This window comes from Propionibacterium australiense (assembly GCF_003666605.1).
In the GTDB taxonomy this organism is placed as follows: Bacteria; Actinomycetota; Actinomycetes; order Propionibacteriales; family Propionibacteriaceae; genus Propionibacterium; species Propionibacterium australiense.
In genome coordinates this window covers 1-50,811 of the sequence record NZ_RCIV01000017.1, presented here as the reverse complement: position 1 = coordinate 50,811, position 50,811 = coordinate 1, and the positions used below count along the sequence as shown (strand labels likewise).

Annotated in this window: 39 protein-coding genes, 2 tRNA genes and 1 other RNA gene; 24 read left to right on the top strand and 18 right to left on the bottom strand. The window is 69.4% G+C overall.

Translation table 11 applies throughout. The features are described from left to right. Window positions 1-148: 148 nt before the first annotated feature. On the top strand, window positions 149-286 hold the full coding sequence (locus D9T14_RS13705) for a hypothetical protein (protein WP_170175641.1): 138 nt from the start codon (window positions 149-151) through the stop codon (window positions 284-286). Between the two features lie 437 nt (window positions 287-723). Further along, window positions 724-820: signal recognition particle sRNA small type (ffs, locus tag D9T14_RS10805), an RNA gene on the top strand. Window positions 821-886: 66 nt separating this feature from the next. Here the strand turns inward: ffs and ilvA are convergent. Beyond that, window positions 887-2,152: a threonine ammonia-lyase IlvA gene (gene ilvA, locus D9T14_RS10800; protein ID WP_232012516.1), complete on the bottom strand. Its 1,266-nt coding sequence runs from the start codon at window positions 2,150-2,152 to the stop codon at window positions 887-889. A gap of 265 nt (window positions 2,153-2,417) precedes the next feature. Here ilvA and D9T14_RS10795 point away from each other — a divergent pair. The 4 genes from D9T14_RS10795 (at window position 2,418) to D9T14_RS10780 (ending at window position 7,207) form a co-directional block, all read left to right on the top strand. Continuing rightward, window positions 2,418-2,505, top strand: a tRNA-Ser gene (locus D9T14_RS10795). Window positions 2,506-2,725: 220 nt separating this feature from the next. Then, a complete protein-coding gene (locus D9T14_RS10790) occupies window positions 2,726-3,415 on the top strand; it encodes a PIN domain-containing protein (protein WP_119161545.1) in 690 nt (229 codons plus the stop codon). Window positions 3,416-3,778: 363 nt separating this feature from the next. Continuing rightward, a complete protein-coding gene (locus D9T14_RS10785; protein WP_170175640.1) occupies window positions 3,779-6,115 on the top strand; it encodes a right-handed parallel beta-helix repeat-containing protein in 2,337 nt (778 codons plus the stop codon). Window positions 6,116-6,364: 249 nt separating this feature from the next. After that, window positions 6,365-7,207: a hypothetical protein gene (locus D9T14_RS10780; RefSeq protein WP_119161523.1), complete on the top strand. Its 843-nt coding sequence runs from the start codon at window positions 6,365-6,367 to the stop codon at window positions 7,205-7,207. 105 nt (window positions 7,208-7,312) lie between these two features. Here the strand turns inward: D9T14_RS10780 and D9T14_RS10775 are convergent, their stop codons facing one another. Together D9T14_RS10775 and D9T14_RS10770 are read right to left on the bottom strand one after the other, a co-directional pair. After that, the gene (locus D9T14_RS10775) at window positions 7,313-7,588 is read right to left on the bottom strand and encodes a DUF1540 domain-containing protein (RefSeq protein WP_119161544.1); all 276 of its coding nucleotides are present in this window, start codon (window positions 7,586-7,588) and stop codon (window positions 7,313-7,315) included. A 253-nt stretch (window positions 7,589-7,841) separates the two neighbouring features. Beyond that, the gene (locus tag D9T14_RS10770; protein WP_119161522.1) at window positions 7,842-8,609 is read right to left on the bottom strand and encodes an SDR family oxidoreductase; all 768 of its coding nucleotides are present in this window, start codon (window positions 8,607-8,609) and stop codon (window positions 7,842-7,844) included. Window positions 8,610-8,933: 324 nt separating this feature from the next. Between D9T14_RS10770 and manD the strand changes: the two genes are divergently transcribed. The 8 genes from manD (at window position 8,934) to D9T14_RS10730 (ending at window position 19,503) form a co-directional block, all read left to right on the top strand. Continuing rightward, window positions 8,934-10,148 carry a D-mannonate dehydratase ManD gene (gene manD / locus D9T14_RS10765; protein ID WP_119161521.1) on the top strand — a complete coding sequence of 405 codons (1,215 nt, stop codon included), beginning with the start codon at window positions 8,934-8,936 and terminating at the stop codon, window positions 10,146-10,148. A gap of 33 nt (window positions 10,149-10,181) precedes the next feature. Then, on the top strand, window positions 10,182-11,195 hold the full coding sequence (locus D9T14_RS10760) for a zinc-binding dehydrogenase (protein WP_119161520.1): 1,014 nt from the start codon (window positions 10,182-10,184) through the stop codon (window positions 11,193-11,195). Window positions 11,196-11,251: 56 nt separating this feature from the next. Further along, window positions 11,252-12,730, top strand: coding sequence for an MFS transporter (locus D9T14_RS10755; protein ID WP_119161519.1), 1,479 nt, complete (start codon window positions 11,252-11,254; stop codon window positions 12,728-12,730). A gap of 391 nt (window positions 12,731-13,121) precedes the next feature. Next, entirely contained in the window at window positions 13,122-13,631 is a 510-nt protein-coding gene (locus tag D9T14_RS10750) for a flavodoxin (RefSeq protein ID WP_119161518.1), read from the top strand. Between the two features lie 233 nt (window positions 13,632-13,864). Further along, window positions 13,865-15,085, top strand: a complete 1,221-nt coding sequence (locus D9T14_RS10745; RefSeq protein ID WP_119161517.1) for an exonuclease SbcCD subunit D — start codon at window positions 13,865-13,867, stop codon at window positions 15,083-15,085. A 1-nt stretch (window position 15,086) separates the two neighbouring features. After that, complete coding sequence (locus tag D9T14_RS10740) at window positions 15,087-18,569, top strand: AAA family ATPase (protein WP_119161516.1); 3,483 nt, start codon at window positions 15,087-15,089, stop codon at window positions 18,567-18,569. Window positions 18,570-18,578: 9 nt separating this feature from the next. After that, a complete protein-coding gene (locus tag D9T14_RS10735; protein ID WP_119161515.1) occupies window positions 18,579-19,055 on the top strand; it encodes a flavodoxin family protein in 477 nt (158 codons plus the stop codon). Between the two features lie 253 nt (window positions 19,056-19,308). Beyond that, the gene (locus D9T14_RS10730) at window positions 19,309-19,503 is read left to right on the top strand and encodes a hypothetical protein (protein WP_119161514.1); all 195 of its coding nucleotides are present in this window, start codon (window positions 19,309-19,311) and stop codon (window positions 19,501-19,503) included. A gap of 283 nt (window positions 19,504-19,786) precedes the next feature. Here D9T14_RS10730 and nhaA read toward each other — a convergent pair whose 3' ends face one another. From nhaA to D9T14_RS10695, 6 genes are all read right to left on the bottom strand, one after another. Next, a complete protein-coding gene (gene nhaA, locus D9T14_RS10725) occupies window positions 19,787-21,682 on the bottom strand; it encodes a Na+/H+ antiporter NhaA (RefSeq protein WP_119161513.1) in 1,896 nt (631 codons plus the stop codon). Between the two features lie 296 nt (window positions 21,683-21,978). Beyond that, complete coding sequence (locus D9T14_RS10720) at window positions 21,979-24,762, bottom strand: FAD-binding and (Fe-S)-binding domain-containing protein (RefSeq protein WP_119161512.1); 2,784 nt, start codon at window positions 24,760-24,762, stop codon at window positions 21,979-21,981. A gap of 200 nt (window positions 24,763-24,962) precedes the next feature. Further along, a complete protein-coding gene (locus tag D9T14_RS10715; RefSeq protein WP_232012442.1) occupies window positions 24,963-25,703 on the bottom strand; it encodes an SDH family Clp fold serine proteinase in 741 nt (246 codons plus the stop codon). A 555-nt stretch (window positions 25,704-26,258) separates the two neighbouring features. Further along, window positions 26,259-27,935, bottom strand: coding sequence for a glucose-6-phosphate isomerase (gene pgi / locus D9T14_RS10705; RefSeq protein WP_119161510.1), 1,677 nt, complete (start codon window positions 27,933-27,935; stop codon window positions 26,259-26,261). An 83-nt stretch (window positions 27,936-28,018) separates the two neighbouring features. Further along, entirely contained in the window at window positions 28,019-28,954 is a 936-nt protein-coding gene (locus D9T14_RS13955) for a C40 family peptidase (protein ID WP_232012440.1), read from the bottom strand. Window positions 28,955-29,162: 208 nt separating this feature from the next. Further along, window positions 29,163-29,810 (bottom strand): beta/alpha barrel domain-containing protein, encoded by a 648-nt coding sequence (locus tag D9T14_RS10695; RefSeq protein WP_121592117.1) that lies wholly within the window; start codon window positions 29,808-29,810, stop codon window positions 29,163-29,165. A 193-nt stretch (window positions 29,811-30,003) separates the two neighbouring features. Between D9T14_RS10695 and D9T14_RS10690 the strand changes: the two genes are divergently transcribed. From D9T14_RS10690 to D9T14_RS10670, 5 genes are all read left to right on the top strand, one after another. Continuing rightward, window positions 30,004-32,547 (top strand): DEAD/DEAH box helicase, encoded by a 2,544-nt coding sequence (locus D9T14_RS10690; RefSeq protein WP_119161508.1) that lies wholly within the window; start codon window positions 30,004-30,006, stop codon window positions 32,545-32,547. Window positions 32,548-32,593: 46 nt separating this feature from the next. Then, window positions 32,594-33,802 (top strand): cutinase family protein, encoded by a 1,209-nt coding sequence (locus D9T14_RS10685; protein WP_170175639.1) that lies wholly within the window; start codon window positions 32,594-32,596, stop codon window positions 33,800-33,802. A gap of 360 nt (window positions 33,803-34,162) precedes the next feature. Continuing rightward, window positions 34,163-34,756, top strand: a complete 594-nt coding sequence (locus D9T14_RS10680) for a hypothetical protein (RefSeq protein ID WP_197720631.1) — start codon at window positions 34,163-34,165, stop codon at window positions 34,754-34,756. Further along, the gene (locus tag D9T14_RS10675; protein ID WP_197720630.1) at window positions 34,753-36,252 is read left to right on the top strand and encodes a glycosyltransferase family 2 protein; all 1,500 of its coding nucleotides are present in this window, start codon (window positions 34,753-34,755) and stop codon (window positions 36,250-36,252) included. Before D9T14_RS10680 ends, D9T14_RS10675 begins: the two co-directional genes overlap by 4 nt. Next, window positions 36,249-37,883, top strand: coding sequence for a glycosyltransferase family 39 protein (locus D9T14_RS10670; protein WP_119161506.1), 1,635 nt, complete (start codon window positions 36,249-36,251; stop codon window positions 37,881-37,883). Before D9T14_RS10675 ends, D9T14_RS10670 begins: the two co-directional genes overlap by 4 nt. Window positions 37,884-37,959: 76 nt before the next feature. Here D9T14_RS10670 and D9T14_RS10665 read toward each other — a convergent pair whose 3' ends face one another. The 4 genes from D9T14_RS10665 to D9T14_RS10650 form a co-directional block, all read right to left on the bottom strand. After that, window positions 37,960-39,699, bottom strand: a complete 1,740-nt coding sequence (locus tag D9T14_RS10665) for an ABC transporter ATP-binding protein (protein WP_119161505.1) — start codon at window positions 39,697-39,699, stop codon at window positions 37,960-37,962. A 1-nt stretch (window position 39,700) separates the two neighbouring features. After that, window positions 39,701-40,813 (bottom strand): ABC transporter permease, encoded by a 1,113-nt coding sequence (locus D9T14_RS10660; RefSeq protein ID WP_119161504.1) that lies wholly within the window; start codon window positions 40,811-40,813, stop codon window positions 39,701-39,703. A 1-nt stretch (window position 40,814) separates the two neighbouring features. Beyond that, the gene (locus D9T14_RS10655; protein WP_232012438.1) at window positions 40,815-41,984 is read right to left on the bottom strand and encodes an ABC transporter permease; all 1,170 of its coding nucleotides are present in this window, start codon (window positions 41,982-41,984) and stop codon (window positions 40,815-40,817) included. A 97-nt stretch (window positions 41,985-42,081) separates the two neighbouring features. Next, on the bottom strand, window positions 42,082-43,722 hold the full coding sequence (locus D9T14_RS10650) for an ABC transporter substrate-binding protein (RefSeq protein ID WP_119161503.1): 1,641 nt from the start codon (window positions 43,720-43,722) through the stop codon (window positions 42,082-42,084). Between the two features lie 449 nt (window positions 43,723-44,171). On the opposite strand from D9T14_RS10650, the gene D9T14_RS10645 reads away from it, so the two are divergent. From D9T14_RS10645 to D9T14_RS13700, 3 genes are all read left to right on the top strand, one after another. Then, window positions 44,172-44,255, top strand: a tRNA-Leu gene (locus D9T14_RS10645). A 193-nt stretch (window positions 44,256-44,448) separates the two neighbouring features. Beyond that, complete coding sequence (locus tag D9T14_RS14275; RefSeq protein ID WP_119161502.1) at window positions 44,449-45,696, top strand: hypothetical protein; 1,248 nt, start codon at window positions 44,449-44,451, stop codon at window positions 45,694-45,696. A gap of 23 nt (window positions 45,697-45,719) precedes the next feature. After that, window positions 45,720-46,205 carry a type ISP restriction/modification enzyme gene (locus D9T14_RS13700; protein WP_232012436.1) on the top strand — a complete coding sequence of 162 codons (486 nt, stop codon included), beginning with the start codon at window positions 45,720-45,722 and terminating at the stop codon, window positions 46,203-46,205. Here D9T14_RS13700 and D9T14_RS14490 read toward each other — a convergent pair. The 5 genes from D9T14_RS14490 to D9T14_RS10615 all read right to left on the bottom strand — a co-directional run bounded on the left by D9T14_RS14490 (window position 46,185) and on the right by D9T14_RS10615 (window position 48,673). Beyond that, window positions 46,185-46,502, bottom strand: coding sequence for a Fic family protein (locus D9T14_RS14490; protein ID WP_374955785.1), 318 nt, complete (start codon window positions 46,500-46,502; stop codon window positions 46,185-46,187). The two genes, D9T14_RS13700 and D9T14_RS14490, sit on opposite strands and share 21 nt — an antisense overlap. 47 nt (window positions 46,503-46,549) lie before the next feature. Further along, window positions 46,550-47,110 carry a Panacea domain-containing protein gene (locus D9T14_RS10630; RefSeq protein ID WP_170175637.1) on the bottom strand — a complete coding sequence of 187 codons (561 nt, stop codon included), beginning with the start codon at window positions 47,108-47,110 and terminating at the stop codon, window positions 46,550-46,552. 252 nt (window positions 47,111-47,362) lie between these two features. After that, the gene (locus D9T14_RS10625; RefSeq protein ID WP_119161500.1) at window positions 47,363-47,662 is read right to left on the bottom strand and encodes a YlcI/YnfO family protein; all 300 of its coding nucleotides are present in this window, start codon (window positions 47,660-47,662) and stop codon (window positions 47,363-47,365) included. After that, window positions 47,644-47,916 (bottom strand): hypothetical protein, encoded by a 273-nt coding sequence (locus D9T14_RS10620; protein WP_197720629.1) that lies wholly within the window; start codon window positions 47,914-47,916, stop codon window positions 47,644-47,646. Before D9T14_RS10620 ends, D9T14_RS10625 begins: the two co-directional genes overlap by 19 nt. Window positions 47,917-48,034: 118 nt before the next feature. Continuing rightward, window positions 48,035-48,673: an isochorismatase family protein gene (locus D9T14_RS10615; RefSeq protein WP_119161537.1), complete on the bottom strand. Its 639-nt coding sequence runs from the start codon at window positions 48,671-48,673 to the stop codon at window positions 48,035-48,037. A 108-nt stretch (window positions 48,674-48,781) separates the two neighbouring features. Between D9T14_RS10615 and D9T14_RS10610 the strand changes: the two genes are divergently transcribed. Next, complete coding sequence (locus tag D9T14_RS10610) at window positions 48,782-49,741, top strand: GlxA family transcriptional regulator (RefSeq protein WP_119161499.1); 960 nt, start codon at window positions 48,782-48,784, stop codon at window positions 49,739-49,741. A 399-nt stretch (window positions 49,742-50,140) separates the two neighbouring features. Next, on the top strand, window positions 50,141-50,554 hold the full coding sequence (locus D9T14_RS10605) for a hypothetical protein (RefSeq protein WP_119161498.1): 414 nt from the start codon (window positions 50,141-50,143) through the stop codon (window positions 50,552-50,554). The last annotated feature ends 257 nt before the right edge of the window (window positions 50,555-50,811 follow it).

The following is a 50,811-nucleotide window of genomic DNA, read 5'->3' as shown; positions in this document are numbered from 1 at the left end:
CAAACGTCTCCACTCGGCCATTGACTACCGGACCCCCAACCAAGTCGACACCGAATGGAGACAACAACACAGGGCAGCAGCCTAAAACCAACCAGTAACCACTGTCCGAAAAACCTATATCACTCCATCGTCAGCTGATGGCTGGGTCGTGTCTTCCTGCTTCAACCCCCGGGTCACCAGCGCACCATCCGACTGGGAAACACTGGCCGCAGCCCTCAACGACTTCATCGATGGCCTGCGCACCGCATTGGCGACCATCGAGCCGGATGCCGCGAGGCTCATCTAGACTTGTCACCAGCCTCGCAGGCTTGTCCACAGCACCGATGGGGAGGTACGTGACAAGGGTTGACACTTCTGGTGAGGGTTCCCGTGAACATGCCTCTCGATGCTCTCACCGCCCGGAGGAGTCCGATGACCAACCCGTATTCGTTCACCATCATCCCGTTTTATGCCCAGGTCTGGCTTTTCGATCCGGCATGTCCTTCTTCCTGCCAACACCGTCCGATCCGTGTCGCGTGTGCTCCTGTAACGCACCGGGCAGCGTTGAGCCCAGCGGCTGCCCGACCGTTCGGTTGCGGAGGCCCGGCGAGACGCACCGGGAGCCCGCAGGCCCAGCACGATCAACCCTCAACCACCGTCAGGGCATGCCTGGTGCACCGAGCCCGTTCTGCTCACCAGCGGTTCTCGTTTCGGTGCAGCGCGTCTTGCGGCTACAGTGGTGCGCAAGGTCTCTCGCGCGGCGGTACCTCACCCAACTCCCCCAGGGTCGGAAGGCAGCAAGGGTAAGTGAGCTCTTCCGGGTGCGCGGGAGGCCCCTTTTTCTTCTGCTCTTCCCCGAGGACGGCGCCCCGCAGCGAGCACCGGGACGGGGCCGGGGTCTGCCCCGTCAGACGAGCATGCGGTAGATGGCCGTGTCGGGCTCGAGCACCTCGACCTTGAGCGGCGAGCTGTCGATGCGTGCCAGCAGCGACCGGTAGCTGGCCGGGTCGCCGAGCTCGATGCCGACGAGCGCGGGCCCGGTCTCGCGGTTGGAACGTTTCGTGTACTCGAAGACGATGATGTCGTCGTCGGGGCCGAGCACGTCGTTGAGGAAGCGGCGCAGCGCGCCGGGCTCCTGCGGGAAGTTCACCAGGAAGTACCGGCGACGGCCCTCGTGGACGCCGGAGCGTTCGATCACCTCAGCGTAGCGGGAGACGTCGTTGTTGCCGCCCGAGACGATCGCGACGACCTCTTGGCCGGGCTCCAGCCGCGCCGAGACGTCGACCTTCCTGTTGCTCAACGCGGCCGAGGCGAGGGCACCGGCGGGTTCGGCGATGATGCCGTCGACCTGGTAGAGGTTGAGCATCTCGGAGCAGACCTGTCCCTCGGGCACGGCCAGCAGCTCGGGGCTGACCAGGCGCGTCATCGAGAAGGTGAAGTCGCCTGCGCGGGCCACCGCGGCGCCGTCGACGAAGCTGTCGACGTGGTCGAGGGTGACCGGGTGGCCCTCGTACATGGCGGCGGCCATGCAGCGCGCACCGGCCGGCTCAACGCCGATGAGCCGCACCCCGGGATGGTTGACGCGGGTCCAGGCGCCGCACCCTGCCATCAGCCCGCCGCCGCCGACCGGGATGACGAGGGCGTCCGGCACGTGACCGAGCTGGCTGAAGACCTCGCGGGCCACGGTGCCCTGGCCGGAGGCCGTGCGGGGGTCGTCGAAGGCGGGCACCATGGTCGCCCCGGTGCGTTCGGCCTCGGCGGCGGCCGCCGCCGCAGCGAGGTCGTAGGTCTCGCCGCCGACGACGAGATCGACGTAGTCGCCCCCGAAGAAACGGATGCGGTCGCGTTTCTGGCGCGGCGTGGTGCTGGGCACGTAGACGGTGCCCTTGATCTGGAGCCGGGCACAGGACCAGGCGACACCCTGCCCGTGGTTGCCGGCGGAGGCCGCGATGACGCCGGCGGCGCGCTGGGCCTCGGAGAGCCTGGAGATGAAGGTGTAGGCACCGCGCAGCTTGTAGCTGCGGACGGGCTGGAGGTCCTCGCGTTTGAGCCAGACCTTGCAGCCGGTGGCCAGCGAGAGACGCTCGTCGTACTGCAGCGGGGTCTCGACGGCGACGTCCTTGAGGCAGTCGGCCGCCTCGTCGACCATTGCGGCCAGCTGGTTCATGTCCATGGTGCTCACCCGCATATTGTGCCGCGCGCGCCCCGGACGGCGGTCACCGCGGCAGCATGTGGGAGAACAAGACCGCGCCGCCCTCACGGCAGCAGCCACGAGGCCTCTGGTCAGCGTGCCGAGGCCGGCCGACGGTGCAGCTGTCGACGACGGTGACACGAATCCCTGCGGCAACGACCCGAGAGCCGGCGCTGCCACCCAAGAACCGGCATCGCCTCCGGCGTCCGGTTGGCCCGGGCCCCGGTGAGGCGCTAAGCTCTCGGGCGGAGGATTCGCCTAGAGGCCTATGGCGCTCGCTTGGAAAGCGGGTTGGGTTCACGCCCTCACGAGTTCGAATCTCGTATCCTCCGCCACCGCCCTCCGGCAAACGGCCCCGCCCCGCCGGAGGGCTCTTTCGTGCCAGTCCTGCGACTGGTGGGGAGACAGGTGCACTGTAACCGCAGGGCGGGCATGACCAAGGCGGAGGCTGGGACCACCCACTTGCCCTTGATGGCGTCATCGGCTAGTTTATGAGTCATAGTTCCCCACCGTCCCCCACAGGGATTGGTGGGGTTTTTCTGTACAAGGATGATGATGCCTGCCGTACCAACCCCTCCACCGCTGCATGCCACCGTGATCATGGACTACCAGAACGTGCACTTGGTCGGTCACGACACCTTCACGGACTCCTGGGCAACACCTCGGCACACGACCCTGATCGACCCGTTGCTCTTCTCCGAACAGCTCCTCCGGGCACGAAACAGCACCCAGAAGCCAGGTCACGCCGAAGCCGTTCTCAGCCAGGTCCTCGTCTACCGCGGTCTCCCCTCCAGCGAATACGACCCCGACGACAACGCACGAAACCTCAAGCAGCAGCACCACTGGCAACGTGACCGACGGGTGAAGGTGATCCATCGACCACTCCGTTACCGGTTGAACCTCGACGCCTCCGGCAGACCCGTTCTCGACATCAATGGGAAGCCATCCATCATCGAGAAACGAGAGAAGGGCGTGGACGTCCTGTGCGCGCTCGCCGTCGTCCGTGAAGCCCGGCGGCCCGGTAACAATGTGGTCATCCTGGCCTCTCACGACAGTGACCTCGAACCAGCGCTGGACGAGGCGTTCGAGCTCAACAGGGCGAAGATCGAAACCTTCCGGTGGGACTCGCCAGAGCGGCGCACCTACCAGCTCCGCTGCACCGACCGCCGGCGGCGCCTGTGGTGCACCAGGCTGGACGAGCGGGCCTTCGTCGCCTCCCGCGATCTGACACCCTATGGCCCCTGAGCAGCCGACCGTGCCCGGAGCGCCTCCTCGACCACCGAAGTCCCGTGGCGCCGGTGGAACTGCCCCGGCCCGCCAGGTAGCCACGAGCCCCCGCCCATCAGTGAGCCTCTGGTGAACCCGAGAAGGAACCCCTACAAAACCCTGATACCGCATCTCCTATCCATCAGGGAGACCCTGACCAGGACGACTGCATCGTTCATCCGCCATGCCGGATTCATGCTCGTGACTACGCAAAATGATTCGTTCACAGAACAGGGAGCCAGACCCGGGGGCGACCTCCCCATCCGGATGCCGACTCACAGGAAACTCAGGTTCACGTACCCTTGTGGGGCACACACCCCACCCCTGACAGGAAACCCACCGATGCGTCGCCTGAAGATAACCGCCCTGTGTTCGCTGCCGCTGCTCCTGCTCGGCCTCAACGCGCCGGCCGCAGTGGCCAGTCCCGGCGACGCCACGACGATCCACGTCTCGGCGGCCTCCGGTGACGACTCGAACAAGGGCAGCGAGCAGGAGCCCCTGCGCACCCTCGGGGCGGCACTCAAGGCGGCCGACGACGGCGACACGATCGAGTTGGCCGGTGGCGACTACCGCGAGGGCGAGCTCGTCGTCGACAAGCAGGTGACGATCGTCTCGGCCGACGGCGCGGACAAGGCCGTGCTCAACGGCGCCGACGTCGTCACCGACTGGACGGCGTCCGGCGACGGCACCTGGTCCACCCCGCATGACAAGGTGCGCTTCTGCGACGTGTGCACCACCGACCCCGACCCGGCCCGCCTGGGCGCCGCCGCCCACCCGGAGCAGCTCTTCGTCGACGGCGTCGAGCAGACCCAGGTGCTCAGCAGGGACGAGCTCAAACCCGGCACCTTCTTCGTCGACGACCCGCAGCCGGTCACTCTCAAGCAGGCCGGCAACAGCTGGGGCGGCTTCAACGCGGCCCCGCACCGGGGCGTCAGCTACGTGCTCGGCTCCGACCCCACCGGGCACACCGTCGAGATCACCCAGCACTCCCGGGCCCTGACGCTCAGCGGCAGCAGCATCACCGTCGACGGCGTCGCCGTCACCAAGTACGCCCCCGTCCAGCGCTGGGACTACGCCGATCCCGAGATCGGCACCGCCACCGGGGCCGAGATGGTCGTCGTGCACGGCACGGGCAACACCTACCGGAACGCGACGTTCAGCCACTCGGGCATGAGCACGGCACTGGATCTCAGCAACGCCACCAACGCCACCATCAGCGGCAACACCTTCGCCCACAATGCGGCCGGCGGCCTCGGCATCAACACGTCGCACGACATCACCGTCACGGGCAACAGCTGGTACGACAACAACCGCGGCGAGATGGCTCTGGCGGACTGCGGCGCCTACTGCACGGTCGGTGACCTCAAGGCCACTCACTCCGAGAACGTCACCTTCTCGTTCAACACCTTCGACTACGCGGGGGCGCCCGACCGCTCGCAGCCCGGCAGCACGGGCGGTCAGCCGGCGCTGTGGCTCGACGAGGGCATGATCGGCTCCACGATCGCGGCGAACTACTTCGTCAACACGAGGACGGCGATCCTCGCCGAGGTCTCCTCGAACACGACGATCGCGTCGAACATCGTCAACGGCGCCGGCAGCGCCATCATGATCGCCGGCTCGGACCACACGCGGGTCTGGAACAACACCATCTCGCACGCCCGCACCTCGATCGACGCCTACGAGGACGGCCGCACCAACGGCTGCAACAAGCGCGCCGAGGACGGCAGCTGCCAGCAGGAGGAGTCGTGGAGCATCGAGCACGGCCTGAGCTGGGACCTGACCGATACGACGCTCTACAACAACATTTTCTCGTCCGAGACCCTCTCCGGCCCCGACGACCCGTGGCGGTACTCGCCGACGGTGCAGTTCGTCGGCCACGCCGACGACAACCAGGGCAACCCGATCTGGGCCAACCAGATGGTCACCGGCATCGACCACAACGTCTACTACCGTGACAAGAGCAGCGACGTGCCGAACACCACGGTGCTGTGGACGGGTCCCGACAAGAACGTCAACGCCGAGAAGCTGTCCGACTTCACGACGAGCCCGCTGGTGACGACGCAGGGCAAGGAGGCCAGCGGGCTCGACCTGCACGGCACGCCCGCCCAGAACCCGCTGTTCGTCCACGAGTCGGAGCAGGTCACCGAGTGGGCGAGCTCCGACCTGCGTCTCAAGGACGGTTCACCGGCCAGGGGCAGCGGCACCGATCTGCCCGCCGACATCGCCGGCCTGCTCGGCGTGAGCGCACAGGGCCCCGACCGCGGCGCCCTGGTGAACGCCGCGTGGTCAAACGGTGCCTCGCCGGAGAAGCAGGCCGCGGCGCCGTCCGGCGACGAGCAGGCCCGCGACGGGGACACGACATCGGACGAGCAGCCCTCGGCGCGTGAGACCGAGAAGGGCTCGACCGATGGCAGCAGTGAGGGCCCGAGCGCCGATGATCCGTCACCGAGCCTGCATGACCTGTCCACCCCAGCGACCCCCGGCGCCGGCCAGGGCCCTTCGCAGACCCCGGGCAGCACCAGTCCGGCAGCCGCACCGTCGCCGCGGGACGACGCGTCATCGCCCTCCCCAGCCCCGCAGTCGGCGCAGCAGGAAGCCAGCCTGGCGGGCTGGGCCACTGCCCTCAGCCCGTTCGGCACCTCGCTGCTCCTTCTGTTCCTGTGGCTCAAACGCCTCTGACGGGCGCTCCCGGCCGGTGATCGCATCCACGGATCACCGGCGGGCTCATGCCCGGGAAACGAGCATGAGCCCGCCCAGCGGCCGGCCCGCATCCGTCGGCGGGACACCGGACCGCACCCCGCGGTGGATTCCCGCTGTGGAAACCCACCTGAAATGACTGATCGGATCTTCCCATTCCGGGATCTACAGATTAGGCTCGCCTAAGCGTTCCATGACCGGAACGAGACTTCCCGACGGAAGGATCACGATATGTCCCTGGTACCGGAGGTGAGTGCGGCAACAGCCGACGCACTCGTTGGACGGACCCAGTCGATCGCCTACCGGCTGCTCTGCGGCTCCGGCTGCGGGGCACTGCTCGCATACCGTCAAGAACCCCAGATCAGCATCGAGTTCCTCGCGCACGGCCTGACCAGGTCCGGCCATATCGTCGTGGCCTGCTGCCCCACTCCGGGCGATGAGGTCGCCGAGATGCCGCTGAGCGAGTCGATCGCCATCCGCCTCGACGTCACCAAGGCCTCACAGGAGCCGAGCGTGCACATCATCTCGTCGGCGGTGCACCTGCTCGGCACACTCGAGTGGATGCCCCAGCAGGTCTCGGCACAGCTGCTGGCCGACGACCAGCTCCCGCCCAGGGTGGCAACCACCGTCACCCATCCGCACGGCCGCCTGGGCGTCATCCGCACCCAGCGCGTACTGCTCCACGACTCCACAGGCGTCACCCCGCTGGCCTTCGGCACGCTCATGGAGGCCAGCACCGGCATGCCCTTCCCCATCGTGGAGGAGGAGTTCGAGGCCTTCGACGCCGCGATGAGTCTCGGGGAGGACGCCCTGTGGAACATCGCCGAGGCCATCGGCGACGAGCGCATCGAAGGCCGCATCTGCTCGCGCCACGCCGTGACCACCGGGTGCCCGCACACCTGGAACCGCATCTACTGCGTCGACGTCGACCGCTACGGCCTGACGCTCATGCTGGTGGAGCCGACACAGACGAGTACCTTCTTCGCGCCGTTCGGCGCCCCTGTCGACGAGATGGAGGCGCTGGACAAGGCCCTCCAGGAACTGGCCTCCAAGGCGGCACCGGGCATCGGCTGACTGCCGCTCCTCACACACCGTACTGGGGTCCCCGCCGCGTCATCGGGCAGGGACCCCAGTACGAATGATCATCGGCCGGGTACGAGCCCGGCGGGAGCGCTCAGATCAGGAGGCAACCTCGTAGCTCAGGCAATTGGCGGTCTCGGGGCCGAAGGACACCTCCTGTGCGGTGCACATGAGATCCTTGTTGTGGACGCACTCGATGCACTGGCACGCGCCGACCTGGCTGTTGGCCGCGGCGAGACCGGCGCGGGCATCAAGAACGGTGAGGGTCTGGCAGACCGGCTTGCTGCCGACCGTGACGGCAAATGCAGTGCAGCCGCCGTTGTTGAAGGCGCAGGCAGTGGCGGCGCAGGACTTTACGGGGGCGATGGTGGTCATGATCATTCATCCTCTCAGCTGTTGCGGGGCGCTTCTGATATCTGAGACTCTGCCTTCGCAACTATATTTCCCGCAAGACAGCACAGGCTGACCTCCACTCCATTTCGATATCATCCCTCCTTGTCACAGAGATTCCTGTGAAAAAATAATTTCTGATCGCCAACGGTCCGTAATATTTCTCCGATCATCTCGATGGACCGTGAGAACAGCGAGGAAAGCCTTGGGGAATCGACAGCAGGGCGGGACACCGGGGTCACAGCACCGAGGTCATGCCTCCGTCGACGAGGATGTTCTGCCCGGTGACGAAGTCGGATGCCGAGGAGGCGAGATACACCAGGGTTCCGAGCAGCTCCTCGGGCTCGCCCCATCGACCCGCCGGGGTCCGCCGGACCACCCAGGCGTCGAACTCCGGGTCGTTGATGAGGGCCGTGTTCATCTCGGTCCTGAAGTAACCGGGCGAGATGGCGTTGACCTGGATGTTGTACCTGGTCAGATCGGCCGCCATCTCCTTCGTGAGCATCGCGACTCCGCCCTTGGCCGCCGTATAGGGCGGCAGCGTCTGGCGGGCGAGGACGGTGACGACCGAGCCGATGTTGATGATCTTGCCGGAGCCCCGCTCGACCATTGCGGGGGCCAGTGCCCTGGACACGTAGAACACGCCGCTCAGATTGGTCCCGATGACCTCGTCCCACTGATCCACTGGGAACTCGTGGAACGGCGCCCTGCGCTGGACGCCGGCGTTGTTGACCAGGACGTCGGGCACCCCGACCTCGTCGACCAGGGCCTCAATGGCGACGCGGACGCCGTCCCGGTCCGCGACGTCGAAGACGCAGGGATGCGCCTTCACCCGGTAGGTCCGCGCGATGTCGGCGACCTGCTCAGCCACCACGTCCGGGCGCCGGCCGTGGACGACGACATCGCAGCCCGCCGCAGCGAGGCCGCGGACGTACACACTGCCCAGCCCCCGAGCCGAACCGGTGACGAGGGCGAGTCTGCCCGAGACGTCGAATGACGATGCCATGCCTTCTCCCTCCAGCCCTCCCTCAGGGGGCTCATGCGTTGACGATGCGGCCGGTGACCGGGCCGCATCGCACGGCGCACCAATGTCCGCGCGGCGCTGCCGCGGCGGAAGACGCCCTGCCACGACGTGAATCCGCCACGCCGAACTTGCCCTCCGGCCAGCACTAGGATAACACTATGTTTCATTAAGCGATTCATCTATTTTGTTGAAAGAAACACAAAGAGTTCCTGAGTCCACGTTCGGACACCGTCACGACCCGACGGCATCCCGCCACCGCCGGGCCGAGCGGGCATCGGCGAAGAAGTACGAGCAACAGGGGGAACCATGGCAGACAGCATCGAAACGGTCGACGTCATCGTCGCCAGCCCGGAACGCAACTACGTGACGGTCCGCGTCACGACCGCCGATGGCCTCGTCGGCCTCGGCGACGCCACGGTCAACGGCAGGGAGCTCGCCGTGGCGGCCTACCTGCGGGAGCACGTCGCCCCCATCCTCATCGGACGCGACCCGGGCGCCATTGAGGACACCTGGCAGTACCTGTACCGCGGCGTCTACTGGCGGCGCGGCCCCATCTCCATGGCGGCCATCGGCGGCATCGACATGGCCCTGTGGGACATCCTCGGCAAGCGCACGAACCAGCCCGTCCACCAGCTCCTGGGCGGGCGGGTGCGCCAGTGGCTCACCGCCTACCGGCACGCCTTCGGCTGGGAACTGCCCGCACTGCTGGAACAGGTCGACCAGCACCTGGAGAGCGGGTGCACCCACATCCGGGTCCAGACCGGGGTGCCCGGCCTCGACACCGTCTACGGGGTCTCCCGCACCGCCGGCTACGAGCCGGCCGGGCGCGCCGCACGCCCCAGCGAGGAGCGCTGGGACGCCGAACGGTACATCGCCGCCGCCCCCAAGGCCCTGGCTGCCGTCCGCGAGCACGTCGGTGAGGACGTCGGCCTGCTCCACGACGTCCACCACCGGCTCAGCCCGAACCAGGCGGCCCGCTTCGCCCGGACCGTGGAACCGGTCAATCTCTACTGGCTCGAGGACATCACCCCGGCCGAGGACCAGGCGGCCCTGGAGTTCGTCCGGGCGCATACGACGACACCGCTCGCGATCGGCGAGGTCTTCAACACCGTCTGGGACTGCCAACGGCTCATCGAGGACCGCCTCATCGACTACGTCCGGTGCGCCGTCGTGCACGCCGGTGGCATCAGCCACGCCCGGACGATCTTCACCCTCGCCCAGGTCCATGGCGTCCAGGCCGCCCCGCACGGTCCCTCGGACATCTCACCGATCGCCCTGGCCGCGTCGATCCACCTGGGCGTGGCGACCCACAACGTCGCCATCCAGGAGTACATGGGCTACCCGGACCTGGTCCACGAGGCGTTCCCGCACGCATGGACCTTCGCCTCCGGCCGTCTGGAGCCGGGCGAGGCCCCGGGCCTCGGCGTCGACCTCGACGAGGACCTCCTGCGGGCCCACCCCTACAACCCCGCCTATCTGCCCGTCGCCCGCCGCCTCGACGGCACGCTCACCGACTGGTGAGTCCCGAACCCCCTCACGGAAGGACCCTCAACGATGAAGGCACTGAAGATCCTCGGCCCGCAGGACATGGTCGTCCAGGACCTGCCCGTCCCCCAGCCCGGTCCCGACGAGGTCCGCGTCCGGATCCACTACGTCGGCATCTGCGGGTCCGATCTCAACTACTACTTCAAGGGGGCCAACGGCCCCAACACCATCCGGGAGCCCTTCAGCTTCGGCCACGAGATGTCGGGGCTCGTCGACGCAGACCCGTCGGGCAGCTACGCGCCGGGCACGCCGATCACCATCGCCCCGGCATCGCCGGGGCGGCCCGTCCCCGGGCTCGAGAACAAGTCCTATCTGTGGCCGGGCAGCCACTACATGGGCAGCGCGGCGAATCTTCCCCACGACCAGGGCGGAGCAGGCGAGTACGTCCTCATCAAGCGGTACATGGTCCGGGCGCTGCCCGAGTCGGTGAGCCTGCGGCACGGGGCGCTCGCCGAGCCCCTGGCCGTGGCCCTGCACGCGCTGGCCGTCGCGGGCGGCGTCGGGGGACGGGACGTCCTCGTGTCCGGGGCCGGCCCCATCGGGCTGCTCGTCGCGGGCGCGGCGAAGATCCTGGGGGCCCGCTCGGTCACGTCGAGCGACATGCTGGCCGCCCCGCTGGAACGAGCGGGCCGGATCGGCGCGGACCGGACGATCCTGCTGGGGCAGGACAGCCCCGAGGACTCGGGCTACGACGTCGTGTTCGAGTGCTCCGGATCGCCCAGGGCCGTCGAGCCGGCCATCCGGGCGGCCCGCCGAACGGGGACGGTCTGCCAGGTCGGGACGCTCCCGGACGAGGAGATCCCGGTCAACATCGCCCACCTGGAGACCAAGGAGATCCGCTACGTCGGTTCATTCCGCTACGACACGGAGATCGACGACGCGGTCGCCATCATCGGCCGGCACCCCCAGATCAGCACGGCAGTGACGCACACCTTCCCGGCCGGCCAGGCGGCCGAGGCCTTCAGGGTCGCCCGGGACAGCACGCAGTCCGGCAAGGTCCTCGTCTCCATGTGGATCGACTGACCGGCCCTGCGAACACGCAACGACCCACCAAGCAGAAGGAACGAAGGGCCCACACCATGTCAAAGAAGATAACCACCGTCCGGTCCTCCAGCGGAGCAGTGGTGGAGCGGACCACATCGGATCTGGCCAGGGCGGCCGTCTCCGGCTGGCTCGGAACCGCCCTGGAGTTCATGGACTTCCAGCTGTACTCGCTTGCCGCCGCACTCGTGTTCAATCAGATCTTCTTCACCACCGAGGACGCCGCCATGGCCGTCGTCGCGGCCATGGCCACCTACGGCGTCGGCTACCTCAGCCGGCCCCTCGGCGCCTGGTTCTTCGGCCGGCTGGGCGACCGCGTCGGCCGCACCAGGGTGCTCTACTACACCATCGCGCTGATGGGTGTCGCGACGACCCTCATCGGTGTCCTGCCGACCTACGACCAGGTCGGGATCGTCGCCCCGATCCTGCTCGTCGTCCTGCGGCTCCTCCAGGGCTTCGGCGCCGGTGCCGAGATCGCCGGCTCCTCGGTCATGCTCACCGAGTACGCGCCACGGAACCGCCGGGGCATCATCGGCTCGCTCGTCGCACTGGGCACCAACTCCGGGACCCTGCTCGCCTCGGCGATCTGGGGGATCCTCGTGGCCGCCATGTCGGAGGAGACGCTGCTGTCCTGGGGCTGGCGGGTGCCCTTCCTCGGGTCGGTCGTCATCCTCTTCTTCGCGGTGTGGATCAGGCGCACCCTCAAGGAGTCCCCGGTCTTCGAGGCCAGGGCCGACGTCAAGGACGGCGTCGCCGTCTCCAGGTCCGAGCTGCGCCAGATCGTCAACGAGGGCAAGGCCGACGAGGTGCTGGCCCCCGACCGGAAGAAGGGCCGCGCCTTCGTCACCGCCTTCTTCCTGCGCCTGGGACAGGCCGGCAACTCCGGGATGATTCAGACCTATCTCGTGAGCTACATCACCGCGGTACTGCTCATGACCAGGTCCGTCGGCACCAATGTCGTCATCGTGTCCTCACTCGTGGGTTTCGCGACGGTCCCGTTCATCGGCTGGCTGAGCGACATCTTCGGACGCAAGACGATGTACATCGTCATGGCGTCCCTGTCCATCGTCCTGGCCTTCCCGATGATGTACGTCCTGTCCGGCAGGACCGTGCCCGCCGTGTTCGTCGGCTACATCATCATGCACCAGGCATCGGTGCTGGCCCTGGCGTCGCTGGAGAACCTGACCATGTCGGAGATCTTCGGGGCCAGGCACCGCTACACCCAGCTCGCCCTGGCCAAGGAACTCGCCGCCATCATCGGCACCGGCGCCGGGCCGGTCATCGCCTCCGCCTGGGTCGCGGCACGGACCGGATCGTGGATCCCGATCGCGGGCATGCTCGCGTTCTTCTCGCTGTGCTCGCTGTCGGCCGCCATCGCGATGCCCGAGGTCGCCGGGCGTGACCTCACCCTGCTGACCGACAGCAGGCGCGGCGAGTCCGAGATCGGCCCGTTCGCCCGGCGCGAGCGGGCGAACCTCGGTCTGACGTCCGAATCGGACACGGCAGTAGCAGTCTGATCCTCGACGACGACCGGCCATCAGACGTCGTGTCGGGTGGGGCGGCGTGACGCCAGCTTTTGGGTTGACCCTGACGGCCACCGGGTCCTGGCCTGCGGGGGCGGGCCGAGTGGCTCTCCGCACGCGCTGGCTGGGTCATAACCGGGCCCCGGCCCGCGGGGGCGGGCCGGGGCGGTCGCGGCCGAGCCCTTCGGCCCCCGAAGACCGGACCGGTGGAGCGGGCCCAGGGCGACCGTACGATACCCTGACTACCTGTCCCCGCGATGCCAGGAGCGCTGCCGAGGCAGGCATTCGCACGCCGACGACCGCACCAGCCCCCCCCCAGACCCCGGCATCGAACCCGGCCCACGTGCGGGACCACCGGCCGGACGCACCATCAGGAAGGCATGACATGAGTACCCCGAACACATCAGGCTCCTCGGTCCTCGTCGCGTACTACTCCGCGCAGGGGCACACCCGCATGGTCGCCGAGGCCATCGCCCAGGCGCTCGGCGCCGACACCTTCGTCCTCACCCCGGCCGAGCCCTACAGCGAGGCCGACCTGGACTACAACGACCCCGGCAGCCGGGTCTCCAAGGAGCACGACGACCCCGACAGCCGGAACGTGAAACTGGTGAGCACCACCCCGGACGGCTTCGCCGACTACCGCACCGTCCTCATCGGCTACCCGGTCTGGTGGGACGAGGCATCCTGGGTGCTCGACGACTTCGTCCGGCAGAACGACTTCTCCGGCAAGACCGTCGTCCCGTTCTGCACGTCGTACTCCGCGCCGGTCGGCACCAGCGCGAGCCGGCTCGCCGCCCTCGCCACCACCGGCGACTGGCAGCCGGGGACGCGCCTCGAGGCGGCCGCCGGCACCAGCGCGATCGGCGCGTGGCTGCGCAGGATCGGCGTCGAGTAGTCCACCGGCCCCGCCCGACACGAGGCCCTTGTCGCCGAGGCCTCTCCCCCCAGTGAGAGCCGGCAGGCCCGCTCGCCCAACGCCGAACAGACCCGCGCACGGCCGCGCAGCAGCGGCGAGGACGAGCCCACTCGCCCAGCATGGGCCTGGCGTTGCCGGGCCACGGCTGGCACCCGTCCGGCGCGCCGGGTCACGGCCCCGGCGTGTCGGACCGATCCTCTAGTCTCCTGGCCATGAGGATCCTGCACACGAGCGACTGGCACCTGGGACGCACCCTGCACGGGGTCGACCTGTCCGGCGCGCACGCGCGGTTCCTCGACCACCTCGCCGAGCTGGCCGCCTCGGAGCGGGTCGACGCCGTGCTCGTCACCGGCGACGTCTTCGACCGGGCGCTGCCGCCGGTCGGTGCCGTCGAACTGCTCGACCGGGCCCTGGCGCGGCTGTGCGAGACCACCTGCGTGGTCATCACGCCGGGAAACCACGACAGCCCGCAGCGGCTGGGCCTCAACGCGGGGCTGCTCGGCGATCGGCTGCACATCCGCGCCCGGCCCTCGGCGGTGGGCACGCCGGTGACGGTGCCGGCCGCCGACGGCACGCCGGGGCTGCTCGTCTACGCGCTGCCCTATCTCGACCCGGACATGACACGGGCCGAGCTGGCCGAGCGGACCGGCTCCGGCGAGCCGCTGGCCCGTACGCACGAGGCGGTCGTCTCCGCCGCCCTGCGCCTGGTCCGTGACGACTTGGCCGCCCGGCGCTCCGGCGGCGGCGGGCGGTTGCCGGGCGTGGTCATGGCGCACGAGTTCGTCACGGGCGGGCTGCCGAGCGAGTCCGAGCGCGACCTGCGGATCGGCGGCGTCGACTCGGTGCCGGCCGCCCTGTTCTCGTCCGTCGGCGCCGACTACGTCGCGCTGGGGCACCTGCACGGCCCGCAGGCCGTCGCCGGTTCCCGCGACCCGCAGGAACGGGGCGCGGGCGGGGCGCGTCCGGCGCCGGTCATGCGGTACGCGGGCTCCCCGCTGGCGTTCTCGTTCTCGGAGAAGGACCACCACAAGTCCACGGCCGTCGTCGACTTCGACGACACCGGCGCGGTGGCCGGGGTACGGCTCGTCCCGGCGCCGGTCCCCCGGCGGCTGTCCGACGTGACGGGCGGTCTCGGTGAGGTGCTCGGCCCGCGGTTCGCCGCCCGGCGCGAGGACTGGGTGCGGGTCACCGTCACCGGCGAGTCCCGGCCCGACAACCTCGTGCACGAGGTGAAGAAGGTCTTCCCGCACGCCCTGCAGGTGCTCTTCGAGCCCACCGGGCGGCCCCGCCAGGCGCAGACCGGAACCGCCGGCGTCGACGATCCGCTCACCGTGGCGGCCGGCTTCGTCGAGCAGGTGTCGGGCCGGGCACCGGACCCGGCCGAGCGCAGGGTGCTGGCCGAGGCGCTCGAGGCCGCCGGCAGGAGGGGCTGAGATGCAGATCCTCCGCCTCGAACTGTGCGGCATCGGGCCGTACGCGGGCCGTGCGGCCATCGACTTCCAGGCGCTCGGCGAGAACGGCCTGTTCCTGCTCGAGGGCCCGACGGGATCGGGCAAGACGACGATCATCGACGCCGTCGTCTTCGCGCTCTACGGCCAGGTGTCCGGCAGCGAGTCGAGCAACGACCGGCTGGCGTCCACCCACCTGACGCCGGGCACCGAACCCTACGTCGAGCTGGTCGTCGACACGAGCCGCGGCCCGTACCGGGTGCGGCGTTCCCCCAGGTACGAGCGCCCCAAGAGACGCGGCTCGGGCACCACCACGGAGAACCCGCGCATCACGCTGTGGAAGCTGTCGGACCCCACCGACACCGAGGGCGTGGCCGTCTCGTCCAACATCCAGGAGGCGAACGTCGAGCTGCGCGCCGCGGTCGGGCTGAGCCGGGAACAGTTCACCCAGACCGTCGTCCTGCCGCAGGGCCAGTTCGCCACCTTCCTGCGCGCCACCGCCGAGGAGCGGCGCGGGGTGCTGCAGCAGATCTTCGGCACCCAGGTCTACGAGTCGATGGCCGACGAACTGAAACGCCTCGCCAGGGAGCACTCCGACCGCGCGCAGGAGGCCCGCGACCGGGTCGGCGCCGCGACCGCCGAGTTCTGCCACGCCGCCTGGCCGGACACGGCTGCCGGACCGGACGAACCCATCGCCGAGCCAGGCGGGCAACTCATCGGTGCAGGCGCGCCTCTCACCGGGCAGGCGCAGGCCGGCGGGGAAGGACCCGGCGCGACCGGCCACGGCGGCGATGCCGCCGAGACCCAGCCGGCTCTCTTCACCGACCAGGAGCCGTCCCCCGCTGAGGGCACCGCCGATCCAGCCGGGGACACCGGCGGTGACGGTGACCCGCACCCAGTCCTCGCGTCGGGCGGCGAACCGCGGGCCGAGCACCTCACCGAGACCGCCCGTCACGTCGGACAGCCGCCGGGGGACCGGCGCCGGGACGAGCCGTACCCCGGCCACCGCGCCGGTGCCGTCGAAGTCGACGAAGCCGAGGACACTGGCAGTCCCCCTGCCGAACCCACCGGCCCCTCCTCCACAGACGATCCGCAGGCGATGACGGCGGCCGTCGAGGCGGGCGAGTTCTCCGTGCTCGGCCCCCTCGCCACGGCGCGCCTGTCGGTGTTGCAGACCCGCTACGAGCAGCTGGCCGAGGAATCCGGTCGGGCCGCCGGGACGGCGGACGCGGCCCGCGAGGCGGCCCGGCAGGGGCACCTGCTCGCCGCCGACCGCGAACGCCACGCCCGGCTGCTGCACGAGCAGGCCGAGCACGCGGCCCGCGCAGAGGCGATCGAGGCGTCCCGGGAGCGCGCCGAGCTGGCCCGGCGGGCCGCCCGCTGCGCCGAGCCGCTGCGGGACGACGAGGCGGCGCGGGCGCGTCACGAGTCGGCTGCCGACGGCTGGCGGCGACAGGCCGCCGAGCAGGCCGGCCGGCTCGGCCTCCGGTTCCCGGAGCGTTTCGAAGCCCCCGGAGAGCAGGCCGGTGAGGCGGAGCCCCCCGAGGTCGACAGCGTCCGGGACGCCCTCGCCAAGGCGCTGAGTGAGGCCGAGCAGGCCAGCGGCGCCCTGGCCGATCTGCTCGACCTGGAACGGTCGCTTGCCGAGCGGCGCGCCGCCGTCGAGACCCGGCACGCCCAGGCCGCCGAGGTCGCCGGGCAGCTGGCGGCGCTGCGGCAGGAGCAGGACGACCTGGCGCGGCAGTGCGAGGAGACGGCGGCCGAGGCCGAGGCGCTGGCGGAGCCCGCCGAGGGCCTGGCCGACGCCAGGGCGGCCCAGCAGACCGCGGCGGCGAGGCTCCAGGCCTCGCTGGCCGCCGAGAACGACCAGCAGGCGCTGGCCCGGGCGCGGCACGCCGAGTCCGAGGCGAGACGGAAGGCGGAGTCGGCTGCGGCCGATCACGCGGCGGCCCGCACCCGCTGGCTCGACGGCCTGGCCGGTGAGCTCGCCGCCGAGCTGGCCGCCGGCCGACCGTGCCCGGTCTGCGGCTCACTCGAGCACCCGAGCCCCGCCGCCCGCCCCGAGGACGCACCGACACGGGATGACGTCGAACAGCTGGCCGAGGCGTCGGCGGCGCAGCAGCAGGCCCTGATGCGGGCGGCGGCCGAATGCGACCGGATCGCCGGCCATCTCGCCGAGCAGCAGGGCCTCGCCAGGGGCCTGACCACCGAGCAGGCCCGGGAGGCGGCCGATGATGCGGACCGGGCCGTCGAGCAGGCCACCGCCGCCGCCACCCGCCGCAAGCGGCTCGGCGCCCGGATCGAGGAGTTGAGGGCCGGCGCCGAGCAGGCCTCGTCCGAGATCACCTCGCTCACCGCCCGGCAGGCCGCGCTGGCCGAGACCGTCCGGGCGGCGCGGGCCGCGCTCGCCGACGACGAGGCCCGCGTCGAGGACGCCCGGGCCGGTTTCGGCAGCGTCGCCGAGCGGGCCGCGTCGATCACGGCACGCATCCGCGCGGTCACCGCCCTGCAGCAGGGGCTGGACCGGCTCGTCCAGACTCGCCGGGAGTACGCCGTGAGGCACGCCGCAGCGCTGTCCGCCATGGCCCGGGAGGGTTTCGGCGAGGACCCGGCGCAGGTGACCGGGGCCGCCCTGCCCGAGGCGGAGCTGGCGGCCCTGACCGGCCGGATCGCCGAGTACGAGGCCCGCGCCGCCGAGCTGCGCGTCCAGCTCGCCGACGAGCAGCTGGTGGCGGCCGCGCAGGCGCCCGAGCCCGACCTGGAGGCCCTGGACGCCGCCGCGGCGCGGGCCCAGCAGGCGGCGCAGGCCGCCCAGCGGCGGCTGGGCGAGGCGGGCGCGCAGCTGTCGCACAGCCGGCAGGCGTCCGAGCGTCTGGACGGCGCGCTCGCCGAGTACGCCCGGATCGGGCCGCGGGCCGAGCCGTACCTGCGCATGGCCGAGCTGGCCAACGCCACCGGGAAGCGGAACCTCATGGGCGTCACGCTGCCGACCTTCGTGCTGCGTCAGCGTTTCGAGCAGGTCATCGACCGGGCGAACGAGCGCCTCGAGGCGATGACGCACGGCCGCTACAGCCTGCGCCGCACCGACGAGCGCGAGGGCCGGGCCCGCAGGCAGGGCCTGGGGCTGGTCGTCGTCGACCACGTGCCCGTCGACACCGAACGCGACCCGCGCACCCTGTCCGGCGGCGAGACCTTCCTCGCCTCGCTGGCGATGGCGCTCGGACTGTCCGACACGGTGACGAGCGAGGCCGGGGGCATCGAGCTCGACAGCCTCTTCATCGACGAGGGCTTCGGCAGCCTCGACTCCGACGCCCTCGACACGGTCATGGGTCAGCTGGAACAGTTGCGTGCAGGAGGGCGCTGCGTCGGCGTCATCAGTCACGTCGCCGAGATGAAGCAGCGCATCACCGAGCGGGTGAGCGTCCGCGCCAACCCCGACGGCACCTCCACCCTGACCACGACGAGTTGAGGAGTTGTCGTGAAAGCCCTCATCGTTTTCGAATCGGCGTTCGGGAACACCCGGCGCCTCGCGGAAGCCATCGCGGACGGGCTGCGGAGCGCCGGTGCCGAGCCCCACGTCATCCCCGCCTGCGAGGCCCCCGGGACCGCCACGTGCGATCTGCTGGTGCTGGGGGCACCCACGCACTTTCGGGGCATGCCGTCGCCCCGCTCACGGGAGCAGGCGGTCGCGAGAGGGGCCTCGGAAGTGCCCCGCACGGGCTTGAGGGAGTGGCTGACCACGGCAGATCTCAGCTCGGTTCCGAGGGTGGCGATCTTCCAGACCGCGGTCGACAGCCGGTGGGCCGGCTCCGCGGCACGCGCGGTGCGGAGGGCCGTCGGTAGGAGAGGTGCGGAGCGGCGCAGCTTCATCGTGAGCGGCAAGGCGCCGGTACTCAACGATGGCGAGAAAGAGTCCGCACGCGCGTGGGGAGTGGCTCTGGCGGGCGACCGCTGAGCACCCATACGGACCATCACTTTCACCGAGTGGTTTTCCTCGCCCGCTGCAGGGTGGGCCTGCGCCGGTCGCGTGACCTCAGCGCTTCTCGTCTCCATGTCGACGAGGGCTTCGGTGGTCTCGTCGCCGAAATGAGGCAGCGCACCGCCTGAGCGGAGGAGCGTCCGCGCCAACCCCGACGGCACATCCACCCTGGCCACGACGAGCTGAACTAGGCTGGCCTTGGTCGTCGCGTTGGGTGCCAGGGGTTGTCATGTCTGTTTCACCGAGGATCACCGGAAGGCTCGCTGCCGAGTGGGCCGCCATCACGCTGGCCTGCCTGCTGCTCGATCTGGTCATCCTGCTGGCCGCCGGCCGGCGGCCCGGAGCCTTCGAGAACGTCTGCTGGGTGCTCGTCGCCGTCGCCGTGGGCTGGGCCGGCAGCGGCGGCAGGCGCCTGCTCCGCTGAGAGCATCCGACCCGAGGGGCCGCAGTAGGGCTTGTACGGCCCGGTTCGCACACCATGTATTCCACGGCTCTGCCCTGGTGTGAGGCTGCCCGCAGCTTCCCCATCCCATAGCTCTGGCCAGGGACGCTTGGGGCCGAGCGAGCCTCTTCACCCGCGAAGCGAGGTGCGGGCACATGGGCCTCGGTGAGCCTTGGATCCTGCCCCGGCCCTACCGCATCAAGAGCAGGCTCGGCGTCCCCATCGTCCTCGACGCATCGACCCCGCCGGTTGCCGCCCCCGGTGGTCAGGGCCGCTGCCCGGAGTCCTCCTGCCCTGCCGCCTCCTGGTTGAGCCGGTTGAGTTCGTCGGTGATGGTCCAGCTGTGCAGCAGCCGGGTGAGGCGCCGCCCGTCGATGTACACCACCGGGGCGCCGTCCTCGGTCAGGTCCTCGACGTCGTCGGAGTCGGCGAGCACCTTCGCCTCGTCGACCTCGCTGTTGATGCGCCGCCACAGGGCGTCGGTGTCGATGCCGTGGTCGCGGGCGGCCCGGGTGATGGTGCGCGCGGTGATGCCGCCGCGCAGTTCGGCGAGGGCGTCGTGGAAGGCCCACAGGTTCGGCTCCTTGTTCGCCGCGGCCGCCTCGAGGGCGAGCGCGGCGAGCAGGCTCTCCGGCCCGGAGACAATGTGGCGCATGACGAGGAGCAGTTCGCCGGACTGCACGAGGTGCTGGCTGGCCTGCAGTGCCTCCGCGAGGCGCCACCGGCCCTCGTAGTTCATGTCCGCGTAGTTGACGAGCACGTGTGGCGCGTCCGGGTCGCCGACGGTCAGGTCCCGCTCGACGTCGACGCGGCGTTCCAGTGTCTCGCCGGCGGGTTCGGGCAGCGGCGAGAGCCTGCCTGCGACGCGGAAGATCGCCCAGGCGAGGACGAGCGCGGTGAAGGAGGCGAGCAGCACGCCGAGCCTCGCCTGGTCGCGCAGGGCCTCGTCCTCGAACGCGATGTTCACCACGAGCAGTGAGATGGTGAAGCCCATGCCGGACAGGGCGCCGAGCCCCAGGATCCGGGGCATGTCCAGGCCGTGCGGCCGCGAGGAGGGCACCAGCCGCATGACGATCCCCGCGCCGAGCCCGACGCCGAGCACCTTGCCGAGCACGAGGCCCGCGACGATGGCCCACAGGATCCGTGAGGAGAACGCGGCGGCCACGATGTCTCCGTTCAGCGCGACCCCGGCGTTGGCCAGGGCGAACAACGGCACCACCACGTAGTTGACGTACGGGGGCAGCACGAACGCCAGGCGCTGGTTGAGCGGCATGGAGTAGATGAGGGACTCCCGCAGCGCCAGGGCGGTCGCCGGGGCCGGGGCCTGCCGGTAGAGCGTGGCGATCTCGTTGGACTGGTCCACGTCCTCGCTGCGCACGCTGTACACCGGCATGAGCAGGGCGATGAGCACCCCGGCCAGGGTGGCGTGCACGCCGGAGCGGTACAGCGCGTACCAGATGACGGCGCCGAGCACGAGATAGGGCGGAACCCGCCACACGCCCCGGCGGGCGATGAACCAGACGACGACGAGACCGGCGACGGCCACCGCGAGGGCCAGGAGGTTGAGCGATCCGGTGTAGAAGACGGCGATGACCGTCAGCGCGCCGATGTCGTCGATGACGGCGAAGGCGAGCAGGAACAGCCGCAGGCGGGGCGCCCGCTTGGGGCCGATGAGGGCGAGCATGCCCAGGGCGAAGGCCGTGTCGGTGGAGATGACCGCGCCCCACGCGTGGGCGCCGTCCCCGCCACCGACGACGAGCCAGAAGACGGCGGCGGGGACGACGAACCCGCCGACGGCGGCGGCCGCGGGCAGCAGCGCGTGGCCGGGCAGGCGCAGATCGCCCAGGGTGAAGTCGCGGCGCACGTCGAGGCCCACCATGAAGAAGAAGACCGCCATGAGGGCCTCGTCCACCCACTCGTGAAGGGTGAGGTCGATGGCGAACGGGCCGACGGTGATCGCCGCCGACGTGTGCCAGAAGGTCTGGTAGCTGTCCCCCACGTTCGCCCACACCAGGGCGATGACGGTGGCGAGGGCGAGCGCCGCCGCGGCATAGGTCTCGTTGTTCTGGAAGAGCCGCCGCTGCCTGCGGCGCCTCAGCCGCTCATCGACGGCATCCTTGATCTGCTCGATGTGCTCGGCCGGTGCGCTGACAGCGCTCATGCAGTCCCCGTCTCTCCTGTCTCGTCCTTGCCGTCTCCCCGGCCTGCGAGGAGACCCGGAGCGTCCAGCGCCCCGGGCACGCAAGAGTAGCCACCTCTCGGGTGAACACCCTGTGATGGCCCTGTGCCGGCACCGGTTCGCCCTGCGTTCGTCGTGCAATGACACACAAGAACCGCAGGTTGAAACCGATTCGGGCGTGGCACTGCCGCGCAACGAGCCGGGTGGGCCGCCCCCCTCAGGGACAGCCCACCCGGCTCTCACTCATCAACCGCCGATCAGCACGGCGCTGGTCGACGTCACACGTGCTCGGCGACCACCTCCAGGATGTGGCGGTACTCGTGGCCGGTGGCGCGGCTCATGCCGAGCTCGCACGTGCGGTTCGCCGAGACGTACTCGTCGTACTCGCGCTCGGCGACCTCGGCCGCCTCGGCGCGGGTGGCCGAGCGGGTCAGCTCCGGGTGCAGCAGGCCGCGGTCGCCGGCGAAGGCGCAGCAGCCCGCGTTGACCGGGACGGTCACGTCGTCGCTCACGAACTCGGCGCAGGCCACCGTGTCCTCCACGCAGTCCAAATGACGCATCGAGCAGCTCGGGTGGATGACGATCGAACCGGCCTTCGAACGCGGCGTGATCTTGTCGAGCACGAACTTGGCCACCCAGGTGGTCGAGTCGTAGATCGTGATCTTCCGCCAGTTCTCGGCCTCCACGCCACTCAGGTGGTTGCCGGTCTCCTCGAGGCCGTGGGTGCAGCTCGCGGCGTCGCAGACCACCGGCAGGCGGCCGTGGTCGGTGGCCTCCCACACCGAGGCGTAGACGCGGCGGGCCATCTCGTCGGCGCCGTCGGTGAAGCCCTTCGACACCCACACCGTGCCGCAGCACAGTTTGCCGAGGCCCTCGGGCACCCGGGCGCGCTGGCCGGCGAGCTCGACGAGCCTGGTGAAGCTCGACCCTGCGCCGCCGCCGTGGCTGTGCTCGGCCGGGGCGAACAGGGCGCCCATGCAGCTGGAGAAGAACACGAAGTCGTCGGACGGGGTGCTGCGCGCCGCGGGACGCTTCGGGCCGCCGGCCGGCAGGTCGTCACCCACCAGCGGGATGATGTCCTTCGGCAGCACGGCGCGGGCGGCCTTCGTCACGCCGGTCATGGCGGGGCTCGGCACCTTGTCGACGACATTGAGGGCCACCTGCAGCACCGAGACCACCGGGCCCCAGCCCTTGGCCGCGGCGGTCATGACGGCCTTGTACGGACTGGAGTGGCGTGCGGCGCGGAAACGCTTCATGAACTTGCCGGTGTCGATGCGCAGCGGGCAGGCCAGCAGGCACAGCGAGTCGGCGGCGCAGGTGTCGACGGCCTCGTAGGCGTAGTCCTTGCGGATCTCGGCGGCGGCCTCGTCCGAGAGCACCTTCATCGAGCGCAGCAGCGCGATGCGGCGGCGCGGGGTCTGGGTGAGGTCCTTCGACGGGCAGGTGGGCTCGCAGTAGCCGCACTCGACGCACTGGTCGATGAAGCCGTCGACCGGCGGCATCATCTTGAAGTGCTTCATGTGGATCTGCGGGTCGTCGGTGATGATCGTGCCCGGGTTGAGCACGCCGGTCGGGTCGGCCAGGCGGCGCACGGTCTTCATGACGTCGTAGATCTCGGGCCCCCACTGGCGCTCGACGTAGGCGGCCATGACGCGGCCGGTGCCGTGCTCGGCCTTCAGGGTGCCCTCGTGGGCCAGCACCGAGGCGACCATGTCCTCGGTGAACGCCTCGTAGCGCTCGATGTCACCGGGCTTGTTCCAGTCGCAGGTGACCATGAAGTGGATGTTGCCGTCCTTGGCGTGGCCGAAGATGACGGCCTCGTTGAAGCCGTTGGCGGCGAAGATCTTGCGCAGGTCCTCGGTCTGGGCGGTCAGGTCGCCGACCGGGACGGCGATGTCCTCGAGCAGGTTCGTCGTGCCGGCCGGACGCGAGCCGGCGACCGAGGTGTACAGGCCGTTGCGCAGCTGCCACAGATTGGCGCGTTCGCGTGGGTCCTTGGTGAAGCGCGGCGGGTCGGCGATCGGCAGGCCGCCCAGCACCGAGTTCAGGGCGTCCATGCGTTCGACGAGTTCCTGCTCGGTGTCGGCCAGGGCCTCGATGAGCAGGCCGGAGTCCTCGCGGACGTTGAGGGCGGCCAGCTCGGGCGTGGCCTCGGGATAGGTCTGGACGACCCGCAGGCTGGCGGCGTCCATGAGCTCCAGGCACTTGGCGCCGTTGGCGATGAGGTCCTCCAGGGCGTCGGTGGCGACGCTCAGCTCGGGCGTGATGAGCAGCGCGGTGGCGGCGTGCGGCTGGATCGGGATGGTGCGCATCGTCACCTCGGCGACGAAGCCGAGGGTGCCCTCCGAACCGACCATGAGGTGCTCGAGGATGCGCACCGGCTCGTCGTAGTCGAGGAACGAGTTCACGCCGTAGCCCATGGTGTTCTTCATGGCGAACTGCTGGCGGATCTTGGCGACGGCCTCGGGATTGGCGCGCAGCCGGTCGCGCTGGGCGGCCAGGCCCTCCCACATCTCGGGTTCTGCGCGGCGCAGGTGCTCGTCGGCGTTCGGCGAGGAGGTGTCGATGATGGTGCCGCTGGGCAGCACGATGACCATCGACTCGACGGTCTGGTACGAGTTCAGCTGGGTGCCGCAGCTCATGCCGGACGAGTTGTCGGCGATGACACCGCCGATCGTCGCGGCGCGCGAGGAGGCCGGGTCGGGGCCGAGCTTGCGGTTGTAGCGCGCCAGGTGGGCATTGATGTTGAGGATCGTGGCGCCCGGCTGGCAGCGCACTCGCTCGCCGCCGTCGAGCACGGTGACCCCGCGGAAGTTCTTGCGGACGTCGAGCAGGATCGAGTCGCTGAGCGCCTGCCCGGACAGGCTGGTGCCGCCCGAACGGAACGTGACGTGCTTTCCGTCACGACGGGCCTGCGCCACCACCGACGCAACATGGGCCGTGTCGGTGGCCGTGATCACAACCTCGGGGATGAGCAGGTAGTGGGACGCGTCGTGGGCCATGCCGACGCGATCGATCAGCCGGGTGGTGCCGATCTCCTTGTTGATGGTGGTTGACGACATCTCGCCTCCTTGCAGAAGGCCGGGTCTTCGTTGACACCGGTCGGACCGTTCCTTCCACTGACAATAGACCAAGAAGCAGGTTGCGGACCAAGAGGGTCCGTATTTTGACGAGAAAAATTCTTCCAGCGGAAGCTAAAACTCCTTTTCTCGAAACAAAACCCCTTGTCAAGGGGCAATTCTACAAACAGATCTGGCGCGAGTCAGCCTGCATGCGAAGCGCGCGCCCCCTCATAGATGGCATGTTCACCCCTGGGCCAGCAGCCCATGGCGAAGTACCGCGTCCAGAGCCCCCAGATGAGCCGCCACTCCTCACTGCTCACGTCAGCCCGCTCGGCGGGGAGCCCATAGCCGGCAGCATGGTCGACCGAGATCACCGCCGAGTGACTCGTGGGAGCATCGATGAGGGGCTCCTTGAGCGCGGAGGCCAGTGCCTGCACCTGCTCTTCGTCACGCCCCTGAGCGCTCAGGGCCTCCTGCATCAGCGCTTCGGAACGCGAGAGGGCTGCCTTCGCCTGCTCGACCATGAGCATGTTGACATCGGACAACAGCGAGGCGAAGAGAGGGAATGAATCAGGATTGACCCTGATACGTTCCTCGGCCTCAGCGACCGCCGCGACAATCTCTTTCGCGCTTGCCACGGTACGCCTCCCATCGCCCCCGAAGAACATCATCTGTGGGTCGATCGGCCCCAGATCACCACCTGGGCCCATGAGAATGTGGTGAGCCCCAAGACACACGATCATCGCCGCACTCTTGGCCATGTCGGGCACGATCACAGTGAGCTCTCGGCACCGCTGCTGAAGCGACCGCACCATGCGGAGAGCGATCTCTCCGTCGCCACCGGGGGACGACAGGAGGAGGTGCAGATCCTTGGTCTGATCGCAGTCGACGAGAAGCTCCTCGAGCACCGTCATATTCGTCCACGTGATCTGGTCAATCACAATGATGAGATCAACTCCGGTGAGCTCCTGGTACTTGCAGATGAGCTCTTAACGTTCATAACGGTCTGAGTGCTCCGCACGGAACAACGGGGTGTGGTTGGGCATCAGATCCTGCCCACCACCGGGCGGAAGCTCCTCGGCTTGCCCTCCCGAAGCCGTGCCCCTTGGCGGCGGGCCTCCCTCGCCATCCTCACCTGGTCCTGCCAACTGATCTCGCTCTTCCCGTCCGACTCTGCACAAGTGCGAGGATCCCGCAGCACAGGAGTCTGAGCAGTCTTGTCCTCATTCATGGCGCTACTCCTCCCCTCAAGATGATCGTATCCATCGGCACCGACGAGGGCGAGGCCTTTCTCGCGATTCTGGTTCGCGCGGGTGAGGAACCGTGGGGCCGGCCATTGGGCGCGACCGAAAGGCCACGAGGCAGTCATACGACCCGCACTCGCACCGGGTCTCGGTCGAATCAGTCAGCACGGCCGATCGAGCCCCCAATGGAGCGCCTTGGGTCTTCTCCGGAGACCGAGCAGCAACTCCTGGGGATCGAACGGCACCAAAAGATCAGCTGCGCATGCGCAGGTAGTTCTCGATGAGGCTGCGCGTGGAGCCGTCCTGGTCGTCCAGCGCCTGCTCGTCGCCGCCGAGGGCCGGCGCGATCTGCAGGGCGAGCTTCTTGCCGAGCTCGACGCCCCACTGGTCGAAGGAGTTGATGCCCCACACGACGCCTTCGGTGAAGGTGATGTGCTCGTACAGGGCGATGAGTTCGCCGAGCACCCTCGGGCTGAGCTCGGGGGCCAGGATCGAGGTGGTCGGACGGTTGCCGCTGAACACGCGGGCCGGGACGATGGCCTCGTCGCAGCCCTCGGCACGCACCTCGTCGGCCGTCTTGCCGAAGGCCAGGGCCTTGGTCTGGGCGAAGTAGTTCGACATGAACAGCGCGTGCACGTCGTGACCGCCCTCGTGCAGGGCGTGGGCCGGGTTGGCGAAACCGATGAAGTCGGACGGGACGATGCGGGTGCCCTGGTGCAGCAGCTGGTAGAAGGCGTGCTGACCGTTGGTGCCCGGCTCGCCCCAGAAGACCTCGCCGGTCTGGCTCACGACGGCGCTGGCGTCCCAGCGGGTCGACTTGCCGTTGGACTCCATCGTGAGCTGCTGCAGGTACGCCGGGAAGCGGTGCAGGTACTGCGAGTACGGCAGTACGGCGTGCGACTGGGCGCCGTAGAAGTTCGCGTAGAAGACGTTGAGCAGGCCCATGAGGGCCGGCACGTTCTCGGCCAGCGGCGCCGTGGCGAAGTGCTCGTCCATCTCGTGGAAGCCGTCGAGGAAGGCGCGCCAGTTCTCGGGGCCGATGGCGATGAGGTTCGACAGGCCGACCGCCGAGTCGACGGAGTAGCGCCCGCCGACCCAGTTCCAGAAGCCGAAGGCGTTCGCCGGGTCGATACCGAACTCGGCGACCTTGTCCAGGGCCGTCGAGACGGCCACGAAGTGCTTGGCCGTGGCCTCCTCGCGGGCGGCGGTGGTGGACTCGATGGCGCCCGCGTTCTCGAGCGAGTTGATCAGCCAGTTCTTGGCCATCCGCGCGTTCGTCATGGTCTCGAGCGTGGTGAAGGTCTTCGACGCGACGATGAACAGCACCGTCTCGGGGTCGACGTCCTTCGTCTTCTCGTACATGTCCGTGGGATCGATGTTCGAGATGTAGCGGCACTCGATGCGATCGGCCTTGTAGGGCTTCAGCGCCTCGTAGACCATGACGGGGCCGAGATCGGAGCCGCCGATGCCGATGTTGATCACCGTGGTGATCGGCTTGCCGGTGACGCCCGTCCACTCGCCGGAACGGACCTTCTCGGCGAAGGCGATCTCGCGGTCGAGCACCTCGTGCACCTGGGCTACGACGTCCACCCCGTCGACGGCGAGCGTCTCGGTGGCGGGCAGCCGCAGGGCCGTGTGCAGCACCGCACGGTTCTCGGTGGTGTTGATGTGCTCGCCGGCGTACATCGCGTCACGGCGGGCCTCGAGCCCCACCTGCTCACCGAGACGGACGAGGGCGTCGCGCACGGCGGGCGTGAGGTAGTTCTTCGACAGGTCGACGAGCAGATCGCCGGCGCGCAACGTGTAATTCTCGGCACGCTGCGGGTCGTCGGCGAACCAGGCACGGAAGTCGACGGACAATTCGCCGTGCAGGCGGCTGAGCTCAGCCCATGCACCAGTGGTCGTGGGATCAACAGGTGAGGAGTTCATGGGGCTCAGCCTACGGCGCGGAGCTGTGTTAACGGCGACATCCGCAGCCGGGGCTGCGGACATCGACGTATTTTTTCGCGCGGTCATCCGGCGACACGCGCCGCACTGGTGGGGCCCATGGAGTTCATGTCGGCGATCTTGACGACATCGCCCTCGGTGGGGGCATGAACGACCTGGCCGTTGCCGATGTACATGCCGACGTGGCTGCCGCCGTAGAAGAAGACGAGGTCGCCGGGCTGCAGGTTGCTGAGGGAGACCGAGGTGAGACCGGCCATCTGCGCCTGGCTGGTTCGGGGGATCGAGACGCCGGCGGATGCGTAGGCGGCCATCATGAGGCCCGAGCAGTCGTAACCGCTGGGGCCGCTGGCGCCGTACACGTAGGGCTTGCCGAGCTGGGCGAGGGCGAAATCGACAGCCGCCTGGGCGGAGGCGCTGGATGCGGTGACCGAGGGAGCTGATGCGGTCGAGCCGCCTCCGGCGGTGGTGGTGGCCGTATTGGAGGTCGCGGCCTCCTGCTCGGCGAGGGCGGCAGCGGCGGCCTTCTCGGCCTCCTCCTTCTTCTGCTGCTCGCTGGCGGCCGCGTTGGCGGCGGCACCTGCGGCGGCGGAGTTGGCCTCATCCTTCAGGGCGGCAAGGTCACCGATACTGCCGTTGAGGGCGTCGTCGGCGTTCCTGCTCTCCTCGACCGCTGCGAGGGCGTTGGACTGGAAGAGGGTGCCGTCATCGGCGGACGGGTTCGGCGCCGCAGCGGCGGGAACGAGGGTGGAGATGACGCCGATGGCCGAGGCCGCGGCGACCGCGGTGACCGGGGCCACGAAGCGGCGACGGCTCTTGACCGGGGCGACCTTGGCGTCGCCGACGGCGTGCAGGGTGGTGGTGTCCCGCGAGTCGGCGGACGCGACGGCCATCTCGGCGAGGGACGGCATCACGGCGCGACGTGGGGTGGCAGCGGGTTCAGCAGTCTCGACGATCTCGATCTCGGTGGTGTCGTCGTTCAGCAGAGCTCGGCGTGCAGTCACGGCTTCCTCGTTCTCTGTGATGGTCAGGGAATGATCAGTGCTCTCGCACCGACCGGGACCCACCATATGTGAGTTCCTGAGAAAACTTCAACTTCGGTTGCCGAGAATCTCAGAATCAGCCGGCCGGCCACGCCTCCCGAGCCGGGGAACCGTATGGCCTTCCTGAGAGAATCGGGGTTCCCTGAGGCAGCCCCGAGAAGCATCGCCCCTAGTGATGGCGGCTCAGCTGCTGGACCGCCGCCGCGGCGCGCTTGCGCAGCGAGGCGTGATCGCCCGAGACGAACACCCGAGAAAGAATCGGCTCGGTGACATCGGCGGCAACCGCCCCCTCATTCAGCCACTTGCGTGCCGTGGGGATCTCCTGGGCGCTGGCGATGAGACGCACCCCGGGCACCATCGGCGGCAGCGCCCTGGGATAGCGGTCCCCCATCACGTCCGCGGGCCGTATCTCGACGGCGGCGACGCCGCGGCGCCAGGCGGCGCGGATCTCGACGGGGGTGAGCGCCTCGCAGATCACCGGGACCCCGCCGGCGCGCAGCACGTCGAGCGTCTCGTCGTCGGGATCGGGACACAACGCGAACGCCGCACCAAGCTCGACCGCGCGGCGTGCGTCACCGGCCGTGGTCACCCCTGCCGCACCCAGGCAGGCACGGAACGCGTACAGCGGGAACAGCGCCGACGAGTCCTCGCCGCCGAGGTCGACGGCCATGACGCCCAGTTTCTCCTGGACGAGCACCTCGATGACCGGCATGAGCCTGTCGAGACCCTTGTCCGGCAGGACGACCAGTGCCCTGACCAGTTCCAGCTCGCGCGGCAGCGGCGCAGGCGCGGCGGGCTGCTCCCGGGCCTCGGTCATCTCGCTCACGGGGATGATTCTAGGCGCCGCCCCAGCCCGCAGCCCGGCCGGGAAACGGACCGGCGACCGCACGACGACATCTGCTGCCCCCGGCTCGCCCCAGGCGAGGCAGGATGCCTCGACAGGCGGCGCCCGGGCCGGCCGATCAGGCGCTCGAGCCCGGCACCCGGAGCGCCCCTAGACTGGGCCCACGATGACCCGGACACTGACCGATCTGCTGCCCACCGGCCCGCTGGCCCACGACCCGGACGCGCTCTTCGACGCCTTCGACCGCTGGACCGCCGGGCTGGGGCTGTCGCTGTACCCGCACCAGAGCGAGGCGCTCATGGCGCTGCTGGCCGGCGACAACGCGATCGTCACCACACCGACCGGCTCGGGCAAGTCGATGATCGCCACGGCGGCGCACTTCGTCACCCTCGCCGCGCGTGGCCGCAGTTACTACACCGCCCCGATCAAGGCCCTCGTCAACGAGAAGTTCTTCGCGCTCTGCGAGATCTTCGGCGCCGACCTGGTCGGCATGGTCACCGGGGACGCCTCGGTCAACCCAGACGCCCCGATCGTCTGCTGCACGGCCGAGATCCTGGCCAACATCGCGCTGCGTGAGGGCTCGCAGGCCGACATCGACCTGGTCATCATGGACGAGTTCCACTTCATCGCCGACCCCGACCGCGGCTGGGCCTGGCAGGTGGGCCTGTCCGAGCTGCCCGGCTGCCAGTTCGTCGTGATGAGCGCCACGCTCGGCGACGTCACCGGGCTGTCCCGGGACCTGACCACCTGGTCGGGGCGCGGCACCTCGGTCGTCGCGGGCGCTGAACGCCCGGTGCCGCTCACCTACCACTGGGCCCTGACACCCCTGCACGAGACGATCGGTGAACTCGTCGAGACCGGCCAGGCGCCGGTCTACATCGTCCACTCGGGCCAGAAACTCGCCACCGAGCAGGCCCAGGGGCTGATGAGCGTCAAACTCGTCGACACCGAGCAGCGACGCGAGATTGCAGGCGCCATCGGCGGGTTCCGGTTCGCGCCCGGGTTCGGCGCCACCCTCTCGGCGATGCTGCGCCACGGCATCGGCGTGCACCACGCCGGCATGCTGCCGAAGTACCGCCGTCTCGTCGAGCAGCTGGCCCAGCAGGGCCTGCTCAAGGTCATCTGCGGCACCGACACCCTCGGCGTCGGCATCAACGTGCCGATCCACACGGTGCTGTTCACCTCGCTGAGCAAGTTCGACGGCCGCCGCCAGCGCATCCTGCGCAGCCGCGAGTTCCACCAGATCGCCGGGCGTGCCGGCCGGGCCGGCTTCGACACGATCGGCTACGTCGTGGCGCAGGCCCCCGAGCACCAGGTGGAGAACGCGCGCCTCGCCGCGAAGTTCGCGGACGACCCGAAGAAGCTCAAGAGCACCCGCAGGCGGAAACCGCCGGAGGGTTTCGTCAACTACACCGAGGAGACCTTCACCAAGCTCATCGAGTCCGTACCCGAGACGCTCCACGCCCGGATGCGGGTGACCAGCTCGATGCTGCTCAACCTGCTCAGCCGCGACGAGGACACCGGAGCGGCCCTGACCCACATCGTCGACGCCTGCGTCACCGACCGCAGGATCCGCGGGCGTCTGCTGCGCAGGGCCGCCCAGCTGGGCCGGTCGATGATCTCGGCGGGGGTCGTGGTCCGCCGGGCCGAGCCGACTCCCGGCGGACGCCGGTACGACCTCAACCCCGACCTGCAGGACGACTTCGCGCTCAACCAGCCGCTCAGCGCCTTCGCCATGGCCGCCCTCGACCTGCTCGACGCAACGGCCGAGGACTACGCCCTCGACGTGGTGAGCACGATCGAGGCCACGCTCGAGGACCCGTGGCCGCTCATGCGGGCCCAGGAGCGCCGGGAGCGCGACGAGGCGATCGCCGAGATGAAGGCCGACGGCATGGACTACTCCGAGCGCATGGCGGCCCTGGAGGAGATCAGCTACCCGCAGCCACTGGCCGACGAGCTCGAGGCGGCGTTCGAGTCCTTCTCGGCCACCCGCCCCTGGCTGGCCGAGTACCCGTTGCACCCCAAGACGGTGGTGCGCGACATGTACGAGCGGGCCATGACCTTCGGTGAGTACTGCGCCTTCTACAAGGTGCAGCGCTCGGAGGGCACCGTGCTGCGCTATCTCTCGGACGCCTACCGGGCGCTGCGCCAGACCGTCCCGCTGGCCGCCCGCACACCGGCCCTCGACGAGATCCTCGACTGGCTCGGCCAGGTCGTCCGCATGACCGACTCCTCGCTCATCGACGAGTGGGCGCGGCTGGGCGCCGGCGCATCCGAGGCGGAGCGGTCCGAGCAGGCCGAGACGAACCGGGCCCTGTCGGCGAACAGGGCAGCCTTCACGGTGCTGGTGCGCAATGCGATGTTCCGCCGGGTGCAGCTGGCGGCCGACGACGACGTCGAGGCCCTGGCGGCGCTCAACGCGTCCGACCCCGAGGCGAGCTTCGGCTTCGACGACTGGGACGACGCGCTGGGCGACTACTGGGACGAGCACGACGAGATCGGCACCGGGCCCGACGCGCGCGGCCCGCAGTTCCTGCGGATCGACGAGACGGGGCGCCTGTGGACGGTGCACCAGACGATCGCCGACCCCGACGGCGACCACGACTGGTCGATCACCGCGACGATCGACCTCGACGCCTGTGACGAGGCGGACGATCTCATCGTCCATGTCGTCGGCTTCGGCAGGTTGGACGGGCCGGCGGTCCGGTGAGTGGGATCATGACGGGGACGCCACCTCACCGAAGGAGCCCCTGATCATGCGCATGCCCAGATGGATCGCCCGGGCGACGCCGAAATGGGCTGCCGCGGCGACGGCCACCGCCCTGTTCGCCGCCGCCTCGCTGACCGCCACGCCGGCCAGGGCCGACGGCGGCTGGTCCGGTGAGCCCGTGGCCTCCAGCGCCGCCGACACCCAGGGCTGCGCCCAGGTGCTGCTCGTCGGCGTCCGCGGTTCGGGCCAGGAGGCGCCCTACGGCGACATGGTGGACGGCGTGCGTTCCGAGCTGTCCGCACGCCTGGACGGGCAGCGCCCCGATCTGAGACTGGCCCAGGCCTACCTCGACTACCCCGCCACCTCCCTCGACGAGATCGACACGGCCTCGGTGCAGGACATGGTGCTCGGCGAGGAGTCGTCGCCGGCCCCGGCCTACGTCTCCTCGGTGGAGGCCGGCACCGCAGAGCTGATACGCCTGGCCGAGGCCGAGGCGCAGCGCTGCCCCGCCGAGAAACTGCTCGTCGTGGGATACAGCCAGGGCGCCGAGGTGGCCACCCGCGCGCTCGGCTCGGGGGCGCTCAACGGCAATCTGCTGGGCGCCGTGCTGCTCGGCAACCCGCTGCACTACGACGGGCAGAACATCACCGAGCTCGACGGCACCGCCTCGAACCGCTCCTACGGGCTGACCGCGGCCCTGTACTACCTCAAGGCGGAGCTGGCCGGCAGCACCGGCGACCGCCAGGCGCAGGTGCAGCGCCTCGTCGAGGTCGTCGTCGCGCTGTACGACGGCACGGTCGACACCGCGTCCTTCGCCTCGGCCATGACCGGCTCGGGGGCCGCGGTCCCCGGCGAGGCGGCGCCGCGGACGTGGTCGGTGTGCACGGCCGGTGACCCGGTCTGTGACTCGGCCGATGCCCTGTCGAACGTGCTCACCAGCTCGGCGACGCTGCAGAACGCACGCTCCGAGGGCGGCGCGCAGCACGGCTCCTACACGCCGGAGAACCTGCCGGGCACGCTCGACGCGGTGACCGCCGAACTCACCGGGCTGCCCCGAGCCAGCGAGGCCGAGGAGCAGCAGCCGGCCACCGAGGGGCCCGGACGCGGTGGCGCGGTTCTCGGTGCGCTCTGCGCCGGGGCGCTGCTGGCCGGCGGTGCTGCGGCAGTCATCGTCCGGCGCCGCCGGGCCGGACGGGCCGGGGCGGAGAACCGCCCCACGGGACGTCGCGCCGGGCGAGATCGCGCGCAGCCCTGAGCCGGCCAGGGCGGGCCTGCCCGTAGCGCATCGCCCGCCCACGCCCGGACGCCCCCGGCCTGCAGCCGAGACGCCGGCGGCCTGCAGCCGAGACGCCGGCGGACTGCTCGCCCTCCAGCCGGCCATCCCCACCCCGGCCAGGCCTCTCCGGCAAAAATCAGGAGAATCACTGATTTTTTGAAACGCACCCCTCGTGCTCTCCGCGCCGCCTGCCGGCGTCACCGCTGCGTGAGACGATTGCCTCATCGCATGGGGCTGTCGGCACCTGTCGTACAGCCCAGTTCTTCGATGGTGCCCGCTCCCGCACGTCACCGATCGGTGGCAACCACCCCGACGGGTCGTCATGGAAGGAGAGGTGTGATGACCCCGCCTCCCGTGTTGCTGTCCGCCCCTCGTCGTTCCCTCATCGTCCACCCCGCTCTCGTACTCGGCGTCGCCGTGTGCTGCTGGGTCGCCGTGCCCCGCCCGGCCGCCCCTCCTGGGACCTGGCTGTGGTGCATCGGCGGCGTCGTCCTGGCGGTCGCTCTCATGCTCACCCGCCGCCGCCAGCCCCGCATCGACGACCGCGACCTGGACCGGATCCTCGGTTGCGGCGGGCTGCTCACCGCCGCCTGGATCGTCCTCGAATGGGACGTCGGCGAGCACTGTCTCGCGGCCGCCGCGGCCAGCACGTCGCTCGTGCTCGGCTGCCTGTTCTGGGTGCTCGGCACCCGCGAGAGCTGCTGGCTCCTGCCCGCCGCCCCGGCGCCGCTCCTCGGCGCCGTCCCGGCGCTAGGATCGGTGCCGGCCGGCGCCGTCGGCCTCGTCGCCTGCCTGCTCGGTGCTCTCGTCATGGTCGTCCGCCGCGGACCCGGCCCGCGCGAGCAGCTCGACCGGATCAACCCGAAACGCCTCGTCGCGCCGGCCGTGGCCGCCGTCCTGGTGGTCCTCGTCGCCCGGGGGTGGTCGCCGTGATCCCCGATGTCGTCCGGGGCCGGCCGGTGCTCGTCAGCCTGCCGCCCGCGGGGGCGCTCGGCGAGGACCACGACCGGCTGATCGAACTGTCCTGCCACGGCCTGGCCGCCGCGGCCCCCGAGTACTCCGCCCGCCGCGTCCTCGCGCGTTGGCAGGGCGTCGTGCTCGCCGTCCTCGCCGCCGGGCTGGCGTTCGGCCTGCTGCTCGCCCCCAGGGCCTCCTGCGTCACGGCCATCGCCCTGGTCGTCCTCGCCTACATCACCGCGCTGGGTTACCGGCTCGCCCTGTTCCGGCTGGGCGCCCGGGGCGGGCGCATGGTCACCGTGAGCGACGAGGAGGCCCGCTCGGTCCCCGACGAGCAGCTGCCCACCTACACCGTGCTCGTGCCCGTGTTCCACGAACCGCTGCTGGGCGAGCTCGTCGATCGCCTCGAACAGCTGGACTACCCCCGCCGGCTCCTCGACATCCGGCTGCTGCTGGAGGCGGACGACGAGGAGACGGCCGCCGCGGCCGGCGCGATCGCTCCCCGCGGGCACGTCCGGGTCGTCACCGTCCCCAGCCGGGATCCCCGCACCAAGCCCAAGGCCTGCAACTACGGCTTCCTCACGGCCGAGAGCCAGATGTGCACCATCTACGACGCCGAGGACGACCCGGACCCGCTCCAGCTGCGCCGCGCCGTCGTCGCCATGGGTCGGCTCGGCCCGTCCTACGCGTGCGTTCAGGCACAGCTGGGCTTCTACAACAGCACCCAGAACCTGCTCACCCGCTGGTTCACCCTCGACTACGGCTCCTGGTTCGGCAACATGCTCCCCGGGCTCGTCGCGCTGGGGGCACCGGTGCCGCTCGGGGGCACCTCGAACCATTTCCGCTCCCAGGTGCTGCGCGACGTCGGCGCCTGGGACCCGTGGAACGTCACCGAGGACGCCGATCTCGGCCTGCGTCTGCACCGGGCCGGCTACCGGGTGGGGGTCCTCGACTCGACGACCCTGGAGGAGGCCAACTCGGACGCCATCAACTGGGTGCGGCAGCGCAGCCGCTGGTACAAGGGTTACGTCCAGAGCTTCCTCGTGCACGTGCGCAACCCCCGGCTCGTCACGTCCCAGCTCGGCCCGCGCGGCGTGGCCGGCCTGGTCGTCTTCATCGCCGGGACCCCGCTGCTGTCGGCGCTCAACGGTTTCTTCTGGGCGCTGACGGCCATGTGGTTCACATCCCAGGACCAGGCGATCGCCGCGTTGTTCCCGCCGGCGGTCTACTACCTCGGCATGGTCTGCCTCGTCCTGGGCAATCTCTCGGTCCTCTACATGGGCGTGTTCACCGCCCGCCAGATGGAGCGGCCCGATCTGCTGCCGGCGGCGCTCCTCATGCCGCTGTACTGGGGACTCATGTGGCTGGCCGCGGTCAAGGCAGTGATCCAGCTCATCACGGCGCCGTCCTACTGGGAGAAGACCGCCCACGGGCTTCACCAGCCGGCGCCGGACGCCGAGGAGTCCTCATGAGCCGCGCCGCACTCACGGCGGGGACCGGCATCGAGGCCGGGACGACACCGGCCCGTGCCCTGTCGCGGCGGGGCGAACGCCGCCCCGAGCTCCTGGTGGGGCTTGCCGCCCTCGTCGGCTACCTGGTGGTCGCCCTCTGGCTCAGCGCCCACGACCTCGTCTTCCCGGACGCCATGAGCCGTGTCGCCAACGGCTACTACGTGCTGTTCAGCCGCGACCCCCACCTCGCCGCCGTCGGCTTCGTGTGGAACCCGCTGCCCTCGCTCGCCGTCATCCCGCTGCTCCTGCTGTCGCCCCTGTGTCCCGCGCTGGCGGGCGACGCCCTGGCCGGCTGCCTCGTCTCGGCCCTGTGCGGGGCACTCGCGGTGGCGCTGCTGTACCGGCTGCTCGGGCAGCTGGGCGCCGGACTGGCCGCGCGTCTGTCCCTCACCGCACTCTTCGCCCTGCACCCGCTGGTGCTGCTCTCCTCCGCGGTCGGCGCGAGCGAGGCGATGCTCCTGGCGGTGGGCCTGTACGTCGCCGTTCACCTGACCGAATGGCTCACCGAGGGTGACCCGTGGCAGCTCGTCCACGTCGGGGTCGGCGCCGGGGTGGCCTACCTCGTCCGCTACGAGGCGCTGGCCATCGGCGCCGCCATCGCCCTGCTCGTCCTCGTCGTCTCCTGGGCCCGGTGGCGCGGGCGCGAGAGGGCCCTCGGAATGGCGATCGTCGACATGACCCTCGCCGTGGGGCCGGTCGTCGTGGCCTTCGCCCTGTGGGCGCTGGCGAGCAGGATCATCGTCGGTTCGTGGCTGGAGACCTTCACCTCCCAGTACGGCAACTCGGCCCAGGTCGGGACCTTCCGGGAGTCGATCGACGGGATCGTCGGCACCGGTCAGTACGCCCGCCTGGCCTATCTGGCCGAGCAACTGGCGCGCACGGCACCGCTGGCCATCCCGCTGGCGCTGGTCGCCCTCGTCGTCGCCCTGCGGCGCCGGGAGACCGGTTTCCTCTCGCCGTTCTTCGTACTCGGCTCGGTGCTGGCATTCCAGAACCTCACCTTCCTGCGGGGCATGTCCTTCGGCTGGCTGCGCTTCCAGATCACCGCCGTGCCGCTCGGGGTCCTCGCCGCCGGCTACCTCGTCGCGGTGGTGCATCACGCGGCCGGCTCGCCCGCACTGCGCAGGGCCGGCAGCACGGCACTGGTCGCCGCCGTGGCGGCTGCCCTGCCGCTCGCCTGGTGGACCGAGACCGATCCCCGGTTCGCCCGCGAGGAGGCGCTCGCCGTCGAGGTCGCCGAGGCCGGCCAGTACCCGATGGAGCAGCAGGTCGCCGAGGACATCGCCGCGATGGGCCTGCCCGAGGGCGCCGTCATCACCGACGTCGCCTACTCCTTCCCGATCGTCCTGGCCGCGCAGGAGCCGCGTGTCTACGCCATCACGACGGACCAGGACTTCAAGCAGCTGCTCGCCGAGCCCCGCGGGAACGGGGTCGGCTACGCCCTGCTGACCTCGCCGGACACGGCTCCCGCCGACGCCATCGAGGAGCAGTACCCGGGCATGTGGGAGAACGGCGCCGGCGCGGCCACCATGGTCCGCCAGTGGCGGGACGGCCGCGGGCTCACCTGGCGGCTGTACCGGTTCGACGCCTGACCGCGGCGGCAGGGGGCGGCCGTCCCCACGCCCGCCCTGCCGGGCATTGGCCGGGTGGAGTGCGGGTACCCCCGGGTCAGCCCCTCTCGTCGGCGGCGGGCAACTGCGCGTCGAGAACCCGGAACTCCTCGCGGCGCCGGGCCTGCTCGGCCGGGTCGGGCACCGGCAGCGAGGCGACGAGTCGTTTCGTGTAGGGGTGCTGCGGGTTCTGCAGGACGTCCCGGCCGATGCCCTCCTCGACGAGCCGACCGCGGTAGAGCACGCCGATGCGGTGCGCCAGCATGTCGACGACCGCCAGGTCGTGGCTGATGAACAGGCAGGCGAAACCGAACTCTTCCTGCAGCTGCTGGAAGAGTTCCAGGACGGTGGCCTGCACCGACACGTCGAGGGCCGAGGTCGGCTCGTCGGCGATGAGCAGCCTGGGCCGCAGCACCAGGGCGCGGGCCAGTGAGACCCGCTGGCGCTGGCCGCCGGACAGCTCGTGCGGGTAGCGGTCGGCGTAGGCGGCGGGCAGCTGCACCGCCTCGAGGAGTTCGTGGACGCGGCGGCGGCGTTCGGCGCCGGGCAGCTCCTTGGCGTGCACCTGGAGCGGCTCGGCGACGCAGGCCCCGATCGTCAGCTGGGGGTCGAAGCTCGTGGCGGGGTCCTGGAAGACGAAGCCGATGTCCTTGCGCAGCGGTTTGAAGGTGCGTTCGCGGAAGCGGCGCATCTGGTAGCCGAAGACCGTCAGGGAGCCCCCGGTGGTCTCCTCCAGGCCGACGATGGCGCGGCCGGTCGTCGTCTTTCCCGAACCCGACTCGCCCACCAGCCCGAAGACCTCGCCGGCGCGGATCGTGAAGTCGATGCCGCGGACGGCGCGGAAGGGCCTGGTGCCCAGGCGGCCCGGGTAAGTGACCTCGAGGCCCTTGGCCTCGACGATGACCTCGTGCGAGGCGAGTTCGGCGCGCCCGGCCTCGCTCATCCGCCCGGACGCCGACGAGGCACCGATGCGCGGCACGGCCGCGAGCAGGGTCCGCGTGTACGGGTCGCGGGGGTTGTCGAACAGTTCCTGGGCGGTGTTGCGTTCGACGATGACACCGTCGTGCATGACGGCGACGGTGTCGGCCAGGTCGGCGACCACGCCCATGTTGTGGGTGATGAGGATGATCGACGCGCCGTGGTTGTCGCGTACCTCGCGCAGCAGCTGCAAGATCTCGGCCTGCACCGTGACGTCGAGGGCGGTGGTCGGCTCGTCGGCGATGATCACCTTCGTGCCGAGGGCCAGCGCCATGGCGATCATGATGCGCTGCTTCTGGCCGCCGCTGAACTCGTGCGGGTAGCGGTTGATGCGGTTCTCGGGGTCGGGGATGCCGACGATGCGCAGTGCCTCGACGGCCCGCTCCTTGAGCTGGGCCCGGGTCAGCTTCGGGTCGTGGGCGCGCAGCCCCTCACCGAGCTGCCACCAGATCGGGTACACCGGGTTGAGGGCGCTGGACGGCTCCTGGAAGACCATGGACACGTCGGCGCCGCGCGCCCGGCGCAACTGGGTGCCGCTCATCGTCACGACGTCCTGGCCACGCAGGATGATCGCGCCCTCGGTGGTGGCGGTCTCGGGCAGCAGGCCGAGCACGGAGCGGGCCGTGACGGTCTTGCCGGACCCGGACTCGCCGACGATGGCCAGGATCTCGCCCTCGTCGAGGACGAGGTTGACGCCGCGGGCGGCCGGGACGTCGCCGCGGTCGGTGGCGAAGCTGATGGACAGGTCCTTGATCTGCAGCAGCGGCTCGCCGGTGCCGAAGCGGTGCGAGGTGAGATCGGTGCCGGGTTCGCCTGTCATCTCATGCCTCCTTCGTGTCGTCCGTGTCGTCGGCCGCGCGGGCGGGCCCCTCGGGCCCGTCGCCGGCGGGGCCGCTCGAAGCCGATCCGGTCGGGGCCTCTGCCCGGGCGGCGGCGCCTGGCTCGGCGGCGCGGGCCGCTGGTGCCGCGGCCCCGGTCTTCTTCGGGGCCCGGCGGCGGCGCAGGCGCAGGTCGTTCAGGTCGTTCATCGACTCGCCCATGAGGGTGATGCCGAGCACGGAGAGCACGATGGCCAGGCCCGGGAAGATGGCGGTCCACCACATGCCGCTCGTGACGTCGGTCATCGAGCGGTTGAGGTCGTAGCCCCACTCGGCTGCGCTGGACGGCTCGATGCCGAAACCGATGAAGCCCAGGCCGGCGAGGGTCAGGATCGACTCGGAGGCGTTGAGCGTGAAGATCAGCGGCAGGGTGCGGGTGGCGTTGCGCAGGATGTGGCCGAACAGCGTGCGGTGCACGGGGACGCCGGTGACGCGGGCGGCCTCGACGAAGGGTTCGGCCTTCAGGCGCACCGTCTCGGCGCGGATGACGCGGAAGTACTGGGGCACGTAGACGACGGTGATCGAGATCGCCGCGCTCATGATGCCGCCGGCCGCGCTGGACTGACCGCCGGAGATGACGATCGACAGGACGATGGCCAGCAGCAGCGACGGGAAGGCGTAGACGGCGTCGGTGATCATCGTGCAGATGCGGTCGAACCAGCCGCCGGCGTACCCGGACACCAGGCCCAGCAGGACGCCGATGACGAAACTCATGGTGACCGAGGTGATGATCGTGAGGACGGCCGTGCGGGCGCCCCACACGACGCGGCTGAGCACGTCGTAGCCGGCGACGGTGGTGCCCCAGTGGTTCGTCAGGTTCGGCGCCTGCTGGGTGCCGAAGCCGACGCCGTCGGCGGCCGAGGAGGCGAAGCCGTAGGGGGCGATGAGCGGCGCGAAGATGGCGGTGAGCACGAGGAGGGTGGTGAGCACGAGACCGACGATGAGCATGCCGCGCTGCAGGCCGACGGAGCGGCGCAGGTCGGCGATGACGGGCAGGCGCAGGTACCAGGGGGTGCGGCTGGGGCCCTCGGCGACAACGGTTGTGGTCTGGGACATCTCAGTACCTCACTCGCGGGTCGATCAGTGCGGCGATGACGTCGACGATGAAGTTCGCCAGGGCGACGATCACGGCCATGAGCATGACGATGCCCTGCACGGCGACGTAGTCGCGGGCCGTCATGTACTGGGCGAGCATGAAGCCCAGGCCCCGCCATTCGAAGGTGGTCTCGGTGAGCACGGCGCCGCCGAGCATGAGGGCGATCTGCATTCCCATCACCGTGATGATGGGGATGAGCGCGGGGCGCATGGCGTGTTTGGTGACCAGGCGGCGTTCGGGCACGCCGCGCGAGCGGGCCGACTCGACGTACTGGCGGTCGATGGTGCCGATGACGTTCGTGCGCACCAGGCGCAGGAAGACGCCGCCGTTGAGCAGGCCGAGGGCCACCGACGGCAGCACCGCGTGCCTGAGCACGTCGACGATGAGGGGGCCGTTGCCGAGCCTGATCGCGTCGACCAGGTAGAACGGCGACGGGTTGAGCAGCCTGCCCATCGTCCCCTCGCCGCTCGCGCTGATCCGGCCCGAGACGGGCAGCCAGCCGAGTTTGACGGCGAAGACGAGCTTGAGCAGCAGGCCGAGGAAGAAGACCGGGGTCGCGTAGGCGAGGATCGCGAAGATGCGCAGGACGGCGTCCTGCCACCTGTCGCGCTTGGCGGCCGCGAGACGGCCCAGCGGCAGGCCGATGAGCAGCGAGATGACCAGGGAGAAGAGGACGAGTTCGAGAGTGGCCGAGCCGTACTGTTTGAGCACCGAGAGCACCGGCATGTTGTCCGTGTAGGTGGTGCCGAAGTCGCCGCGCACGAGACCGCCCAGGTAGTCGAGGTACTGGATGAGGATCGGCCGGTCGTAGCCGGCCTCGTGCACCCGCTGGGCAAGCTGGTCGGGCGTGAGGCGTCCGCCGAGTGCCGCCGTGATCGGGTCGCCGGTGACGCGCATGAGGAAGAAGACGACGGTCACGAGGATGAAGATCGTCGGGAAGATGAGCAGGAAGCGGGTGATGATGTAGCGGCTCAGCCCGCCTCGGCGTCGCTTCTCACCGGCGCCCTTGGCCGTTGCGACGGGCATCGAGGATCGCGCCGACTCTCCCGTACTCGTCTCGGCGTCCGCGGCGACGTCGGCGACGTCGGCCGCCACCGCCTCGTCGGGATCGGGTTCTTCGGTGTGGCTCATGAGGCCTTCCTCGCGGTGAGTGGGAGTGAATGCGGCGAAGATGCCCGCCGGCCCTGCGAGGAGGACCGAACGGGCATCTTCGCCTGGACGGGATGGGTCACTTGTTCAGGGCCGACAGGCGCAGCTTGGACACGATGTCCATCGCGTTCTCGCAGCCGGAGACCGAACCGTTGGCGACCATGATCTGCTTGCCCTGGAGCAGCGGGATGGTCGGGAGGTCGGCGGTCAGCTTCTCCTGCACCTCGGACAGGATCTGCTCCCGGGACGCCTGGTCCTGCGTGGTGGCCTCGGCGGTGATGAGCTCCTGCACCTCGGTGTTCTCGTAGTGCTGGTGGATGAAGTTGTCGGCGCCGAAGAAGGGGGTCAGGTAGTTGTCGGGGTCGGCGAAGTCGGGGAACCAGCCGAGCTGGTAGACGGGGTAGACGTCGGAGACGCGGTCCTTGTTGTACTGCACCCACTCGGTGGACTGCAGGTCCACGGTGAACAGGTCGGTGGCCTCAAGCTGGTTCTTGATGGCCGCGTACTCGTCGGCCGAGCTCGTGCCGTAGTGGTCGGGGTTGTACTGCATCCTCAGGGTGACGGGCGTGCTCACGCCGGCGTCGGAGAGGATCTGCTTGGCCTTGTCGGTGTCAGGTCCGCCGTTGCCGTCGCCGTAGGCGCTCTTGAGGGTCTCGGTGGAGCCCGCGAAGCCCTGGACGATGTAGGAGTACAGCGGCGTGTAGCTGCCCTTGTAGACGTCCTCGGCGATCGCCTCCCGGTCGATGACCGAGGCGACGGCCTGGCGGACGGCGGCGGCCTTCGCGGTGTCGGGCTCGGAGTTCTGGGCGCCGTGGGGCATGGTGTCGAAGTTGAAGACGATGAAGCGCATCTCGCTGCCGGGGCTCTCGTAGACGGTCAGACCGTCGCTGGAGCGCAGGGACTCGATGTCTGTGGCCGTCAGGCTGCGGTAGGCGACGTCGATCTCGTTCTGCTGCACGGCGAGCTTGAGGTTCTCGGCCTCGGAGTAGTACTTCAGCGTGATCGAGTCGGCCTGGGGCGCGTCGATGGTGCCGGTGTAGCCGTCCCACTTGGTGAAGTTGACGAGCTGGTTCTTGGAGTAGTCGGCGATGACGTAGGGGCCGCAGAAGGGCTGGGCCGCGACGATGTCCTCGTCGCTCATGACCGAATCGGCGGGGAAGGTCTCGCTGTCCATGATCGGACCGGCGGGGCTCATGAGCACCTGGGCGAAGGTCTGGTCGTTCTCGACCTTGAGCTTGAAGACGACGGTCAGGTCGTCGACGACCTCGGTGGAATCGAGATTGGTCAGCAGGCTCGCCGGGCCGTTGGGGTCGTTGATCGACAGCTGCCGGTCGAAGCTGAACTTGACGTCCTCGGCGGTGAGGTCGTGGCCGTTGGCGAACTTCAGGCCGCTGCGCAGCTTGACCGTGAACTCGGTGGGCGAGGTGAACTCGGCGGACTCGGCGACGTCGAGTTCCGGCGTGCCGTCAGTGGCCCCCAGCGGCACGTTCATGAGCATCGGGAAGACGTTCGAGATGATCTCGAACGAGCCGTGGTCGTACTGGGCGGCAGGGTCGAGGCTGGTCACCTTGTCGGTGGTGCCGATCGTGATGCCGTCGCTGGAGGCGGCGGAACCGGAGCCGGACGAGCTGTCGGAGGTCTGGGCACAGCCGGCCAGGGCGGCGGCAGCGGCGGCGGCGCCGGAGACCTGCAGCACGTTACGGCGAGTGAGAGAGATCATGTCTTCACCTTCGACGATCCAGTGGCTCATCCAGGTGATGCGACCCGAAAGATACAGTGCGGCGTGAACACTGGGCATCCCCTTAGGGGACACCCCGCCGGGTTCCAAGATTACGGCCCGCCGCCAACCAAACCGAAAACGGCTGCGGAGAACTCAGGCTTCCCTCACGAGATTATTTCGTCCCCCACAGAAAAATTTCCAGTTGGTTCCGGGGATCAACATGAGATTGTTGCGCGCGAGACGAGATGTGACGCTGGGTTCCTCGCCATGGAATTGACAGTTCGCCGCCCGAGGACCCGCCACGTCACCGTCATGGGGCGTGGCGCAGCCACCCGGAGGGGCCGCCTCGCCTGGCGCGCCGCACCCAGGGGCCCGTCCTCGGGCGGCTCCGGTTTGCGGGGCGCTGGGGATGCTGTGCTATGTTGTCCGGGTTGCCGCACGGCGGCGTTGCGCGAGTGGCGGAATGGCAGACGCGCTGGCTTCAGGTGCCAGTGCCCGTTTAGGGCGTGGAGGTTCAACTCCTCTCTCGCGCACGGCACGAGACCCCTAGTCGACCACGGTTGGCCAGGGGTCTCGCCGTTCCCCGCGGCGGCGCCGGACCGTGCCCGGCCTCGCCGAAGTGCTCGGCGAACGCGGGCGGCGCGCCGGGAGCACGGCGAGACCCCTCACCCCGCGGGGGGCGGCGCAGAACAATCATCCACAGCTGCTCGACAACCCTGGAGACGCATGGCCGGCCTCATCATCATCTGCCTCGGCCTGTTCCTCCCCGGCACGGCCCGGCTCGCCGGATGGCTGCGGCATCCCGGTCGGGTGCGACCCGTGTGGCTGTCCGCAACCAGGGCCGTCACCGAGGTCATCGCCTGGTACACCGGTGCCGCGCTGATCCTGCTCATCCCCGTCGGGTCCGCGGGGACGCTGCGGCACATGCTCCTGGTGTGCCTGTGCGCCACGGCGATCACGCTGGGCTCCGCGCGGCTGCTGCGGATGGCCCAGACGGACGGCGGAACCAGGATCAGATCCCTCCCCTCGCGCTGGGTGCGCCGGACGGCGGGCAGAGCCCGGGCGACCCTTCGGCACGGAAACCGGATCATCGCTCCGACCGGGTGGGGCGAGCTGAACATCGGACCCCGCTCCCTGGGGAGGCTGCTCGAGCCCCAGACACTCGTCAGGGCCCATCTCGTGGGACTGCTCCTCGTCCCGGTCCTGGTAGCGACCTTTCTCGCGTGGGCGGTGAACAGCAGGCCGAACCTGACCCGGGCGACCCTCGGCGCCGGGATCGGCTACAACGGCCTGGCGATCGCCTCGTGCCTCACCACGGCCCTCATCCTCACGGCCCTGTTCATGACGATCCTGACCTATTCCCGGACGCTGACCGTCGGCCTCGACCTGCGGGCGAGCGTCCGGGCCGTCGCCGAGGGCACCGGTTTCGGGACGGCGGCCGGGCTCCTCACGGCCGCGCTCGTGCCCGCCGCGGCATTCCTGCTGACGATCGAGGAGGGCCACTCCGCCTCCCTCACGCCGAGGCTCCTCGTCGACATCCCCGCCGCGTACGCCATCATCGGGTTCACTGTCGGCCTGTTCGCCTCGCTCACGAGGATGTGCCGCAAGGCGCAGAACCTCGTCATCCGGCGGCTCGTGTGCCCTCTCGTGTTCGTCGTCTTCCTCACCTCGATGACACACATCGGCTTCTCCCCGGCGAACATCCTCAGGACACTGGCATCGGGCATATCGGACAAGGAGATACCCGACTGTTCCGTTGAGACCTTCCAGGCCCACTCGCAGGATCCGCTGTGGCTCCTCAAGGGGCTCAACACCTGCCAGGAGGGCGGCGCCTACATTCAGGACGATCAGTTCCTGTGGTCCGCCGGCATCATGATCGGCCTCATTGCGCTGGGGGCGTTCGTCCTGGACATCCGTACCAGGGCACGCTCCGAGGTAGCGGGGCAGGCACCCGCGGACCACGGCGCGGACTAGCGCTACAGCTGGCCGATCTGCACGTGAGCTACGAGTCGGTCGACCCCTACCCGTTGCACGAGTCGACCCATCCGCTTGGCGTCGACGACTGGGAACTGTACCGGGTGAGGAAAATGAAAATGAGGTGGCTGGACAAGCAGACGAAGAAGGCCATCGTCTACAACGACTACCTGACCCTCAGCGACATCCCCGCCGAGGCGAATGAGCACATGCTCGGCTCTCGCTCGGGCTTGGAATGGCTCATCGACCGCTACCAGGTGAGGACCGACAAGGACTCGGGCATCGTCAATGATCCAAACGACTGGTGTCGAGAGCACGATGGTCCCCGTTACATCATCGACCTCGTCAAGCGCGTCACCCGCGTCTCGGTCGAGACGATAAGAATCGTCGATCGCTGCCCGAATTGCCCCTATGAACCCCTTCCTTGTGCCGCACAAGAACGAGCCGACAGGGTCCGCAGGAGAGCGACCACAGTCACCCTGCTCAGATCATCTCGGTGTGCTCAATGAGCCATTCCGCGAGGTCCATTTCCTGCCACGCATGCGTGACGGCCCGCAGGACGGCGTTTGCAGCATCTTTCTCCCCGGCGACGACCACGAGCCCATTCGCCTGCAAAAAGCAACTCCGAGGTGCCATGCGAGCCGCTTGTTGCCGTCGGTGTAAGCGTGAGCCGCCGCAACAGCAGAGATGAGCTTCGCAGCCTTGCCGGGAAGCGTCGGATGAGCCTCATAGTCACCGAACCCGAGGAATGGTGCACGCAGGGCACCCCGAAGCCTTCCTTCATCAAGGAGCAGCCCTGCGTGCACTTCTTTCGAGTAGATCTCCAGGCACTGCTCCCACGTGATCTCAACAATCACGAGCCGAGGATCGCCAGTGTCTTCGCCCAGCGGCGCGAGGTGTCAGCGGCGATCCGAGCAATCTCCTCGTCTGGAGCCGTCACCGTGGGCATCATCGGACGCCGAGGTCCCTCACCCCGCAGGGCCATGCGGGTGTAGAACCTGCGCATCGAGTCGAGAGAGATCTGGTCACCGCCCTTGGCATCCTGAGGCCTGTCGCCCCAGGTCTCACGCCATGGCCCCTCCTGATGGGTCAGCTCGATCAGCTCAACACCACTCATGTCACCGTAGTAGTCGGTCACTGCGCCGAGAGTGGCCTCCTCAGTGGAAGTGAACACTCCGACAGGGGGCGCCTGCCTGATCTCAGGAAAGGCATGCCGCAGAGAGCAGACCACAGGCCCCATCCGCCACGCCTCGATCCGGTTGGAGAAGAGCGGCCGCCCATCCCACACCAGCGACCATGCCTGGGCGTAGTAGGCGAGCTTGTGCGCCTGCATCTCGCCGTACACCGGCTTGCGGGCGTTGATGACCTGAGCAGCGACCAATGCGCGGTCGACTGTTTCATTCGTTGGATACATCAGCTCGTCACCCCCTACGTTCATAGTTGCACAACGTCAGCATGAAAGCACTTGTTTCGCCTCCATGATAAGAATCACCAGTGACGGCTCCGAAGCGGATGCACATCCCAGAAGATCATCCCTGTCATAGGCCGGTTCATGCTGACTGTCCGACACTCACCGTGTACCTGGGAAACCATGATCGAGCGACCGGGCGGTAGACCAGGGCAGCCACCCGGCTGAACTGGCCGCTGCCTGATGCGGAGCGGTTCCTCACCCGACGACCGCCGCCAGCGACTCCAGGCCGGAGCGCATACGGGCGAGGACCGCTCTCGGATCGTCCGAACCCGCCGCCAGTTCGCGCAGGAGGAAGTCCCTGGCCAGGGTGGACACGGGGAGCCCCCGCTCCTCGGCGAGAGCAGTCAGAGCAGCCAGTTCCTCAGAGTTGAGCCTGATCTGAAGGGTTTTCGCCCGGCCATTGCCCCGCGTCACACGTGTCTCGGTTCCGAGCGGAGCGTCCCTGTCCTGCTCGGCGGCCTCAGCCTCGACGGCGATCAGTTCCTCGATGTCCATCGGTCATCTCCCTCCCCGTACCGATGACGATCCATGGCGTTGGAACGCCACGCATTCACGCCCCAGACCACATCTGCTTCCGGGAGCACGATGACCGTCACGAGCGCCTGGATCGACACCGACCAGCCAATGACACGAACAGTCCCGCCCGACCGCGAGGCCGGATCGGCGTATGCCTCGTCGGCGATCTGCGGCGTCATGCCGTGCTTGGTGATGTAGATGCCGCGGTGACGCCAATCGAGGCGATCCTGCACAGTTCAAATGTAATACATTAGTAATACTATACTCGGATTTGGTGTTACCACCTTCGGGATTGCCCCCACCTCACGACTCAACAGCGCCTCCTGGCGGCGGGCTCGGCACGGCCCCTTCTCACTCTCGATTTTCCTGTTCCTCCCCCGCCGCGGCCGAGGCGACGAGGTTGCTCTTCTTGCAGGCCGTTCCTGCTTCGAGAGCGTTCATCCAGTCCTGGGTCGTGGTGACTGCGGCGAGATTGGAGTGGAGCAGGATCATGAGGGCCCGGTGCAGGTGGTGGGCGGAGATGCCACCGAGGCGGTTGGCGAGGTGCGGGGTGCCAGTGGCGTCCGACAGCACTTCGGCAGTAAGTCCGCGCGGGGCGGCGGAGGCGGCGGTGGCGAGGACACAGTTGCCCGCCATGTAGCCGGTGAGGGTGAGGGTGTCGATCCGCTGCTGCCTGCACCAGTCGGCCAGATCGGTGCCGTCGAAGGCGCTGGCGTAGCGCTTGGTGATCTGCTTCCACTCGGAACACACCCGCGCCGCCACGTGGGGGTGCAGCTCGGCGCCCGCCGATCCGCGTGCGAAGGCCGCGGCACCGACCGGGTTCTCGTGACGCACGATCACGATCGGCAACCGCTGTGCCTGGGCGGCATCAATGACACTGAGGATGCGCGCCAAGGATTCCTCGCGTGCCGGGTAATGAATCTCAAGGGGGCCGGAGAAGTACTCCTGCTGAACATCGATGACGACGAGCGCGCGGCGTGGTGAGGTCATGGTGCGGTCATGCTCCTGGTCGGCGGTCGGTTGCGCTGAATCGATCATGGCCAAGGGCTGCGTACCATCGTGAGTGGCTGGGATGACTATATTCGATGGAATCAAGACATGACGCGGATTGCGGTGCATGCGTTCGAGGGCATCAGCCTGTTCCACCTCGCGGCTCCGCTCACCGTCTTCGGTGAGGTGGCCCGGCTCGGCCTGGCCGAGTGGGAGACCCTGACATGGAGTGAGGACGGCGCCCCGGTCCGCACCGCTGAGGGTCTCGCCATGTCGGAGCTTGCCGGAGCGGAGGCCGTGGCCGCGGCGGACATGGTGGTGTTCCCCTCCTGGCCTGCACAGTTGCCGGCCGCAAGCGAGGCCCTGGTCTCGCTGATCGGGCGGGCCCATCGGGCAGGAGCCGTCATCGTCGGGTTGTGCCTCGGCGCCTTCCCAGTCGCCCAGAGCGGCCTGCTGGACGGACGCCGCGCGGTCACGCACTGGGCGGCCGCCGACCAGCTGGCCGAAGCGTGCCCACGCGTCGACGTCGACGCAACAGCGCTGTACATCGACCACGGCAATGTGATGACCTCGGCAGGCACCGCGGCCGCACTCGACGCCTGCCTCCACATAGTGCGCGACCGCTTGGGATCTGCCACAGCCGCTACGGTGGCGCGGCGTCTGGTCATCGCGCCCCACCGTGAAGGGGACCAGGCCCAGTACATCACCCGCCCTATGGCGACATCGAGTGCCGGTGAAGGGCTGGGGGCCGTGGTGGCCTGGATGCACGAACACCTCGGCCAACCCATCACGGTCAAGGACCTGGCCGAAGTCGGGAACATGAGTCCCCGTCATCTCGCTCGTCGGTTCCAGGCTGAGTTCGGTACCAGTCCCGGGGCGTGGCTGAGGTCGTGTCGTCTGGACGAGGCCCGCCGTCTACTGGAGACCACTGACTGGCCCATCAGCCGTGTCGCCCGCGCGTGTGGATACGCGAGTCCGGTCACCTTCCGCCAGCGCTTCGCCGCGGCCTTCGCCACCACCCCGACCGCCTACCGCAGGCGCTTCAGCGAACCGCCGCTCGACCACTAACCGCCCGGCGCACGTCTCTGGCCAGGGCGGACACGGAAAGCTCCCGCCTGGCGATGAGAGCAATCAGAGTCACCGGCTCCATGAGGTCGAGCTTCATCCGAAGGGGTTTTCCACAAGTACGGATGGGTCTTCCAGGAGTGGCCGGGCTGGTGCGACCATGGGCGGACACCACAGACACCGCGGATCCTGGGGGTGATCGTCATGGCCCGTGTCATGACCTGGTGGCGGACCGGTCTCGCAGGGGCCGGCCTGTGTTCGGTTCTGGTGGTGGCCGGGTGCGGCTCGGGTGATGCGCCCGGGCCGGGTGGTTCGTCGGTCGGTTCCTCGTCGGGACCGGTCTCGGCCTCGCCATCGTCTGGCTCGCCTGTGTCCTCGGCGGTGTCGCCGGGTGAGGAGGAGTTGTACGCGGAGGCCGAGCGGGTCTACCGAGCATATTTCGAGCTCGAACAGGACACCTTCGCGGCGGGCGGGGCCGAGAGCCTGCCCGAGGGAATGGACCAGTACGTCACGGGTCGTTTCGCCGAACTCATTGTCGAGGCCTTTGCCCAAGTGTTCGACAAGGGCTGGCGGATGCAGCCCGGGACGAGGGCCCGGATCGTCTACGTGAACAGGACCCCCGAGATCGCCCGCGAGGACTCCGTGGCCACCCTGTCGACGTGCGTCGACTCCTCCCAGAGCCCGATCGTTGATGCCGAGGACAACATCATCGGCGGCGGCTACAACACGTACCGGTTCTTCTTCCGGTACGACGACGATGGGCTGCTCAAGATCTACGGATCCAACGCAGAGAGGGCCGATTCATGCGAGGGCTGAGGATCGCGGCGGGAGTCACCGTGCTGGTCGCTGCATCAGGTATTCACGCGCCGACAGCACACGCCTGCGACGGATCAGGATGCATGGGGGACGACAACTATATGTCCCATGAGACCAACGTTGAGGTTGGTGATTCTGGTTTGGATTATTCGGTGTCGGTGTCCGAGTCATACCAGGCCCCCGGGGCAGACAACGCCAGCGACTACGGGCCGATGACCGGCACACCCGGCCAGGCGCCGGTGGGCCCGGCCCAGCCA

What these genes read in the sequence shown, in the direction of transcription:
- ilvA (WP_232012516.1), bottom strand. Translation starts at nt 2,152, where the DNA reads ATGGACATGAACCAGCTGGCCGCAATGGTCGACGAGGCGGCCGACTGC.
- D9T14_RS10790 (WP_119161545.1), top strand. Translation starts at nt 2,726, where the DNA reads ATGCCTGCCGTACCAACCCCTCCACCGCTGCATGCCACCGTGATCATG.
- D9T14_RS10785 (WP_170175640.1), top strand. Translation starts at nt 3,779, where the DNA reads ATGCGTCGCCTGAAGATAACCGCCCTGTGTTCGCTGCCGCTGCTCCTG.
- D9T14_RS10780 (WP_119161523.1), top strand. Translation starts at nt 6,365, where the DNA reads ATGTCCCTGGTACCGGAGGTGAGTGCGGCAACAGCCGACGCACTCGTT.
- D9T14_RS10775 (WP_119161544.1), bottom strand. Translation starts at nt 7,588, where the DNA reads ATGACCACCATCGCCCCCGTAAAGTCCTGCGCCGCCACTGCCTGCGCC.
- D9T14_RS10770 (WP_119161522.1), bottom strand. Translation starts at nt 8,609, where the DNA reads ATGGCATCGTCATTCGACGTCTCGGGCAGACTCGCCCTCGTCACCGGT.
- manD (WP_119161521.1), top strand. Translation starts at nt 8,934, where the DNA reads ATGGCAGACAGCATCGAAACGGTCGACGTCATCGTCGCCAGCCCGGAA.
- D9T14_RS10760 (WP_119161520.1), top strand. Translation starts at nt 10,182, where the DNA reads ATGAAGGCACTGAAGATCCTCGGCCCGCAGGACATGGTCGTCCAGGAC.
- D9T14_RS10755 (WP_119161519.1), top strand. Translation starts at nt 11,252, where the DNA reads ATGTCAAAGAAGATAACCACCGTCCGGTCCTCCAGCGGAGCAGTGGTG.
- D9T14_RS10750 (WP_119161518.1), top strand. Translation starts at nt 13,122, where the DNA reads ATGAGTACCCCGAACACATCAGGCTCCTCGGTCCTCGTCGCGTACTAC.
- D9T14_RS10745 (WP_119161517.1), top strand. Translation starts at nt 13,865, where the DNA reads ATGAGGATCCTGCACACGAGCGACTGGCACCTGGGACGCACCCTGCAC.
- D9T14_RS10740 (WP_119161516.1), top strand. Translation starts at nt 15,087, where the DNA reads ATGCAGATCCTCCGCCTCGAACTGTGCGGCATCGGGCCGTACGCGGGC.
- D9T14_RS10730 (WP_119161514.1), top strand. Translation starts at nt 19,309, where the DNA reads ATGTCTGTTTCACCGAGGATCACCGGAAGGCTCGCTGCCGAGTGGGCC.
- nhaA (WP_119161513.1), bottom strand. Translation starts at nt 21,682, where the DNA reads ATGAGCGCTGTCAGCGCACCGGCCGAGCACATCGAGCAGATCAAGGAT.
- D9T14_RS10720 (WP_119161512.1), bottom strand. Translation starts at nt 24,762, where the DNA reads ATGTCGTCAACCACCATCAACAAGGAGATCGGCACCACCCGGCTGATC.
- pgi (WP_119161510.1), bottom strand. Translation starts at nt 27,935, where the DNA reads ATGAACTCCTCACCTGTTGATCCCACGACCACTGGTGCATGGGCTGAG.
- D9T14_RS10695 (WP_121592117.1), bottom strand. Translation starts at nt 29,810, where the DNA reads ATGACCGAGGCCCGGGAGCAGCCCGCCGCGCCTGCGCCGCTGCCGCGC.
- D9T14_RS10690 (WP_119161508.1), top strand. Translation starts at nt 30,004, where the DNA reads ATGACCCGGACACTGACCGATCTGCTGCCCACCGGCCCGCTGGCCCAC.
- D9T14_RS10685 (WP_170175639.1), top strand. Translation starts at nt 32,594, where the DNA reads ATGCGCATGCCCAGATGGATCGCCCGGGCGACGCCGAAATGGGCTGCC.
- D9T14_RS10680 (WP_197720631.1), top strand. Translation starts at nt 34,163, where the DNA reads ATGACCCCGCCTCCCGTGTTGCTGTCCGCCCCTCGTCGTTCCCTCATC.
- D9T14_RS10670 (WP_119161506.1), top strand. Translation starts at nt 36,249, where the DNA reads ATGAGCCGCGCCGCACTCACGGCGGGGACCGGCATCGAGGCCGGGACG.
- D9T14_RS10665 (WP_119161505.1), bottom strand. Translation starts at nt 39,699, where the DNA reads ATGACAGGCGAACCCGGCACCGATCTCACCTCGCACCGCTTCGGCACC.
- D9T14_RS10660 (WP_119161504.1), bottom strand. Translation starts at nt 40,813, where the DNA reads ATGTCCCAGACCACAACCGTTGTCGCCGAGGGCCCCAGCCGCACCCCC.
- D9T14_RS10655 (WP_232012438.1), bottom strand. Translation starts at nt 41,984, where the DNA reads ATGAGCCACACCGAAGAACCCGATCCCGACGAGGCGGTGGCGGCCGAC.
- D9T14_RS10650 (WP_119161503.1), bottom strand. Translation starts at nt 43,722, where the DNA reads ATGATCTCTCTCACTCGCCGTAACGTGCTGCAGGTCTCCGGCGCCGCC.
- D9T14_RS14275 (WP_119161502.1), top strand. Translation starts at nt 44,449, where the DNA reads ATGGCCGGCCTCATCATCATCTGCCTCGGCCTGTTCCTCCCCGGCACG.
- D9T14_RS10630 (WP_170175637.1), bottom strand. Translation starts at nt 47,110, where the DNA reads ATGTATCCAACGAATGAAACAGTCGACCGCGCATTGGTCGCTGCTCAG.
- D9T14_RS10625 (WP_119161500.1), bottom strand. Translation starts at nt 47,662, where the DNA reads ATGGACATCGAGGAACTGATCGCCGTCGAGGCTGAGGCCGCCGAGCAG.
- D9T14_RS10615 (WP_119161537.1), bottom strand. Translation starts at nt 48,673, where the DNA reads ATGACCTCACCACGCCGCGCGCTCGTCGTCATCGATGTTCAGCAGGAG.
- D9T14_RS10610 (WP_119161499.1), top strand. Translation starts at nt 48,782, where the DNA reads ATGACGCGGATTGCGGTGCATGCGTTCGAGGGCATCAGCCTGTTCCAC.